Here is a 56,443-nt window from a genome sequence, read left to right as displayed (position 1 = left end):
CTATTGGCTCGGCCAGGGCAGCGTGCTCATCGAGGAATACCTCGCGGGCGAAGAGGTCTCCCTCTTCTTGCTCAGCGACGGCCACAATGTCGTTCCGCTTTCACCTGCTCAGGACTACAAGCTGGCGTACGACGGCGACAACGGCCCAAACACCGGCGGCATGGGCGCCTATTCACCTCTCCCGTGGCTCCCTGAGAACTTTGTTGACGAAGTGATCGACACCATCGCGATCCCCACGATCCGTCAGCTCGCTGAGGAGCAAACACCCTTCATCGGACTGCTCTACTGCGGGCTCATTGTCACGAAGGAAGGCATCCGCGTCATCGAGTTCAATGCCCGCTTCGGTGACCCCGAAACCCAGGTCGTTTTGCCGCGCCTCGTAACTCCGCTCAGCTCACTTCTCTATGCGGCAGCCACCGGCGGTCTCCCCGACCACGCCACTCCCGTCTTCTCTGACGAGGTCGCTGTCACTGTCGTGCTTGCCAGCGAAGGCTACCCCGAGAACCCCAAAATCGGTCGCCCGATTACTGGTTTGGATGCCGCCCTCGCCGTTCCCGGAATCACCATCGCCCATGCGGCCACCGCCAAAAAGGGTGACGAGTTTGTGGCCACCGGTGGACGCGTGCTGAGCGTTGTTGCGACGGGCAAGACTTTTGCGGTCGCCCGCGAGCGCGCCTACGAAGCACTCGGGCACATCACGCTTGAGGGCAGCCACTTCCGCACCGATATCGCGCTTCGCGTCGCCGAGTGAGCGACGCTGTGAACGGTTGGCAGAAAACCTATTCCGGCAAAGTCCGCGATCTGTATGTGCGCGACGACGAGCCAGAGCTTGTGCTCATGGTCGCCAGTGATCGGGTTAGTGCGTTTGACCACGTGCTGGAGCCGGGCATCCCGAGCAAGGGTGCGCTGCTGACGCAGTTGAGCAAGTGGTGGTTCGCGCAGTTGCCTGATGTTCCGAATCATTTGGCGGATGCTGGCTCAGGTTCGATTTCCAGCGTCGAGGCACCGGCAGAGCTCGCCGACCGGTCGATGGTGGTGAAGCGCCTCAGCATGTATCACGTGGAGTGCGTCGTACGCGGCTACCTCTCGGGCAGCGGCTGGCTGGAGTACCAGGAGTCACAGAGTGTTTGCGGCGTTGCGCTTCCTGCTGGCCTGACCGACGGCGATCGTCTGCCGGAACCGATTTACACTCCCGCGTGGAAAGCGCCAATGGGCGAGCATGACGAAAACATCAGCTTTGAGCGCACCGTCGAGCTCGTCGGCACCAAGGCCGCTGTTGCACTGCGGGATGCTTCGCTCGACATTTTTGCGCGGGCGTCAGCCATCGCGGAGACCCGTGGCGTGATTCTCGCAGACACCAAGTTCGAGTTCGGCGCTGACCCGGAGACCGGTGCTCTTGTTCTCGCTGACGAAGTTCTTACGAGCGATTCGAGCCGCTACTGGGATGCCGAACTCTATGCCGCTGGTGGCCCCGGCCGCCTGGCAAGCTTCGATAAGCAGATCGTGCGCAACTGGCTCGTTGCTAACTGGACCATGCAAGGAACGCCGCCCGCACTTCCCCCCGAGATCGTCGAGCAGACTGCTGCCCGCTATCGCGAACTCATTGAGCGCCTGACCGCGTAGTGCGGAAGACAAAGGTCATCCCTTTGGCACGCGATCAGAGAGCCCATCGGTCGAACCCCGTGTCTCGCAACTAACGATGAACACCGCCGTTCGGGCATTCGCTTGCGACACAGAGCGGTCGTAGAATGCCGCGCCCGAGTACCGAAGACCACAGAGCAGCCCGGTGTGCAAAGTGACCCGCTCTCGGACCGGTGCTCTGGAGCAAGCTTTGCTTGAACCATGGCGCGGGTGTGCGTGCACCAACTAGCCCAAGCCCAAAGCCGCTGCGAGACCTGCGTCGACTAGACGCATCGTTGCCGGAGAAAAGGCCCCCAACAACGACCGCACGTCGTCTTCCCATATGTCTTCGATGTCATCGCACAAGACGCGACCGCTGACAGGCTCGCCGAATGGCACTCGCACAATCGACGCAAGCTCCGGTTTGTCGCTGGTCGTAATACGAGCCACCAAAGCGGTTCCGAGGCTCCGATTGCGACCGTTGTTCGACACGACGACGTAGTACTTTTCTGCGGTCATTCCAGGAAGCGTCGCGGCATAGATCTGACCACGCAGAAAGTTCGTAGTCACTCGGCTCGACGCCGAGACGCTGCCGCTCTGCGCTGCGTCCGATAGTTCGTGTATTCCTCGTCGTTAGCAAGTTCACGGTAAGCAGCTAGTTCAATTGCCTCTCGGACCCGCGCCAGCCCCGCTTCAAAGACTGCGTGGACGAGTTCTGCTTCCGAAGCTTGTTCACTCACTCGTCCAGGGAGAGCACTCAGGTGCTGGGCAGACCCGCGAATCAGTTCAAGGGCTCTGATGTCTTGCGCAGACAGGGGCAGCGAAAGCCGCTTGGGGGCGGGCAACAGTACTTCAGCGGTCATGCATCAATTATGCATCACTTTTGATGCAGTTTCCACTGCTTTCGGAATGAATCAGGAAACAGCTTGCTGATGCCCGTTCTTACTGACGAGGATGGTGCGGGAGGCGCTAATTGAGGCATCCCCCGCCGACATTGCGGTGGGAGGTACCGCCGATCCCGCGTGGCTCCCCGAAGAGATCGTGGCAACAGCAGCGAACGTGATTTCCGTTCCACACGCGAACCATTCCTTGACGATTTCCGGAGATTGGCGAGCGTCGCATGATGCTCAGCGCTCAGTGTTCGAGCGCATCGCTACGCACCTTGATGTACCACAGGCATGATACGTTGAATGTACTCCACGACTAGTACATTTGAATCTCAGGGGGAAGCATCAATGCCTTATCTCGTCATACTCATCTGGTTCGGTTTTCGCACCGTACTTATTGGGTTAGCAATTGGGCTGATCTGGTGGCTTGTTCGGGGGCGCAAAGACAGACTGCCGGTAGGCGCGGTCGCCTTCATCACTCTGACGGCAGTGGGTCTGGCGTTGGCGTGCATAGTCTTTCTGAGCGCCGCTATCGGGTTTCCGGTGCTGCAGCCACCGCTGTCTGATCAGATTCCACAGTGGGTACTGGAGGCGCGCATCACCTGGTCGCTCGCCATAGGAATCGGTGCCGCAGCCATTCTCGATTTCCCTCTCCACGCTCACACCCCACGCGGGCAAGCAACCCTGACCCAACGAACACCCTTCAGTTTCGGCCACCGTTGGTGGTTCGCCGGCGCCACAACCATCATTGGCACCACCGTCACCGTTACCGTACTGGCAGGATTGGCTTCCGAGCCCGACGAAGAAGGACTATGGCGATCCTTCACCATCGATGCCGGCACCGAGATATCCTTCGGCACCGGCATCTACGGCTGGTACTACTCTCTGCCTTCTTTGGCTCTACTAGCCGTCCTCATCGCGGTCACGATGGTCGCGCTCTGGCTGATCGCCCGGCCCGCCATCAGCACTGACCAAGTCAACGATGTTCGGATGCGCCAGCTCAGAACCCGCAACATTCTTGCCGTCACATCCGGGGCGCTCCTGATACACCTCGGCGCAATATTTACCTCGCTGGCTGCGACAGCATCCCTGCATGGCGGGGCCGCCATTGGCGAAAGCGGATGGGGCACGTGGAACACCCCCTTTGCTGCGATACAATCAGCGCTCACCATCGGCGGCTTAGCCATCACTGCTCTGGGATATGCGCTCTGGTTCGGCGCGCTACTCTCCGCGCTGCCCTCCCGCCGCGCTGCCTCCGCCACGGTCCGGTCATGATGATCACCCTGGCGGGATCAGTACCCGCCGCAGACCAAATTCGTGATCAGATCCGTGGACTCATCGCCGCAGGAAATCTGGCGGCGGGCGAGCGAATACCATCGGTGCGGCAACTCGCGAAAGACCTTGGTGTTGCCCCCGGAACTGTGGCAAAAGCATACAAAACTTTGGAATCCGAGGGGCACCTGCGCACCCACACCGGAGGCGGAACCCGCGTGAGCGCAACAGCATCCGCCACACCGCAAGCCGTGGCAGAAGCATCTCGCATCCTTGCAGACACCAGCATCCGCGCCGAGATTGACCTCGAAGAAACGATCCGTGTGCTGCGCGCAATTTGGGCATCCCAACAAGAAGACACATGATCTCCGTTTATTGCGCAGCCTCGCCGAACACGCCACCACGGGTGGCGACCTCCGGCGCAGTGGCCTCCCACAGCCCGGTTGATGCGCCCTCGGCTGCGGTCTTGAACAAGCGGGTTCAGGTTGCCGTCTTCATCAATCCACTTGGGCGTGAGCAGGACTTCCTTGGGCATGTTGCGCTGCAAGTCTGTCATTATCCCACCGCGGTGCACCGAGAACGCGTGGATGCCGCGGGCAGCAACCCGAGCATCCAGAGCAACAGCGAACAGGGCATCCGCTGTCTTCGACTGCCCATAAGCAAGCCACAGGTCGTACGCCGTGGACTCGAAGTTGATGTCGTCGAATCGCACCAGGGAGAGCCGGTGGCCGGTCGACGAGTACGACACGATGCGCGCGCCCTCGCGCTGCAGCGATTCGAGGCTGGCGACGAGAGCAAAGTGCCCCAGGTGGTTGGTGCCGAAATGGATCTCCCCGCCCTGAGGCGTGTGCTGCTCGGGGGCGGCCATCACGCCAGCGGCGTTGATCATGATGTCGACGCGAGTGCCTGCCTCGCGCAGGCTGGCCGTGAACGCGGCAACGGAGGTTGCGGTTGCACTGCGGGATGCTTCTCTCGACGTTTTTGCGCGCGCCTCGGCGATCGCGGAGACTCGTGGCGTGATCTTGGCGGATACGAAGTTTGAGTTTGGCGGGGATCCCGAGACGGGCGAGCTCGTTCTCGCCGATGAGGTGCTCACGAGCGATTCGAGCCGCCACTGGGATGCTGAGTTGTACGCCGCGGGCGGCCCGCCACTTGGCAAGCTTCGATAAACAGATCGTTCGCAATTGGCTCTCCGCCCACTGGGACAAGCAGGGCATCCCGCCGGAGCTTCCTGCCGAAATCATCGAGCAGACCGCTGCGCGCTATCGCGAGCTGATTGAGCGCCTGACCACGTAGACATCAGCAGTCGGCGTGCACGCCAAGCGTTTTCGTAACCGAATCGGAGCAGAAAGCACCGCTACTGGTTTCGTCGCCGAAGCCAGTAGCGGCACAGAGTTCATCGTTGCTGCCGTTGCGGTCAGCGAAGCTGGGCTTGGGCGACCGCAACTCGCCTCTGAAGGGCGATGCGCAGTTCCGCAGCGAACTGCGCATCGATGGCGAGGACATCCGACGCGGTGCACAGGTTATCGATCTCGTCGGGCGCGCGGGCCGCGAGGGCGCGGACAGCCTCCACGAACTCCGCTCCGTCGAGGCCGACAGCAAAGGCCTGCGCATGCCACGCATTTACGTCGATATCCACAAGGCGGTAGCTCCCGTTGACCGCCTGCGCGCTGCGAGCGGTGTCCGGTGTGAAGCGGTCGTATGGGGTGATCGTCGCAATGTCATAGAGCGGCGCAAGCACGGCGGTCGACCCTCTCAAGAGCAGGGAATAGTTCTTTGCGTGCGCGTCGGGAGCCCCGATAATCCAATTGAAAGCAACGGCCAGCAGGAAGCGGCGGGCTGTGGCATCGGCGCGATCTTTAGGTTGCTCACGCCGGAACACACTGACGATCTCGCTGATTCCCGGCCCGCCGTCGTCCTGATATTTCTGTGACGGTGAAACGCTGAGGGCTTGGCACAGGTCTTCCTGATGCAGGCGCTCGATGCCCGCCGGGGTCACTCGTCGGTCGTAGCGCTCAACGACGATCGCGTGGCTGCCGTCGAAGGATCGAATGTGAGTACCCGCTGCTGGCAGCCCTAGCTGACGGGCGAGTTCCATACAGACGTGCTCGTTAAGAGCTTGCTCTCGGAACTTCGGGATTCCCGGCTTGAAGATGTGGGTCGTCGGAGTACTTCCGAGTGCACGACCCCACCCACAATCGGCCTCTACTAGGGCGAATTTTGCTTGTGCACCAGCCAGGCTGAACCGGCCGTCGGTGTCAGTGAAAGTCCAGGCGTTCGGGTCGGCGTTCAGCGCTCGCAGTTGCGCGCCGATAGCGGCATCATCGACACGCTGGGTTTCTTGGAATGTGTCCGGTTGTTCTCCCTCGGGAAGGAACTGCACAGCACCGGCGCAGTCTCGGCCATAGTGCTGCAGAAGCGAGAACGGATTGTGTTCATCCGCCTGCGGACTCGCCAGAACAGCCCACCTCTGTAAGGTTTCCGGGTTGTCGGGAAGGAGCCCCCAGAGGAACGGATCCACCACATTCGGGGCAAATACCCCTGACCTCAACGGTAAGGAGAGTGACAGTGGCGTTGCGCCCTGGGTCGACAGGTAGGCGCGGTCGTATTCGAAGCTGGAGGCGCGCACGTTGCACTCGAGGGTACCGGCGCGCTGTGCTCCCATGAACACCGCAAGCGTCCTAGCCATCAGCCGACGTCCTTTGTGTTGGATGCACCGTTGTCACCGGCGAAGGACTGCACATAGTTTTCGAGTTCGTCGGCGGGCGCTGCGTGATCAACGCGCAGCTCTAGGTCGAGCTGGAATAGGGTGCGAAGCAGGAGCTCAATTTCTGCTCGAACCTTCCCCTTCTCCACCTTGACGATCCACTGTCGGGCGACGCCAACTCGTTCGGCCAACTCCTGTTGGGTGTAGCCAAGTTCTCGGCGCCGGTCGCGAATCGTTCGTCCGAGGTCTTCTGAGGTTGTCAGGATCGTCATGGCTCACTGCCTTCCGCTCGATGCAATGTACGCGAAACACAACATTAGCACCGGTGTACGCGAAATACGCCATTTGTACGAATGTACGCGGGATGTTCGTCAGGCGGCCGCCTCGGAGGACACTGGCAGGTTCGCCAGTCGCCATTCCAGCATCCCCTCGTGCAGCCGGGTTGCCCCGGTAGCCGTTCCGACGCAGCACGCCGATGGTCTCGTAGGCGAGCACGCAGTACGCGCCGCGGCAGTAGGCGACAATCTCGCGGTCGAGCGGCAACTCGCTGAGTTTACCGCTGAGTTCCTCGAGCGGGATGGAGAGGGCTCCGGGGATGTGCGCGGCCTGGTACTCCTGCCGCGGCCGGACATCCAGCACAGCGACGGTCCCCGCCGTGGCGCGGGCGAGAAGTTCCTCCCGCATGATCTCCTCCCGCGCGTCCTCGCCTGAGCTCGATTCATCGAGTCCGAGGTAGGCGATGCGCTTCGATTCAACATCTAACAGGTGGGTCTGGGCGACGGCGCGAACCAGGCTGTAGAGCCGGGCGACGTCATCCCCGGCGAGTTGGTAATGAATTCGCGTGCCCTCCCGGCGGGTGGTAACCAGACCGGCGTGTTTGAGGGTTTGGAGGTGGGCGGATGCGGTGGTCAGGCCCAGGCCTGCCGCGTTCGCCAGCGATTCCACCGTGCGTTCGCCTTGTGCGAGCAGGTCGATCAGCTCAAGGCGTTTGCCGCTGCCCAGCGCCTTGCCAACGCGTGCGAACTGCTCAAACACTGCAGACAAACGAAAGAGCACGGACCGGGCATCATCCTGGGCCTGCGGCAGAACTTTCCCCAGTTCATGCTGCTCGTCGCGATCAACGCCCTAGTCGGCGGCACCCTCGGCCAGGAACGCACGGTGTTGCCGCTGCTGGCGGACGAGGTCTTCCACCTTGACCGGTACACGGGCGCGTTAACCTTCATCCTCGCCTTCGGCCTCGCCAAGGCCGGCACCAATTACTTGACCGGCACTCTTTCCGACCGCTACGGCCGGAAACCCGTTCTGATCGCGGGCTGGCTGATCGCCATACCCGTTCCGCTTCTGCTGATCCTGGGCCCAACCTGGGGCTCGATCGTCGCCGCCAACATGATCCTCGGGATCAGCCAAGGGCTGACCTGGTCGACCACCGTGGTCATGAAAATGGACCTCGTCGGCCCGAGCCGGCGCGGCCTGGCCATGGGCTTCAACGAGGCGGCCGGCTACCTCGGCGTCGCCGCTACGGCTCTGGCCACCGGGTACATCGCTGCGGGATACGGGCTGCGTCCGGGCCCGTTCCCGCTCGGCGCCGCCTTCATCGCTCTGGGCCTCGGTCTTTCGGTGATTTTCGTGCGCGAAACGCACCATCACGCCAAAGTTGAGGCCGCCAACCACGTGTCCGCGCACGCCCACTGGCCCGGCCTAAGGGGCACAAAGAGCGAACGATGTATCCGCACTCACAAAACTCCGTGACTGTCGCGGCGGCGCACAACGATCACTAACGGACCGGCGTGCGCGCGGGTAGGTTGGAGCGAAAGCTCTGAGTGCTTCGCAGGGCTGCCATATCGTTTTCGGGAGTGCAAGTGTCGTTGGGCCGGTCGTTCACTGTGCTGTGGAGTACAAACGCCCTTTCGAACCTCTCCGATGGCCTCGCTTTCGTCACGATGCCATTGTTGGCCGCCACACTCACCGATGATCCCAGGTGGGTTGCGGGTCTGGCCACCGTGTATGCACTCGTGCGTCTCCTAGTTGCCCTGCCCATCGGGGTGTATGTCGATCGCCTTGACCGCCGTTCGCTGATCATTGCAGCGTGCGATGGCTTGCGGTCGAGGCGGGTGGTAGGCGAGTCGTTCCATTTTCTCCAGGGTTACCCTGGGGCAAGCAGACTGAAGCACCACCAACGCGCAGACGCTCGACTGCGCTTCGCGCAGCTCTGTGCCCGCAGTAACAGACAAGTCAACCTCAGCCATCGTTCATATTCTTGCTACACACAAGCGAGCGCTGCGGAAGAAGTGCATGCTCATCGGCTGGTGATGGCCGATTGACTTCACGCGGCATCCCACGCAGGGTTAACGCATTCCGACGATTGGAGAACCCTATGGCCGAGCGCATCTCTCCCCAGCAATTTCAGTCATCCGGTGGTGTGGAGGATTGGAGGGCGCACATCGACGGCGCTAAGGCTTACTTCGCGACCGGCTCATTCGCCAAGGGAATCGAGCTAATCGACGTCATCGGGCGCCTTGCCGACGCAGCGAACCATCATCCGGACGTCGACCTGCGCTATCCCAGTGTGATGGTGAGCCTTTTCACGCATGACATCGACGACATCAGCGACCTCGATGTGGCTCTGGCTAGGCAGATCTCGATCGCGGCTCGGGATCTCGGCATCGAGGCCGACCCTTCTCAGATCCCCACCTCGTAGCTCCTGATAATCGAGCGCAGTGGGGCATGAACTCCACCCGGAAGCCGCTACTTAGCGTCAGCGGAATACTGCCCGCAGCGGAGAGGTTGTACCGGCCATGACCGATCCGCTCGCCGCCGACACCGCCATGGGCGCGGTAACGCTCAGCGTTGCCAACCTTGACGCGCTCACTGCGTACTATCGGGATGCTGTTGCGCTGACAGTGCTGTCGGAGTCGTCAGACACGGTCGTCCTCGGTCGCGGCACGACGCCGGTCGTCATCCTCAAGCACTCGCCCGCCCTCAAGCACGCGAGCCCACGCGATGCCGGGCTCTTCCACACGGCCATCCTCTTCGATACCGAAGAAGCGCTCGCAGCATCCGTCTACTCCGTTGCCACGCGCTACCCGAAAGCGTTCACGGGCAGCGCTGATCACCTCGTCAGCAAAGCCTTCTACTTCACCGACCCCGAAGGAAACGGCGTAGAGCTGTACTGGGATCGTGACCGCACCGAGTGGAGCTGGACCCACGGCACTGTCGAAATGAGCACCCTCTACCTCGACCCCAACAAGTTCCTGCACGAGAACCTCACCGAGCGTGCCATCGATCAGCCCCTCATCGGTGGCGCCCGCGTTGGACACGTTCACCTTCAGGTCGGCGATGTTGCGACCGCCCGCGACTTCTACGTGAACCAGCTCGGCTTCGAAGCGACCACAGAAATTCCCGGCAGCGCCGTCTTCGTGAGTGCCGGCGGATACCACCACCACATGGCGATGAACACCTGGAACTCTAGCGGCGCAGGCCCACGGCTGCCAGCACTCGGCCTCGCCCAAGTCGATATTTCGGTACCGACAGCCGACGACCTGGGTGAACTTGGCGAACGGATGACGCACCACGGCATCCAGCTACGAAACGATGGCGACTCCCTCAGTTTCGGTGACCCGTGGGCCAACCAAATCCGGGTAACGACAGCCGCGAGTTAGCAGCTCTCTAACGGCCAGCGACCTTGTTGGCAAAGCGGGCGATCTTGCTCGTGTGCTCTAGGTTGAGCGCATTTTCGCGTCGGTCTGCTTCGCGGTAGAGGGTATACATGGCCTGCACGCCGAGCCACCGGAACGGTTCTGGCTCCCAGGGGCGAACGCGGCGTCCCACCCAGGGCAGTCGGGTGAGATCGGTGTCACGGCGCAGCACTAGATCTGCGAGCGTGCGTCCGGCGAGGTTGGTGGTTGTCAATCCGCTGCCGACGTAACCGCCGGCGGTTCCCAGGCCAGTTTCTTGATCAAGGTCGACCGTGGCACACCAATCGCGAGGGACGCCGAGAACGCCGCACCACGCTTGCGCGATGGGAACTCCAGTTGCAGCGGGAAACATGTCGCGCAGCAGGGTGGTGAGTGCGTTGATCGTCCAGTCCTGTGTTTCGCCGTTCTCATCTGTACGCGACCCAAAACGATAAGGGATACCGCGACCACCGAGCGCGATGCGGTTGTCGGCTGTGCGCTGCGCATACATGTAGGCGTGCGCAGCATCGCCAAGCACTTCCGCGCCAGACCAACCAATCTGCCCCATCACAGAGTCCGGCAGCGGCTCAGTAATAATCATCGAAGAATTCATCGGCAGCCATCCACGACGCTGCCCCTTGATGCCGGCGGTGAAGCCTTCAAGGCACCGCAACACAATGGGGGCCTTGACCACCCCGCGGTCTGTTCGCGCCAGTCTGGGCTCGATCGCTTCAACCGTGGTCTGTTCATAGATGACGACCCCCAACCGCTCCACCGCCGCGGCGAGCCCCTGCACGAGTTTCGCGGGTTGCACCCGAGCGCAATCGGGGCTGAATAGCCCCGCCTGCGCTCCCTCGACAACGATCCGGTTATTGAGCTCGGATGACGTCAGGGAAACTAAGCCCTCTTCCGTTGCGCCCCAATATTTCTCATACTCGATGGTTTCCTGAAGGCGCTCCACTTGAGCTCGGTTGCGCGCCACGTGGAGCAGTCCGTCCTTAACGATGTCGGCTTCGATACCTTCAGCCTCGGCGACCGCGATGACCTCGTCGACCGCCCCTCGCATCGCAGCCAACAGATCAACCACACCCTCATGACCATGCGACTTCGCGTAAAGCGCGCGGGATCCGGCAAGCTCCGCAGAAAGCCAGCCACCATTTCGACCGGATGCACCGAAACCGGCGAACTCGCGCTCAAGGATCACAATTCGAAGGTCAGGTTGCGCCCGTTTGAGGTAGAAGGCAGCCCACAGGCCGGTGAAACCCGCCCCGACAATGCACACGTCAGCGTCCCGGTCGCCGGGCAGGGGTGCCCGATATTTCGGCAGTTCAGTGCTGGTGTACCAATATGAGACGCCACCATTGGGCACACCGCTATTACCGTGTGCGGTGGGGGCCTTCATCGTGTTCGCCATGAACTGACCTCATTTCTCTAGCGTGCTTTAGCCGCCGAGGCGTTCGTCAAGTTCGCGGATGACCGGCCACGCGCATTCTTCAGAGTTGGAGAGCACCACAATGTCGAGACCACTTTCGAGGTAGTGACGTACGATTCCGGATGCTCCGGGCCCAACACCATCGGCGAAGTAGCTGCGCACGCTGCCGTCTTCGTTCATGTCGAACTCGAGCCCGAAGCCGTACCAGGTCTCTTCGTCGTACTGCACCTGCGGGGTGAGGAACTCTTCCGTGTACTCGGCGTTGAGTAGCTCACCGTTGCGAAGTGCTTGGATAAAGCGAACGAGTTCAGCGGCGGTGACGTGGGCTCCGCTGTCGGGCAGACCAATGGGCGGGGCGCTATAGATATTGGAAACCCAGCGACCGTCAATAAAGTCCCAGCCTTCAGCAACCCGCGGTGCGGCATCCCGACGGTCATAAAAACCAGAATCGATCATGCCTGCGGGTTCAAATACTTCGTCGAAAATGTATTGGCGGTACTTCTCTTCGGTGACTTTCTCGAGCGCGAGGCCCGCAAGAACATAACCAGCGTTGCTGTAGACGCACTCAACACCGGGCGCGGCGACCGATTCCTTGTTGATGAACGTCTGCAATTGATCGGCCGGTTGCATGATCGTGTAACTGGGGAACTCTGCCCACAATTCGGCGTAGCTTTCGCCCTCTTCCTCATCCACATCGTCGGCAATGCCACTCGTGTGGGTAAGAACGTGCAGCAACGTCACGGCCGGGTCGATCTCCGACTCCGCCAGATCGACATAGTGATGAATGGAGGTCTCGAGGTCGAGTTCGCCCTTCGACACCTGCTGCAGCACGGCAACGCTCGTGAATAACTTAGTAATGGAGCTCGAATCAAAGCGGGTATCTGCCGTGTTTGGCACATCCCAACGCTGACTTGCCTTGCCCATAACTGCCTCAAAGATCGTTGCGTTTCCGCGCTTGATCAAAACGGTGCCAGAGAAGTCGTTTTGCTCAAGAAATTCGTCGAGCTCGGAGGTGTCCATAGTGCGAGCCTACCGACTGTCACTGACCAATAGCAGAGCAGATACCTCGGCCTGTTTAGGCGATCACCCAAACACGCTCAGAGCGAACACCCCCGCATTTTGGAATAACCACCGGCTCCGGGCAGTTTTTAGCAAGCATGACTACTTCTCTTGACACCCACACCAACTTCATTGCCGGCACCTGGGACATCGATGCCATGCACTCGACCGTCTCATTCACGGTGAAGCACCTCATGATCAGCAAGGTCCGTGGCACGTTCGACGGCTTCAGCGGCACCATCGTCACCTCGGAGAACCCCGCCGAGAACAAGGTCAACGCCACAATCGACATGGCCACCATCAACACCAACCAGGCTGACCGCGACGGTCACCTGCGCAACAACGACTTCTTCAACGTGGAGGAATTCCCCACTGCGACCTTCACATCCACTGCCGTCGCCATCGATGGCGACAACCTGACGATCGACGGTGAGCTCACGCTCCGCGGCGTAACCAAGCCCGTCACCCTGAAGGGTGAATTTGGCGGCATCGCCACCGACGGCTACGGCCAGACCAAAGCTGCCGCGAGCGCTAGCACCATCATCAACCGCACCGACTTCGGCATCAACTACAACGCCGCGCTCGAGACCGGTGGCGTTCTCCTCGGTGAAAACATCAGCCTCACGTTCGACCTGCAGGCTGCACTCCAGAAGTAGCATCTAGCGGCTCTGGTGGTCTGGCGGGTTTGATCCGCCACACCATCAGTGCCGCGGCAGCAACGACGAGCACCAGGACGCCGGCACCCCAGGCGAGTCCGGCGTAGCCGACGACCAGCAGAATGGGCCCAGCGAAGCCTCCTCCGACCGCACCGGCGAGGCTCATGATCGTGTCGCTTCGACCCTGAATGCGCAGTCGCATGGCGCCAGTGGAGAGGTCGGCGACGAGTGCTGAGCCGGCAACCGTTGAGGCGCTCCAGCCCAGCCCAAGCAACACGAGCCCCACCGTGACGGCAGAGTTGCTCAGCTGACCAAGCGCCACCACCAGCACCGCTGCCGCAAAGAACACTTGGCCTAGCAGAATGGTCGGGATGCGGCCATAACGGTCACTCGCCCAACCGAAAACGGGTGACAACGAATACATTCCGGCGATGTGCAGGCTGATAGTGAAGCCAACGATCGTGAGACTGGCTCCCTGCTGGACCAGATGCACGGGCGTCATTGCCATGATCGAGACCATCACGGCATGGCTGATCGCGATTGCGGCAATCGCGAAAATCAGTGGGCCTCGACCACGGACTATTCCGGCATCCGCAGCAGCTGCAGGCTCGACAGGCTTGTTGCCAGCGAGCACGAGCGGATCGGGTCGCAGAGCAACAAGGTAAAGCACCATTGCGGCCAGCTGGGCCGCAATCGCAAAGACAAACGAGCCCGTGTTGGTGGGCAGTGATAGCCACTGCGCGACCGCCTCGCCCGGGCCAATGAGGTTGGGGCCAGCAACGGCACCGATGGTTGTCGACCAGACCACGAGCGACAGGTCACGCCCTCGATGTTCGGGAGCTGCAACATCCGTCGCCGCAAATCGCGCCTGAAGGCCGACCGCAGTGCCAACGCCGAGCATCGCAAAGCCAAGAATCAGCAGGGGGAAGAACGCGACCCCAATAGCCAGCACGGTGATGAGCGAGCCACCAGCCGCAACACCAGCGCCGAGCGCGAGTGCCGGGCGTCGCCCCCACCGCTGCGCAAGCCGAGCAAGAGGAATCGACACCATCGCTGCACCGAGCGTGCTGGATGTCGCTGCCGCACCCGAGAGCGCTTCACCGCCCAGATCGGCGGCAAGAATCGCTCCAACCGCAACCGTTGCTCCCAGCCCGAGCCCCGCAAGCACTTGCCCCGCAACAAGTGTTTTGACGATGCGGGATTGCACTGCGCGGTCGATGTCCATGGCTACAGTCTGGTGCACCCTCCGCTAGACTGTTGCCATCCACCCGCGCGAAATCATGGAGTGATTCGGTGCCAATAATCGTCGTCGAGGTAATGCCTAAGGCTGAAATCCTCGATCCTCAGGGCAAAGCTGTAGCCGGTGCCCTCGTCCGTCTCGGCAAGAGCGAGTTCACTTCGGTGCGCATCGGTAAGCGTTTTGAGCTCACCGTTGAGGGCCCCATCACTGATGAGCTGCTAGCTGAGGCGCGTGAGATCGCGAACGATCTTCTCGCCAACACGGTGATCGAAGATGTCATTTACGTCGGCGAGGCTCGCTCCGCCGACGATACTCAGGGCGCATAGTGCGCGTCGGAGTCATCACGTTTCCGGGTTCGCTCGATGATCGCGACGCTCAACGTGCAGTCAAGTTGGGTGGCGGTGAGCCGGTAGCTCTCTGGCACGGCGACCACGACCTCAAGAACGTTGACGCAATCGTGTTGCCCGGTGGCTTCAGCTACGGCGACTACCTGCGCGCCGGCGCAATAGCCGCCCACTCGCCCATCATGAGCGAGGTTATTGCTGCCGCCAACGGCGGTATGCCAGTTCTGGGAATTTGCAACGGCTTCCAAATTTTGGTCGAGTCACACCTTCTCCCCGGCGGTCTCGTGCGCAACGATCACGGTGACTTTGTGTGCCGCGATCAGAAGCTGCGCGTCGAGAACACGTCCACGGCGTGGAGCAATGGCTTCAAAGAAGACGAAGAGATCATCATCCCGTTGAAGAACGGTGAGGGCGGCTACATCGCCGACCAGGCGACACTCGATCGTCTTGAGGGCGAAGGCCAGGTTGTGTTCCGCTACCTCGAGGTCAACCCCAACGGTTCAGCGAATGACATTGCCGGCATCTCGAATGCGCGCGGCAACGTTGTTGGTTTGATGCCTCATCCCGAGCACGCCACCGAGGCTGGCTTTGGTCCTGACACTCGTGCAGCAATGCGTTCGGGCACCGACGGTCTCACGTTCTTCACGAGCGCGATCAGCTCGTTGATGGCCAACGCTTAGTGTTGATGGTTGACGCATGATGTTTGCGACTCCCAAGTCACTTTTCCGGGTTCTCGCTTTCGCTGAAGCGGTCACCTGGACTCTGCTGATCACTGGCCTCATCTTGCGCGCCACTGTGGGGTTGGATGTCGCGGTGTCGATCGGCGGGGCAATCCACGGTTTCGTCTTCCTCGCGTACGGTGCCACCGCCGTGTTGTTGACGGTGAACCAGCGTTGGAGCGTCGGCACCGCCATCCTCACCATCGGCAGCGCAGTCATTCCCTATGCGACGATCCCGGTTGAGTTGTGGCTTGCCCGCACTGGCCGTCTTGATGGCCCGTGGCGCACTGAAGCCAGCGACCACCCCCGCGATGCTGGCTGGGTCGACCGCACCATGCGGTGGTTCCTGAAACACCCGTACATTCTTGTGCTGCTGATTGCCGCGGCCGTTGTGCTGCTCTACGTTGTGCTCATCACCGCGGGCCCTCCCGGCGGTCGCGAGTAGCCAGCGCCGCACACGCCAGGCACCAGCGAACCGCTACAGCAGGAAGAACGGGATTACTCCCGGGTTTCGCGCGTGCACGATCACCAAGAACACCACCGCATCAAACAGTAGGTGCACGCTCAACACGTAGACGAGCGACTTGGTGGTGGAGTAGATCCAGCCCTGCAGCAGGGCGAACGGAATCGTGAGCAGTGGACCCCACGACTGGTAGCCGAGTTCCCACAGGAACGACACAAAGATCACCATCTGCAGCAGGTTCGCCTGCCACACCGGGAAGTGCCGCCGGAAGAGTACGAACACGGTGAGGATGAAGAACAGTTCATCCCAGGTGCCCACCGCGTTGACTCCAACGAAGAGTCGACCAATCTCGTCGGGGGCCGTCACCGCAGGCCAGTTGAGATACACCCCACTGGTGATGAAGTAGAACGGCAGGATGAGCCAGCCGAGGAAGAGCACGAGAAACAGGTAACCCCACTGAACACGGTTCCACGGCCATCCGCCCCGCCACGGAAATCGGATGAGGCGATCCTTGAACACAAAGCGTGACAGTGCGTAGGGCACGGCAACGGCCGCGGCCAGCACGAAACCGAGCAAGAAGAAGTTGCCCCAGCTGATGTCGGCGGCCACCGAAATGGTGGAGACGATGACCATGCCGGTGGCAATGAGGAACAGGTCTTTCGCGAGGCCATCGGTGAGCTTGCGACTGTCGGTGAACCAGGCTGCGGCGAGCGCCAGTGCCACCACGACATAGCCGAGCAGCGGCATCCGCAGGGAGAACAGGAGAACCGCTGACCCGCTCAATAGCGCTGCGGGAACAAGGCCCCAACTTCGTGAGCTGAGGGGAATTGCGGGTGCAGCGCTATCGAGTGCGGGCATCGTTGTGGTTCCTAGTCGGTGGAAGTGCGCTTGGCGGTAGAGGCCTGCGCCTCGTCGGCATCGGTTTCTTCTGGGCCAACCAGGTTCTCGGGAACGTTGTCCTGAAGGGGAATCGCCCCCGTGAATTCTTGGCGCCGCGCTTCTGCTTCAGCGCTGCCGCTGAACAGCCCGCGCTCCTGAGGATCAATGGAGGCACGACCGCGCGGCCGGGTTTCGTTCTCCACCATGAGCACGCGAGTGCGGGGCAGGGCTGCGGGGTTCTTCTGCTGCAACCAGCCGACCATCTCTTCGCGAACGAGGGTGCGGAGATCCCACTGCGCGCCAGAGTCTGCGGCGCTGATCAGTACGCGCACGCGTACGAAGCCACCGGTGGCATCTACGACTTGGATGTTGGCGGTGCGGCCGTCCCACAGGTCGGAGTCGGCAACGATCTTTTTGAGCTGCGCGCGCATCTGATCGATATTGACGTGCCAGTCGAGATCGAAGTTGATCTCGCCAAGAAGCTCGGTGGCGTTGCGGGTCCAGTTCTGGAATGGCGTGGTCGTGAAGTAGGTGGAAGGCAGCACGAGGCGGCGCTGATCCCAGATGCTCACAACAATGTAGGTGAGGGTGATTTCTTCAATGCGGCCCCACTCACCATCGGCGATCACCACGTCGTCGACTCGAATGGCATCGCTGAAGGCGAGTTGCATTCCGGCGAACACGTTGGCGAGGGCTGACTGTGCGGCGATACCGGCGACAACGCTGATGAGGCCGGCCGACGCAAGAACGCTTGCTCCGAGGACTTCGGCTCCGGGGAGCGTTAAGAGGATTGCGCCAATAGTGACGATCACGACGACGGCGGTGAGCACGCGGCGCAGCACTTGAACCTGGGTGCGCACTCGGCGCGCAACCCGGTTGTCTGGAACATCGAGAGGATAGCGAACGAGCACGCGGCCGAGAAGCAGGTTCATGACAGACACCAACAGCCAACCGCCGGCTGCGATGACAGCGACCTTGAACACGTTGTTGAGGATGTCGAGAATGTTCTGGTCGACAATCGGGATCGTTGCGGTGATCGCAATCCACACAGCGACAACCGCCATGAGCACTCTGAGTCGCTGGCGAACCGGCGCCAAGGTTTCAAACACTCCGGGCCTACGGCGTGCGATCCCCCGCACAATAAGCGAGACCGCCCCCACAACGATCACGACGGCAATAAGTGCAATCACGACGGCGACGATGAGCCCCAGCCACGATTTCCATTCGAACACTCGAGAGATTTCCTTTCATTCGCGTCACACCAGCCTACGGGCACTCACCATGGTGCCGCCCGTCGTGATTAACTAGGGCTATCCGAGAGGGGTGCAATGAGCGAGGCATCAACACAGAGTGCGCGACGCAGTTCCTTGCGCCGGTGGATCGCAACCCTTCGCGAATCGATCGCCACAGAGTTATGGCCGCTGCCGACTTTGTTCATCATCGTCGCAGTGGCTCTGGGGATAATTCTGCCTCTCGTTGATCGCGCCATCGACTCTTCGCTTGCTCCTGGCTTTAAGGATCTGCTGTTCGCTGGAGGGCCAGAGAGCGCCCGAGCGGTACTCTCCGCCGTCGCAGGATCTCTCATCACTGCGACCTCGCTGACGTTCTCGCTGACGATTGTTGCGCTGCAGTTGGCCAGCAGTCAGGCCTCACCACGGGTGTTGCGCACCTTCCTTAAAAATCGAACCGTGCAGTGGACGCTCGCCGTCTTCGTCAGCACTTTCGCCTACTCGCTGACGGTGCTGCGCACTGTTCAGGATGGCTCAGACAGCATTGACCCGATCGTGCCGCGACTCGCGGTAACTCTTGCTTCGTTGTTGACTCTCGCGAGCGTTGCAATGCTCGTCCTGTTCTTGGCACACCTCGCGAGGCAGCTCCGCATTGAGACCACAATGCGGCAGGTATATGTCGAAACCAGCAAGACCATCGATCTCGTGGCATCCACGATGGCAACAGGGCGCACGGAGGTTCCGGATTGGCCGCCCGCCGAACGCATTGAACTCAGTTTGGCAACAAGGTCGGGCTTCATTCGCTTGACCGATCGTTCGCGACTCTTGACGATCGCCATCAAAAACAACCTCGTTATCCGCGAAGAACATGCGGTTGGTCATCACGTCGTCGACGGCACTCCCTTGGCCCGCTGGTGGCCCCGGGGCGCCCTTCAGCATCTGAACGATGACGAGCGCGATGAAATCAATCACGCAATAGCGGGCGCGGTCGATCTTGCGTACGAGCGTACCGCCAGCCAAGACATTGGGTTTGGAATCCTACAGCTCGTCGACATCACCGCACGGGCGCTCTCACCGGGAGTCAACGACCCCACAACTGCCGTGCACACCCTCGGTCACGTCTCGGCAATTCTCTGTGCGCTCGCCGACCTGCCGATTCAATCGACGGGACTCACCGACGATGATGACCTCGTGCGGGTCATCATCAAAACCCACGATTTCGTGAGTCTGCTCGAAATTGCGATGACGCAACCGCGCCGGTACGGCTCGAGCGACCCCGGGGTGGTTGAGCGCCTGTTCCAAATTTTGCAAGAGGTTGGCTATCGCGCGCGACGACCCGAACAGACCGCCGCTGTGCTCCAACAGATCGAGCGGTTAGAGGCATCCGTCGCTGGCGAAAGCTACGACTATGTTGAGCGACAACGCTTCACGGAGCTTGCCGATGCAGCACGCGCAGCAACCTCAGACCACCGCTGGCTCTAACTGCGACGAATTTGGGCTCAGGAATTGAGGCTGAAAGTGGTCTTGTTCCGCGTGCGCGCAACTTAGCCGTCGCGAAGCGGTGCAAGCTGGATCTGCAACAGTGTGTCGTCGCCTTCGCGCGGGCTGCCGCGCCCGTCAGTGTTGTTGGTGAGCACCCATAGTGACCCGTCGGGGCCGGGAACTGCGTCACGGAGTCGGCCAAACTGTCGCGGGAACCAATCTTCGGCATTCACGGGCGGGCCGGTATAGATAGCCCACAGTCGTTGGCCTCGCAGCGATGCCATAAAGAATGTGTCGCGAACGTAGGCTAGGCCGCTGGGGCTAGCCTCTGACGTCGCCCACTGGTACACCGGGTCCACATAACCGGGTGTGTTGCCGATGCCTTCCACCGCCGGCCAGCCGTAATTCTTACCCGGCTCGATCCGGTTGAATTCGTCCCAGGTGTTCTGGCCGAACTCGGACGCCCATAGCACTCCGCTGTCATCCCAGGCCAACCCTTGCGGGTTGCGGTGGCCGAGTGAGTAGACGAGGGATCCAGCGAACGGGTTGTCTGGTGGTACCGTACCGTCCGGTTTCATGCGGAGGATCTTGCCGTTCAGGGAATCCGGGTCTTGCGCCCGTGACGGCGTGCCTGCGTCGCCGACCGTCGCGTAGAGCATTCCGTCGGGGCCGAAGGCGATCCGTCCGCCGTTGTGGTTACCGGCTTTGGCGATGCCGGTCAGGATCGGTCCTGCCAGCCCAAGGGTGTAGTTTCCCGGCGCGCCGATCAGCAGCATCCGCACAATGCGGTTGTCGGTTTCTGTGGTCAGGTACGCGAACAGGGCAGTCCCGGAGTCACCAGCGACAGCAAGGCCGAGCAAGCCTCCTTCGCCGCCGTGCGCAACGCCAGCGACACTGCCAACCTCGCGCACCGCGCCGGAGGCGGTGTACTCGAGCACTGTTCCGGAGTCGCGCTCGCTGATCAGGCTCGAACCGCTCGTCAGGCGTACGACGGACCAGGGCGAAGTGAGTCCGGTGACGAGCACCGTCGGGTCGCCGACCGGTGCGACAGGTCCGGCGTCGGGTTCCGCAGTTGCGCTGGGCAGGGGTGGCTGGCCGCTGGGCTTCGGCTGCGGCGTAGCACTGCATCCGGCAAGCACGACAGATGCGACCACAACCGCTGTTAAGAAAAGTCCCCGTCGCATACTTCCATCATTCAGCAGTTTGTGAGACTGGTGGGGATTTTAGGGGACAGGAGCACGTCTGCGGGAAGAGCAACTAGGCTTCTGACGTGGAAGACACTTACGAACTTGAATTGCGCAGCGTTCCCTTCGAGCACGCTGACTCGGTGATGTTGCGCTCAGCGCAACAGGCTGAGCTGACCGCGCGCTACAAATCCGAAGACAGTGAGCCTGGTGTTAGGCCCAACGCTGACTCGGTCGTGGTGTTCCTCATCGCGTACGTCGATGGGGTTCCTGCCGGTTGCGGTGGGCTCCGCGAGCTCGACAATGGTGGCTTCGAAATCAAGCGGATGTACGTCGCTCCCGCCCAGCGCGGATCTGGCATCGCCATCGCTGTACTCAAGGGACTCGAAGAGTGGGCACGAGCGCAGTCTGCGACCGAGCTTGTGCTTGAAACAGGAACCGCTCAGCCAGACGCGATGCGTTTCTATGAGCGTGAAGGCTACAGCCGCATGGAGAACTTCGGCGCCTACGCGGGAGAAGAGCTGAGCGTCTGCTACTCCAAGGCGCTCTAGCCCACAGGCACTACGCCACTGCCACAAGAAGACTCGTGGCGTCCGCTCGCCCGGCAGAGCTCTAGGCTAGGTCGGTGCTCGCTCTTGTCGCTCTCGCCGTCGTTGTAGGAGCACTGTCACAACGAATCACGGGCATGGGCTTCGCACTCGTAGCCTCGCCCCTCATCGTTATCCTGCTTGGCCCCTTCGACGGCGTGCTTGTCGTCAACTTGTGCGGCGTAATTTCGTCGCTGCTGATCATCCCGCGCGTTTGGCGACACATTGAGTGGCGCACGCTCGCGTGGCTCGCGATTCCCGCGCTCATAACCATCGTGCCGGGATCGCTGCTCGTGACCCGACTTCCCGGCGCTGTCATGCAGCTCGGCATCGGGGTGCTGGTGATTGTTGCTCTTACGGCAACGCTGCTCATCAGACGCGCCGAACACGTCGTTCCGGCCCGGCCTGCGGCGATCGTTGCGGGTGCCGCATCTGGCTTCATGAATACCGCAGCCGGAGTTGGCGGACCTGCACTCAGCATCTATGCGGTCATCATGCGCTGGCCTCAGGTGAACTTTGCTGCGACGCTGCAACCCTATTTTGTGCTGGTTGGCACCGCTTCGCTCGTGACTAAAACTATCTTCTCCGGCGGTCAACTTCCTGAGCTGCATGCTGCGAGCTGGATCATCATCATTGCTTCCTTGCTTGTCGGGCTCGCGCTGGGCGAGGTGCTCAACCGCCACGTCAGTCACCGCGTTGCGCGAATCGCGGTCGTCATTGTTGCCTATGCGGGAGGCACGGTCGCCGTGATCGACGGGGCGCTCGGTCTGTAACCTGCTCGGGCTCTAGCCATTCACGCAGACTCTTTAACGAACGGAGGCCCGACCCTGTCGTTCAGGGCCGGGCATCCGGTACTGCCGTTCTGGGGAGACTCCGCTTAGCTAGTTAGCGGGGCCAACACCGACGGGGTCGGCTTCTTCGTTGGCGGTGTCGCCGTTGCCGGGAACGGTCTTGCGCAGGGTGGCGCCGAGTTCGGCATCCACGCTGCCCCAGTACCAGTAGAAACGCTCAAGCACTTCGGGGATCGTAATGCTGCGTCCCTGTCCGGTGAGAGTTTCAATGAAGCGCTTCTTCGACTCAGCGGAGAAGACGTCACGGTAGAGCGTTCCGGCCTGGCCGAAGTCGTCGTCTTCTGAGTGCAGGGTTGCTGCGGCACGGAGCAGTTCGCCGTCGCTTGCCCATCCACCTTCGCCAGCAAGCTCGGGCTGAGCTGCGGGTCCGCCGTACGAGTTCGGTGCGTACGTGCGGGCTGCAGCGTCACCGATCTTGTAGTTCATGGCGCCCTCGTGCTGGTAGTTGCGCGATTCGGAGGCGTGCGGCTGGTTCACCGGCAGCTGGTTGTAGTTGGTTCCGATTCGGTTGCGCTGGGCATCCGGATAGGAGAACACACGGGCCATCAGCATCTTGTCTGGGCTGATGTCGGTGCCGGGAACCATGTTCGATGGCGAGAATGCGGCCTGTTCGATCTGCGCGAAGAAGCTTTCCGGGTTGCGGTTGAGCGTGAAGTGGCCAACCGGAATCAGGGGGTAATCATCGTGCGACCAGGTCTTGGTCAGGTCGAACGGGTTGAAGCGGTAGCTCTTGGCGTCTTCGTACGGCATGATCTGCACCGAAACATCCCAGGTCGGGAAGTCTCCGGCAGCGATGGAATCGAACAGGTCGCGACGGTAGTAGTCGGCATCTTCACCGGCGATGCGTTCGGCATCCGCGGCTTCCATCAGTTCAACGCCCTGGCGGGACTTGAAGTGGTACTGCACCCAGAAGCGCTCACCTTCGGCGTTGATCCACTGGTAGGTGTGTGAGCTGTAGCCGTTGACGTGGCGCCAGGACTTGGACAACCCGCGGTCACCCATGAGGTAGGTGACTTGGTGGGCGCTTTCGGGCGAGAGAGTCCAGAAGTCCCACTGCATGTCAGCGTTGCGCAGGCCTGAGTCGCCCAAGCGCTTCTGCGAGTGAATGAAGTCGGGGAACTTCATGCCGTCACGAATGAAGAAGACGGGGGTGTTGTTTCCGACGATATCGAGGTTTCCCTCAGTGGTGTAGAAACGCAGGGCGAAGCCGCGGACGTCGCGCCACGTGTCGGGCGAACCCTGCTCGCCGGCTACCGACGAGAAACGCAGAATCGTTTCGCTCGTTGCGCCCTTCTGGAAGACCGCAGCCTTGGTGTACTTCGAGACGTCTTCAGTGACGACGAACTCTCCCAATGCTCCACCACCCTTGGCGTGGGGGTTGCGCTCCGGCACACGCTCACGGTTGAAGGATGCAAGCTTCTCGACCAAGAAACGGTCGTGCAGCGCGATTACGCCATCGGGACCCGTGGTGAGCGAATGTTCGTCGCTCGCGATAGGTGCTCCGGCTTGGGTTGTCGTGGGTTCAGTCACGATGTCTCCTTTGTGTGGGTGTGGGAATTGTTGAGAGCGTTCTGGCAATCGGGGCAGACGCCCCAGAAGTTCACTTCGGCGGTGTGCACGGTGAAGCCGCCCGCTTCGGATGGTGTGAGGCACGGTGCCGCCCCGACAACGCAATCAACGTCGCGCACGGCACTGCATTCGGTGCACACGAGGTGGTGGTGGTTGTCGCCGGTACGCCGTTCATACAGGGCGGATGACCCTGCCGGTTCGATCTTGCGCAGCAAGCCGGCCGTCGTCAGCGCAGCAAGTACGCCGTACACAGCTTGGAGGGACGTGCCGGGCAACATCGGCAGCACTCGCGTGAAGACAGTATCGGCATCGGAATGCGGATTCTGGTCGAGCGCCGTAAGCACCGCGACGCGAGGCTCGGTGACTTTGAGACCGGCACCGCGCAGGGTGTCGACGAGCACCTCGTCCGTCGCCATTTGCATGCCTACGAGGCTAGCAGTTGTTTTGATTCGCTCAAGACAAATCTCGGTGAACATCCAACATCAAGGCGGCTCTAGTCAATTAGCGGGAGCAAAGCGCCATACGCCTCAGCGAGAACCTTAGCCACTGCACCAACGCTCTCATCATCAGGCAAGAAGTCATCGCTGTGGAGCGTGAGATCACTGCGATGAGCGCGCGTGCCCAGGAACATCATGAGCCCGGGATAGACATCACTGTAGAAGGAGAAGTCATCCGACCCGCACGAACGCATCGGCTCGACCACGTCGAACCCCTGCGCCTGAAGCGCCGGATCAACAAGCTCGACCAACTCGGGGTCGTTACTCAGCACCGGCTCACCATGCGTGATTTCGACTGTGCCGGTGCAGTAATTGGCCTCAGCCACCAGCCGCACCGTACGTTCGAGTTCGCGCGCAATCGTGAGACGGTCCTCTGGCGTCGAGCTCCGGATCGATCCAGACGCACTCGCAGTCGTGGGAATCACGTTGGCAGCCTGCCCAGCATGAACGCTCCCAAAACTCACCACAACCGGATGCATGGGATCGATCTTGCGGCTGACTATCGTTTGCGCCGTAGAAACAATCTGGGCCAGCGTAACAATGGGATCAGTGTTCTTGTGCGGATAAGCAGAGTGTCCGCCAGAGCCCTCGACAACAATTCTGAACTCATCTGATGCGGCGTTGACAACACCAGCCCCCGTGGTCACCGACCCGACGGCGACATCCGGATGCACGTGCACTCCGAGCACACAGCGCACGTCGTGCGCGTCAAGCACACCACTCTCCATAATGTCTCGTGCGCCAGAAGGATAAGACTCTTCGCGAGGCTGGAAAATGAATACCAACGCCACTGGGAGATCAACCGTCATCGCTGCCTTCGCGAGCGCTACTGCTCCCGCCATGTGAACGTCGTGACCGCAAGCGTGCATTCCTCCATTGATGGAGGCGAATGGCGATCCTGTTTTTTCGCGAACGGGAAGAGCGTCCAACTCCGCCCGAATCGCAATTGAGGGGCCAGTTTTGGGCCCGATGCGCACGATGCGCCCGGTGTCAGCAACCGTCTCGAACTCCGAAACATCGAGCGCCGCGATTATGCGGTCGGCGGTCGGCCCTTCCTCCCCCGAGAGAGAAGGGTTGCGGTGAAGCTCGTGGCGCAGTTCGATAGCGGCGGAGAGCTGCTCATCGACCTTGGCGAGCAGAAAAGACCGATCTTCTACTGACTTAACACTGTGCATGGTAAACCTTTGTTCAATTCACGGACGACACGATGGACGCCTAGTACGCGTAGGAGTAGGCCGCGTATTTTTCATCGTTGGACAGTCCGTTGACGTGCTCAATTTCTGCGCGCTTCACGAGAACAAACGTCTCGAGGAGTCGCTCGGGGAACCACCCGGTGACGACATCATCAGCTTCAAGAAGGTCAAGGGCGTTGCCCAGCGAGTGCGGAAGGCTGCCGACGCCATACTCATCGAGTTGCTCTTGAGTCAGCTCGGAAGTTTCGCCGGAGATGACCTTGGGCGCCGGAAAGTTGTTGCGGATTCCTTCAAGCCCTGCCCGGATCAGAGTGCCCAAAGCGATCCATGGGTTGCTCGTCACGTCAGCGCCTCGAAATTCCAAGTTGTACTGCCGGGCGGGATTCGCGTTGGGGCGTTCGAACAGCGGGCAAACGCGCAGTAGGGCTTCTCGGTTATTCTCCCCCAAGAACACGCCACCTACGCTCCAGTGACCAGGAGCGAGTCGCTCATAAGAGACGACACCGGAGGCGGCGAGGGCAGAGATCGCGGATGCGTGCTTCAGGATTCCCGCAGCAAACGATCCAGCCACGGCGGAGAGCCCGCCTTCTCGACTCGGGTCGTAGGCGACAGGTTCATTGTTGTCATCGAGCAGGCTGAGGTGAATGTGAACACCAGAGCCACTACCGCTGGCTTCGACAATCGGGCTGAAGCTGGCAGTGTGACCCAACTGAGTTGCGGTGTTGCGCACGATCTCGCGAAGAAGGATCGCCCGGTCCGCCGCTGCGAGTGCATCCGCGGGAGCGACAGTGACCTCCCACTGGCGAGGAGCGTACTCGGGCAGCCACATCTCGGGCTCGAGCCCCGCGTCCTCGAGTGCGGCCATGATGCTAGAACCCAGCGGCTCAAGCTCAAGAAGGTTTCTCAACGAGAACGCGATATTCGGAGCGTCTGGATCTTGATCGAGAAGCATGAACTCGTGCTCGAACGAGGAAAGCACAGACAGTCCGGTCTCCGCTTTGAGGTCCGCAATCGCGTCGCGCAAGAAGGTACGCGGGCAGCAGTCCCATGCGCTGCCGTCCTGATTCACGATGTCAGAAAGCACAACTTTCGTTGGCTCAGCATCGGGCAAGGGAAGTTGCGACATGCTCGCCACATCGGGCTGCAATCGGAGGTCGCCCACTGAACCGAAGGGGTTGGGCACAACGATTTCGCCGAACGGGTTGATCGCCAAGTTGGCGGGCACCCAGCCTGATCCGTTAACGAGGTACTTGTCGAGCTCGCTCTGGCGCACCGAACGCCCCCGGCACTGACCGGAGAGATCGGAGGTCAAAATTACTGCCAATGGTTCCCTGCGCAACGTGTGCTCCCTGCCTAGTGACATCATGTGGTCTCTGCGTCATCGCCGGGCCCGAAGCCCGGGATCTGTAATGTCTTTTCTTGCAGCGCATCGAATGCTTGGATGCGCTGAGTTGGGCTATCTCCCAGCTCTTCAACGACGCCCGCGATCACGGTTTCCACGAGCGCGAAGCCTGAGGTCAACGAGTCGAATGGTGACGGAGAGGTTACCGAGCTCGAGAGTAAGTAGTCCGCGTGTTTGGCGGCTGGAGACAACCAAGGATCGGTGAAGAGCACCGTCGTCGCTTTCTTGTGCTTGGCGTTCTTGAGGAAGCTGACGGTTCCTCCCTGATAGCGCCGATAGTCGAAGGCGATGAGTACATCTCGAGAGGTGAAGTCGAGAAGCGTGAAAGCTTTCTCTTGCTCGGTGGGGTCGACATGATTGACGTCTTTGCGCAGAAGTCGCAAGTGCAAGGTGAGGTACTGAGCCAGGAGATCACTGAATCGGCCTCCGACGGTCCAGATGCGGTTGCGCGGGTTTGCGATGAGTTTCGCAATCTCAATAATTTCGGTCTCAGGAATCGCGTTGAAAGTGGCATCCAACCCCTCCGCGAGTACACGTTTGGAGTCAGCCACAAACTTGATTCCACTTTGGGGCCCTAGCGTCGTGCTCGCCGATCGCTCTCCGTACATCTCTAGTGGCGACGACGTTCGAACAGAGATCTCTTGTCGAAGAAGCTTCTGCATTTGCGGGTACGAACCGATTCCCAATTTGGAAATGAGCCGAAGCACGGTTGGCGCACTGACGTTCGCTCGCTCGGCAAGCCGGTGCACTGGCTCGAGCCCCGCTACTGGGTAATCCGCGATGAGGACGCGAGAAACTCGGCGTTCAGCCGGGCTTAGGCTCTCGTGCTCTTTCTTGAGCTGCTCGGCAAGGGTGAGGGGACTAGTCATAACGCGCTACCTATCGATCGTTTACGAAAGAGGCGAAGCTCCCTTGTCCCCATTAGGCCGAGAGGCGCTTTCACCAGAACAAACAACAACACCGCTGCCAAGATCAGATCCGCAATACCGGCGGGCAGCGAATTGCCACCGGTGAATGCTCCGTCTTGAAATCTTCTCAGAATTTCTTGGAGAACCGACACCCCCAGGGCACCGATAACGGCACCACTAAGCGAAAGGTAGCCGCCCAAGACGATCATCACGATGAAGGAGAAGGTGAGGCTCAAGAAGAAAGTTCGAGAGTTGAAGGTGGTCAGATATCCGGCGTAAAGAGCTCCTGCGAATCCGGCGGGGATCGAACTCAGTACCCACGCGAAGACGCGGTGCCGGCCAACGGCGATTCCGGATGCTGTTGCCGCCAAATAGTCCTCTCGCGAGGCTTGCAACTGAAGCCCACTTCGCGACTTCTTATAGGCCCAAGCGATCACGATCACGAGTGCCGCGATGCCGGCAGCCCACCAGATCGTCGTGGCCTTCGGCAGGCCGATCATGCTGGATGATCCGCGGGTAACGTCTGTCCAGCTGTTCAGCACTGTAAAGACGATCACGAGTAGTGCGAGCGTTGCGATTCCCGCTTGCAGCCCTCCCAGTCGCGCCATTATCGGTGCCGTGACGAGCGCAAGCGCTGCTGCCGAGAGCCCGCCGACGAGAACCGCGATGGGGAACGGGGCATGGATCGTCGCGAGGAAGCCGAGCGACTCTGGCAAATCCGAAAACATCGACGACTTGAGGTTGACCGGGATCGTGAGGTAGGCCGTGGTATACGCCCCGATTGCCATGAAGCCAACGTGACCAAATGACATGACGCCGGAGTTGCCCGAGAAGAGCGAAAGACCAGTGACGAACACCACAGCGATGAGCGCCTGCACGGTGACCCTTGTAATTGTGGGATCACCAAACAAGGCAACGAGAGCTACTAGCCCCACGATGGCGACAAGAAGAACCGGAGTCTCGAACAGTCCACGAATGCGAGTTGAGTTAGTCATGATGTGCGCACCTTCGTTCCCGAGAGAAGCCCTTGTGGGCGGATAACCAAGACGACCATTACGGCCGAATAGAGGAAGGCGTCTCGGAACGCGATGAGGTCGGTCGGCAGCGTGGCCTCCAACAACACAGTGCCCATTCCCAAGAGAAGCCCTCCCAGAGCAGCGCCCTTGAGATTGCTCATTCCGCCAACGACTGCTCCCACAATGCCGATGAGCAGCGGGGTCAGCCCCATCTCGGCCGATACGGCACCCTGCCGAGCTACCAGGATGATTCCTGAGGCTGCGGCCATGACTCCGGCGATCGCAAAGGCGCTCATGATGACGAAGCTGCCTTTCACTCCAAGCGACTTGGCCACTTGAAAGTTTTCAGCGGATGCCCTGAGTTGCACGCCGAGGGGGGTTTTCTTCATCAGCAGCGCAAGACCGCCAAGAAGCACGCCGCACAACACCAACGTGACGATCTGGAGAACCGTGACTCGGATGCCGAAAACAATCATAGACTCGGTCAAGAACGGCTGAGGGGGAACTCCCTGCGTGCGCGGAAGGACGGTCATCCGCATCACGCTTTGCAGAGCCAGACTCACAGCGAACGACGCGATCATCAGCGTGACCGGGTCTGCATTTCTTAGAGGCCTGAACGCCAAGCGCTCGGTGAGCACCGAGATGACGACCGCAAAGACAACGGCGGCGACCGCCCCGACAAACCAGGGGTAGTCCTTGAAAAGGTACATAGCGAAGGCACCGATCATAATGATCTCGCCGTAGGCGAAGTTCATCAGGCCCAAGATGCCAAAGAGTAGAGCGATGCCGATTGTGAGCAACGCGTAGGTGGCACCGAGGCCGACCATGTCGACGATGATTTGCAAGATCATTCTGAGTCACCCTTCACTCCGGTAGGAGAAAACCCGAGGTAATCAACGACGGCGTCATTGGCTGCGAGCTCATTCGCATTTCCGCTGCCTAGAATCTTGCCCGGGGCTTGCATCACGTACGAGCGGTTAGATACTTCGATCGATCGCACGGCGTTTTGTTCGACGAGCAGAATCGTCACGCCTTCGTCGCGAAGTTGCTCGATCACATCGAAAATCAAGTCCACGATGATCGGGGCGAGCCCCAGTGTTGGCTCATCGAGTAGGAGAAGTTTCGGGCGCAATAGAAGCGCTCGGGCGATCGCAAGCTGTTGTTGTTCTCCTCCGGAGAGCAGGCTGGCTCCACGACCCCAGTACTCCTCAAGGATCGGAAACCGCGCGAGTTCCCGCTCGATGTCTCCATCAATGTTTCCTTTGTCTCGTCGGGAAACTGCACCTAGACGCAGGTTCTCGCCCACTGTCAGGCTCGAGAACACTCCTCGATCTTCGGGAACGTAGGCGATACGGTTTTTGATGACCGAGAATTTTTTGTCGGTGACCGCGGCGCCGTCATAGGTGATCGAACCCGAATACACCGGTGCGATCCCCACGATGGACTTGAGGAGCGTCGATTTACCGGCTCCGTTTTGCCCGATCAGGGAAACAAGTTCACCCTCGCCGACTTCGAGCGATGCCCCTTGAAGCGCCATGACGGACTTGCCGTACCGAACGAACAGGTCGTTGATCTCTAAAAGCATTTCAGTGCCGCTTTCCGAAGTAGATTTCGACCACTTGTGGATCGTGACGAATGTCCTGAGGTAGTCCAGCAGTGACGGTGCGGCCGCTATCGAGAACGTGGAGCCGATCGCACGTGCTCATCACGACCGACATGTCGTGCTCTACGAGCAAGACCCCGCACGCCCGTCGCCGCGAGATGTTGCGGATGGCCTCGATGAGCTCCACCGCTTCGGACTCGTTTTGGCCGGCGGCTGGTTCGTCGAGCAGGAGAAATTTGGGGCGAGTTGCTAGGGCGCGCGCAATACCGATCGTTCGGATGAGCCCAGCAGGCGAAGATTCTGCGGCCGTGTTCGCGACAGACTCGAGATTCAAATCCGCGAGCAGTTCCTCAGTAAGCTCACGAGCTTCGTGGCGGCGCAAGCCGCAGCCAAGCGCGGCAACCTCGATGTTCTCAGCGACGGTGAGTCGTCCGAAAACGCGAACGCTCTGAAAAGTACGAACGATTCCGATGCGCGCCCTCTTGCGCATAGACATCCGAGTCAATTCTTTATCTCCGAGCATCACCCGGCCGGTGGTCGGCTGCAGCATCCCGCTGACGAGGTTGAGCGTGGTGGTCTTGCCTGAGCCATTGGGTCCGATCAGGCCAACGACCTCTCCACTGTTCACCGAAATCGAGACGTCTTCGAGCGCCTGTACGCCATCGAAGTTCATCCCGCCGTCGACGAGTCGTAGCGTCTCCGCCTGCGGGGCTTCTGTTGTTGTCGTCATCGTCTTCGACCACATTTCGTTGTTGGGTCAATCCCTAATGCCTATAACGAGCGATGTTACCATCATTAGGATTGGCTGCTCAAATATCCGTATGTAACGTAAATTACGGCACGGCGGGCGGATCGCGCAACCCCCGGATACGCTGGTGCTTCACACAGGGACGAGTGATGGACATGACTGAGAATTCAAAGATTGCCGAGCACATCAGCGAGTTGCCGCTGATCGACCACCACGTTCATGGAACGTTGATTCCCGATCTCAGTCGGAGCGAGTTCGAGTCATTCCTCACGGAATCGTCCGAGCCCATACCGCCGTGGATGACTCAGTTCGACTCTCAAGTGGGCTTCGCCGTGCGCAAGTACTGTGCACCGCACTTCGACCTGCCCGAGCACGCTGACGCTGATACGTATTGGGCAGCGCGAGCGCGATGGGGATCCGACGAGATCGCTCGCCGCCTACTGCGCACTTCCGGCATTTCTGAGTCAATCGTCGATACTGGCGTCATCGAGACGGAACACTCAAAGCCGAGTCTCACCACCCTCGAAGAGTTCGGCACACTTTCCGCCCAGCGCGTGCACGAGGTAGTTCGACTAGAAACGCTGCTCGAGAGCCTGGCCGACGCCGGGGTGGAAGCGGACGCCCTGGAACACGCCTTCGATGCTGCGTTGGCAGCTGCTGCCACCACAGCTGTGGGATTCAAGAGCATCATTGCTTACCGCTACGGTTTCGATTTCGACCCGGCCCGTCCACACAGCGATGAGTTCACCGCAGCCGCTCAGGAGTGGCTCGCCAGCGCCAGCGCTGGGTCGTTCCGCGTTTCCCATCCCGTGCTTCTTCGAGCGTTGCTCTGGAAGGCCGTGAGCACCGGGCTGCCCGTTCAGCTCCACGCCGGCTTCGGTGACGCCGATATCGACCTGGAGCGCTGCAATCCTCTCCTACTCACCCCATGGCTGAGGTTGCTTCCCGCAGACTACTCAGACGTCATGCTCTTGCACTGCTACCCATACCACCGCGAAGCGGGCTATCTGGCCCAAGTATTCTCCCGCGTGTACTTCGACGTCGGGTTAGCCATCAACTACAGCGGAGCGGCCTCTGACCGTGTAATCGCAGAGAGCCTCGAGCTCGCACCTTTCAGTAAGGTGCTGTTCTCTACGGATGCGTGGGGATTGCCCGAACTGCACTCCATCGGCGCTGCTCTCTGGCGTCGAGGCATGACACGCGTGTTGTCTCACCTCGTCAACGACGGCGACTGGTCGCTCACTGATGCGAAACGGGTCGCGTCGATGACCGGTCGCGACAACGCACACCGCGTCTACCGACTACCAAACAGCTGACGATAAGTTCGTCGTCCCCTTGCGCGCTAGCGAACGGAGACGACGAACTAGTTCGCGACGTTTAGTCGCGCTCGGTCAACTCCAGCAAGATGGCACGCAGCTGCTCAATGCCGTAGAGCAGCTGCGTCTCGGAGATGACAAGTGGTGGGGAGAATCGCACGGTCGAGCCATGTGTGTCTTTGGCCAGCACTCCCTTGAGCATCAGGTGTTCGCACACCTCGCGCCCACTTGCGAGTGCTGGGTCGATATCGATACCAGCCCAGAGTCCACGCACGCGCACAGCGAGCACGCCTGAACCAATAAGTTTTCGCAGCTCACGCTCAAGAACGACGCCCAATGCGGCCGCACGCTCTTGATATTCGCCAGTATTCAGCAGATCAACGACGGTGCTGCCAACGGCGGCGCCGAGAGGATTACCACCGAACGTGCTGCCGTGTTCTCCTGGCTTCAGCACGCCCAACACATCCCGATTGCCGACAACAGCCGACACGGGCATTACTCCTCCGCCGAGGGCTTTGCCCAGAAGGTAGAGATCGGGCTCGACCCCGACATGCTGCATCGCGAGGGTCTTCCCGGTGCGGCCGAGACCCGATTGAATCTCATCCGCGATAAAAAGGACATTGTGTTCGCTCGTAATCTCACGAACGCGAACAAGATACTTCTCAGGCGGAATCACTACACCTGCTTCACCCTGGATGGGCTCAATGAGCACGGCGACCGTGTTCTCATCGATCGCTGCCTCCAGCGCGGCCGCGTCGCCAAAGGGCACAGATTTGAAGCCGGGAGTGAATGGCCCGAACCCCTCACGCGCCGCCTCGTCATCAGAAAATGAGACGACCGTCGTTGTGCGGCCGTGGAAATTTCCATCGGCAACAATAATGTTGGCCATTCCGGCTGGCACGCCTTTAACGACGTAACCCCACTTGCGCGCTACCTTGATCGCCGACTCCACGGCCTCAACACCGGTGTTCATCGGCAAGACCATGTCTTTGCCCACCAGCGTTGCCAACTTCTCCGCAAACGGAGCAAGTTGATCGTGGTGGTAAGCCCGAGATGTCAGCGCAACCTTGCGCAACTGCGTTTCCATTGCACTGACAATCTCAGGATGACCATGCCCGAAGTTTGACGCGGAGTAGCTGGCCAAAAAATCCAGATACTCCTTGCCATTGACGTCGGTGAGAACGGCACCCTCACCCGAAGCGATCACGACTTTCAAGGGATTGTAGTTGTGGGTAACCCACCGGTCTGAGAGCTCGAATAGTTCTGATTCACTGAGCTCTGGCTGTGGTGAGGTACTCATCTAAATTCCTTCTACTGTTGTGTCGAGCTGAGGTGCACTGCGATTACTAGACGGCGCAGGAGTTACCGTCGCCAAGGTCAGGGATGCCGTCGATGCTGTGCTGTTCGACGAACGTGACTGCCCCCCCGCTGACCTTCACCACGGACAAGGGCATGTCAGTAATCTTGTGGCAAGTCGCGGAGAAGTACGTAGCGGGTCCAATCGGCGTCTCAACGGCGCTGCTGTTCTCCATCGCGTCACGCAGAACCGGACCATCAAGCGAGTCAGCGCTCTCGAGTGCGGCGGCGAGCGCAATCACCATGTTGTAGCCGAGCAGTGCGTAGCTCGTCGACGGCGGTGCATCGAACTTTGCCGTGTAATTCGCGACGAACGCATCCAACTCATCGGAATCCTGGCCAGAGCAGTACTCGTAGCACGCGAATGGCGTGTAGTAGACGTCATCAACGTCTCCAACTATATCGAGCAGCAGCTGGCCGTCGAGAGCTGCTGGCCCGACAATCGGAGTGTCAATTCCCGCGTCGCGGATCTGGCGGATGGCGGTAGCCGCTCCGGGGTTCCAGCTCGCTACGTAAATGAAGTCAATGTTTCCGATGTCACTCTTCAACCGTGAAATCTGGCTGCTCACGTCAACATTGTCGCCACCGGGGAAGCTGTCGTTGCCGACAACTGTTCCGCCGAGTTCTTCGAGCTTCGCTTGGAAATATCGACCAGCCGACTTGGTGTATTCGATGCTCTCGTCTTGGAGCAGGTAGGCGGATGACCAGCCCTGCTCGAAGGCCCAAGAAGCGCCAGTAGAGCCCTCGACGTCACTACCGGCGTTGGCCGAAAAGACGAAGTCGCCGAGAGTAGTGGTATCAGCCATCTTGGGGTCACCAGCGCAGATCGAAACAGCAGGCACCTCAGCTGCTTGTGCGTTCAATGCACCCTGTGCACTGAGGTCGAAGTCGCAGGGAGTGACCAGCAGGTCAATGCCCTCAGAGATTAGCTCTGTCGCTACGGTACCGACGGTTGCTTGATCGGATCGCACATCCTTGACGATTGCGCGGACCTGCATGCCGTTAATCCCACCGGCCGCATTAATCTCGTCAATCTTCAGAAGTGCAGCATTGCCTGGTTCGACATCGAACGGTGCCATGTTTCCACTTTGCGAAAGCGCCATACCGATGACAATTTCATCGACCTCATTGTCGGAGTCGCCACCAGCGGCGCAGCTACTCAACGCGATGATTGCGATTGTGCCGATAGCAAGCAGAGAACGTGCTTTACTCGCACGCCGTTTTTTCAGGGTATTCATGTCATACCTATCTCTTAGTGTTGTGAAAGGAACGTGCTGTGTCCTGTTAGAGCATTGCTGCCCGCAGGGCGACGCGGTTGGCGTCAATTGTGCGATCGATGTCGTCGTGCGTCGTCGATGCATTGAGCCGCCGGTCACCAGTTGCGAAGGCGGGCTCCAAAATTCCCTGCGACAGCAGAGAACTATGGTATTTGGCGTACTGCTCGGTGTTGGATTCCATTGCCTGCCGGAAGTTCGTCGGCAGTTCTTTACGGAAGTAGACAGTCCACTCGGAACCGATTCCCGAAACGCACGCGTCGACCCCGGCATCAGCGATCGCATCCGTGATGCCAGCGCGAAGTCGAGCACCGAGGTCGTAGAGATGCGTGATCACATCATCCGACTCCATGATTTCGAGAGTCTTGTTTGCCGCCGCGACCGAATACGGATTCCCGTTATAGGTGCCGTCGATAGTCGCTTCATTCTTTGAGTACGCGCCCAAGTGGCCCATCAGGTCGTCGGAACCCGCAAGCGCCGCGATCGAATACCCGTTTGCCATTGCCTTAGCGAAAGCGGTCAGGTCTGGCAAGACACCGGCGATGGACTGGTAACCCCCCAGTGCCGCACGGAAGCCAGTTTTGACTTCATCGAAGACCAGCGCGGCCCCGTGTTTGGTGCACAACTCACGAAGCAATTCGAGAAAGCCGGGCGCGGCCGGAACACAACCGAAGCTGTGCACGTAACCCTCCGAGAAAGCTGCGGCGAGTTCACTACCGTGCTGATCAAAAGCAGCGCGGAGGCCCTCGAAGTCATTCCACTCAACAACAACCACATCAGCGACAGCACCGGGGTGCAGTCCAGCGCTATTCGCTGTCGCAAGCGGGGAGGTTTCGGTGAGGTCTGCCCGCGAACTTCCCACGGCAAGAACATCACTCCAGCCGTGATACGAGCCGTGGAACTTGAGGATCTTGACGCGGCCAGTCGCAGCGCGGGCGATGTGAACAGCGTGCATTGTGGCGTCAGTACCCGAGGTGCAAAACGCAACCTTGTCGGCCGAGGGCACGAGGGAAGTGATTCTCTCTGCCAGTTCATACTCGCCAGACTGCGGGCCCACACCGGTCAGGTCACACGTGCTGGCTGCGGCGAAGACTGCTTCGTTGACCCGCGCATCGCAGTGACCGAGAATGATCGGCCCCCAGGAGTTGATGTAGTCGATGTACTTGTTGCCCTGCTCATCCCACACGTAGGCACCAGCAGCCTTCACGAAGACTTGGTCCCAGCCCACGCGGTGCCCTGAGGACACTCCGCGCGGAACCACTTGGCGAGCACGCTCCCACGTGGCAAGGCTGTTTTCGGACTGTGTTGAAGCTGTCATCAGCCGGGGTCCTTTCTGAACTTTCACTGGGCACTTATTGGTCACACGTGTTGTGGTGCTGGAGTAGCCCGCATCGCTGCGCTGAGACGCTCAGCGATAAGGGCAGTGGGGAGATGGGTATTCGCGCTCGGAACGTCAGGCATGATCGACGCGTCGATTACTCGAATGTTGGCGAGCCCAAATATGCGACCCTGCTGGTCAACAACCGAATTCGGATCACCCGCCTCACCCATGCGCACAGTGCCGCACGCGTGGAAGTAGTCGCCAACGTAACTACGAACCCAGCTCTCGAAAAACTCGTCATCATGCAATGCGCTGAGTGGCGTTCCGTGCTCGTCAATGAAAACCCGCTCGACAATCCGCTGAAAACTCGGCGCCGCGATAACCTGCTCAAGATAGACGATCGCTTCTTTCATCGCTGCTCGGTCCTGCTCCGTTGACAGCATTCGCTCGCGAACTATCGGCGGAGCGAGGGGGTTTTCCGGGTTGAGTTCGAGCTCGCCGCTCGACGTCACCTTCATCAACGCCGCCATAATGAGGCCATGGTCAGCCTCTTTACCGTTAAGCAGAGTGCCGTGTAGAGGAAGAAGATGGATGTCGCCGGCCCCGAAACTTGACGACAAACGCATGACAGCACCAATGCACGGTCCGGTCGCATTGGCCTCCCGGAACTCTGGCTTGAGCGTGAAATAGACGCTAGCCGCCGGGTGATCCTGCAGGTTCTTTCCAATAGCCGGGTGTGTCAATTGAGAGCGCAACAGAATTGCGGGTGTTTCGAAGACCCCCGCGCACAGAACGACCTCGTCGGCGCGCACCTCTGTTCCATCTGCCAACACGACGCCAACCACAACGTCATTTTCGATCATTAGGCGATCAGTTTGGCTATCCCCTTGAACGACGAGGTTGTCGCGACTGCGAGCCTCATCCAGATAGCGTTCGAGGCTCGAAAAACGACCACTCGCGTTGGCGTTGCGCCAGAGCAGTCCGCTGCCGTCATCCGGACCGTAAGTATCTACTCCGGTCGGTAGGCCTAGTCGCTCGGCTGCATCGAGCAAAGCCCGATCCACCGGAGTGAACTCTTCCTCGGTCGACACAATGAGGTCTGTCTTGAGGTTTTCCAACCATGGCTGCACCTGCTCCCACGACCACTGGTCACAACCGAAGTCGCGAGCCCAGCGGTCGTAGTCTTCGGGCAAACCGGGAAGCGCCAGCATGGCGTTGACTGCCCCCGAGCCTCCAACACCAGTGCCGCGGTTGTAGAGCTTGGGCTCAGAGCCTTCGAGCTTGCTAGCGAAAAGGTCGGGGTAAAACGCAGAAGTCTCCCCCAAGGCATCGATCCAGTTCAACGAGCGCAAACCCGGGAGCTGAGCGCCGGGTTCGTGGTCGGGACCCGAGTCGAAGAGGAGCACAGAAGTACTCGCGTCTTCAGATAGGCGTGCGGCAACGATGCATCCGGCGGTTCCGGCTCCAACGACAATTACTCGACGCATTCGACATCCTTCCAACAATTCTGTGCGCAGTCCGCCACGGGGCCAGATTTGCGTTGATCCTTTGTTTAGTGGGTGATTAGGGCTGCCCTGACGGCCTTATCGGGCCGGCGTGACCAAGAAGTCTCGGTTGAGGATGATCAGATCGTCCATCGAGAGATCGTGAATTGAGTCGCGTCCGATTCCGAACATCGTTTCCTCAATACCGTCACGCATGATCTCGAGCACCTTGTGCACTCCGTCTTCGCCCGACACCGCAAGCCCGTAAAGATAGGCGCGTCCGATAAAGACTGCCTTCGCCCCCAAGGCCATTGCTTTTACAACATCAGATCCTCGGCGAATTCCGCCATCGACCATGACGTCGATGTCGCTGCCGACCGCGTCAACGATGGAAGGGAGGAACCGGATCGGCGATGGAGTGCCGTCAATGTTGTTGCCGCCGTGGTTCGATACCGAAATCGCGTCTGCTCCCATGTCGACCGCGAGCTTGGCGTCTTTGATAGTGGAGATCCCCTTGATCATGAACGGACCGCCCCACAGCTCGCGCAACCACTTCACGTCTTCCCAAGTCGGGGTTGGGGTGTTCACGAACTCTTCCCAGGCGGTGCCGAAGGACGGCACATCGCCGGGAGTGATGAACAGGTTCGGAACCTTTAGCTCGGGGATTCGACCTCTCTTCAGGTAGCGGGAGAACCACTGCGGACGCGAGAGGGCATGCGGAGCGAGCTCCATCATCGTCTTCAGATCCATCTTCATGGGGGGCGCCGGTGGTACACCCCAGTCACGACGAGGAGTAAATGACCAGTCGAGAGTGACGATGAGGGCCTTAGCCCCAGAGCGGCGGGCTTCTTCGACACGAGCCTCGATGCGATCGCGGGTACCCACCCAGTAGAGCTGGAAGAACGAGTTGTCGTTTGCTGCCGTTACGTCCTTGATGGAACTCGACGCGTACGAACTGAGACCAATTGCGGTTCCCATGCGCTTCGCTGCGCGAGCCGCGGCGACTTCAGCGTCAGGGTGAATTGCCTGAGCCCCTACCGGTGAAACGATAACGGGGAAGTCGATGTCGACGCCCAAAATCTTCGTCTTGGTGTCAATCTTGCCGCGAGAGGGGCGGTCGAATACTGTCGGGCTGAAACCTAGATCGCTATACGCCCGGATATTTTCATCCAGCGTCCAGCCTTGTTCATTGCCCGCTTTGAAGGCGAGCCACACTGCTTTTGGAAGGCGCTTTTTCGCAAGCTTTTCCGCTTCGGCCAAATTGCTGAACGGTACTTTCTTCCCCATGCGGTGCTGCCTAACTCTTCGGGAGACGTTGGTCACTTACTAGGTAGGTCGTTCGGCTTTCGCGCCGCCAACACCACTTTGTGCCTGAATCGAGTCTATTAACATTTGTTAGATTTAGGCTCGATCTTAACACTATGTTGCAGGTATTTCAACGATAAATATGGGATCGGCAGTTGCTCAAGCGAATCAATTGGCGGGCTTTGACTCCCAATGTTGTTTTCGGTACATCTGAATATGGCGGGCGTGACAGGAGAATGCCACTCCAGGTTCGCGAGCACAGACCCCTCGTGCATCAACATCCAAGCCGCCGCGAACACGGAGAGTACGCCGGTAGTATTGAGGGGACCGGCACTCCCTCGATCCAGGAGCATCTACCTCGTGACCTCGCCTGAGCAGACCATAGTTCCCGATACCGTTGCGAACGCCGCAGTAACCCCCGAGAAAGAGCAGCCCTATGGCGCCCTCGGGTTGAAAGATGACGAGTACGCGAAGATTCGCGAAATTCTGGGCCGCCGTCCCACGAGCGGCGAGCTCGCAATGTATTCCGTCATGTGGAGCGAGCACTGCTCCTATAAGTCCTCGAAGAACTACCTTCGCCAGTTTGGCAAGAAGGTCAGCGAGAACATGACCAAGAATCTCATGGTTGGCATGGGCGAAAATGCTGGCGTCATCGACGTTGGTGAAGGTTGGGCTGTGACCTTCAAGATCGAAAGCCACAACCACCCCAGCTACATCGAACCCTTCCAAGGTGCAGCAACCGGTGTCGGCGGAATCGTCCGCGACATCATCTCCATGGGCGCCCGCCCCGTTGCCGTCATGGATGCCCTCCGCTTCGGCGCCATCGACAACCCCGACACCGCTCGCGTCGCGAAGGGTGTCGTCTCCGGCATCAGCTTCTACGGTAACTGCCTCGGCCTGCCCAACATCGGTGGCGAAACCTACTTCGACTCCGTCTACCAGGCCAACCCCCTCGTCAACGCCCTAGCCGTTGGAGTGCTGCGCCACGAAGACCTCCACCTGGCTAACGCTCGCGGTGTGGGCAACAAAGTTGTGCTGTTCGGTGCCCGCACCGGTGGCGATGGCATCGGCGGAGCATCCATTCTCGCCTCCGATTCATTCTCAGAGGGCGGCCCCACCAAGCGCCCCGCCGTTCAAGTCGGCGACCCCTTTGCCGAGAAGGTGCTCATCGAGTGCTGCCTCGAACTCTTCCAAGGTGACCTCGTTGAGGGCATCCAAGACCTCGGCGCTGCCGGCATCAGCTGTGCCACAAGCGAGCTTGCCTCCAACGGTGACGGTGGAATGTTCATCGAACTCGAAAAGGTACTGCTGCGCGACCCCACCCTCACCGCAGAAGAAATTCTGATGTCCGAAAGCCAAGAACGCATGATGGCGATCGTGAAGCCCGAGAAGCTCGAAGGCTTCCTCAAGGTTGTTGAGAAGTGGGATGTCGAAACCAGCGTGCTCGGTGAAGTCACCGACACCGGCCGCCTCATCATCAACTGGCACGGCGAAGAAATCGTCAACGTCGAACCGCGCACCGTTGCCATCGACGGCCCCGTCTACGACCGCCCCGTCGAGTACCCGAAGTGGATCGACAAGCTTCAGGCGGACAGCGCCTCCGGCCTTGCCCGTCCCAAGGGTGGCCTAGAGCTTCGAGACCAAATGCTGACCCTGCTCGCGAGCCCCAACCTTGCCGACAAGAGTTGGATCACCAACCAGTACGACCGCTACGTGCTCGGCAACACCGCGTTGAGCTTCCCGGATGACGCCGGCATGGTGCGCATCGACGAAGAGAGTGGCCTCGGTTTCTCCGTCGCCACCGACGCCAATGGTCGCTTCTGCCAGCTCGACCCCTACGCCGGAGCCCAGATCGCTCTCGCCGAAGCGTTCCGCAACGTTGCCGCCACCGGCGCCAACCCGGTCGCTGTCAGCGACTGCCTCAACTTCGGTAGCCCCGAAAACCCCGAAGTGATGTGGCAGTTCAGCCGCGCCGTCGAAGGCCTCGCCGATGGCTGCCTCGAGATGGAAATCCCCGTCACCGGCGGAAACGTCTCCTTCTACAACCAGACCGGCGATGTACCTATCCACCCGACCCCCGTGGTCGCGGTGCTCGGCCTGATCCGTGACGTTGCTGAGCGCATCCCGAGCGGCTGGCAAGACGAAGGCAACAACATCTACCTGCTCGGCACCACCGCGCTTGAGCTTGATGGTTCGGCATGGGCTGGAACCATTCACGACCACCTCGGTGGACTGCCGCCCAAGGTTGACCTCGCCGCCGAGCGCCGCCTCGCTGACCTCATCAAGGCCGGCAACGAGCAAAACATCATCGCTAGCGCCCACGATCTCGCCGATGGCGGACTCGCACAAACACTCGCCGAATCCGTCATGCGCTTCGGCGTTGGCGCACGCGTGTGGCTCGGCGAACTGCTCGAACGCGACGGAATCGACGCCACAACCGCACTCTTCAGCGAATCAACCGGTCGCATGGTCGTCTCGATCCCGCGCGAAGACGACGTGAAATTCCGCGGACTCTGCGAAGGTCGCGACTACCCCGCGATCCGCATCGGGGTCACGGATGCTGCGGCACCTGCCCTCGAAATCCAAGACCAGTTCACCCTCACCCTCGAGGAGCTGCTCACAGCACACCGCGGAACGCTCGCGGAGGCATTCGGCGCCTAACATGCGATTCCTCAAGGCGGTCTATGGCGAAGCTACGGCGACGCTTGCCCTCTTGATGATCGCGTTGGTGATCGTTCGTACGATCGCCGAGTCGCAGCCGTGGTGGCTCGCCGCCGCCTTGCCGTGGGTTGCGTACGCGCTCTATTTGGCGCTCCTGATGACACGCCTCGTAGTCGTGCGACGCCGGCATCCATGGGTGCAACTCTCGGTTGCGCTCGTCGGTGTCGCCGCAGCAATCGTTGCTGGGCCATTCGCCGTTCTCGTTGCCGTGCTGGGGCTCGCCGTGATCCTGGGCTACAACTATTGGTACTCGGTGCAGCACGTCACAGCACGACCGGTGCGCGTTGACGAGCCGCTGCCCCTGTTCCCCCTCACCACTATGGATGGCGACGTTGTCGACAGCAGCGTGCTCACCCACCAACCGCACGTGATCATGTTCATTCGCGGCAACTGGTGCCCGTTCTGCATGGCCCAGGTCAGCCAGATCGCCGCGCAGTATCGCGAGCTCGATAAGCGTGGAGTCGCTGTGGCCATCATCAGCCCGCAAAAGCCCGAAGACACTGTGGAGCTTGCCAAGCGCTTCGACATTCCCATGACCTATTACATCGATGAGGATGGCGGGGCTGCTGCCGTGCTCGACATCGTGCAGTCCGGCGGTACCCCTGTCATGTTCAGCGCAGGCACCGACCTAGACACCGTTGTGCCGACCGTGATCATCACCGACCACACCGGAATGGTTCTTTGGGCGGAGCACACCGACAACCATCGCGTGCGCCCCGAACCGACCACGTTTCTCGACGTGCTCGATCAGCACGGCATCCGCTCGCGCTAACGCACTGAGCCCAAGCGTGCCGGAGGTCCGGTGTCAGATGCAATCGCGCGGGATCGTGATATTCCACGTCTTGGACATCAGCCGCTGACCGCCCTCGTAGGCGTCAAGTTCGGCGTAGAGGTTAAAGTCGGTGGGTGTCGAACTGAGCACGGTTCGCGTTGTCGTATACACGCTCCAATTTCCACGCTCGAACCCCATTGTCCAGTTGGTCTCGCCGCGAACTGACGAGAAATCTGCACCAACGAAGCTATACCGTTCGTCCACCCGGCGCGTGACGAGAAGGTCGATGTCGTTGAAGTGCACCACGCCGAGATCTTTGACCACGGTCAGGGCCGCCGAAAGGTCGACCAGGTTGCGGGAGACGTTCCAGACGTGCTCTCCAGGTTGCTCTTGGGTCACGACAATTGGAGCGGCCCCTTCCGCCGCCTCGAAGCGCAGCGCCGGTTCCCTGGCGTCGACGCCGACCGGACGCACGGGCAAGACTAGGGAGCTCTGGCCAGGGTCAACCGTCAGCAGCACCGGTTCCGGCGATGGCCAGACCATCGGCCAGTACGACGTCGAGAGAGCGATCCGCAGCCGATGCCCCGCAGGGAACGCCTGCGCCATTCCGTTGAGTTGCACTGTGACCCTGTGGCGTTCACCCGGTTTCAACCGTTGTGGGGCATCCGAACCCCCGTAGTGGTTCAGGTTGCATATGCCATAGCTGACCCTGGTCGCCTCGCCGTCTGGTGCGACGTCGGACAGCCGCACGGCCACCATGGCGACCGGGCGATCGGCGGAGAGCACGAGTTCCACGAGGGGCGCTCCGAGCACTTCCAAGCGTTCGGGCAGCGGGTCGCTGTCGAAGACCATCGAGCCGCCGTCCTCCTCACGCTGGTCGTACGGCATGTCCGGAGGGGCGTTGTAGGAACACCATTTTCCTGCGAACTGCCCCACTGACAGCGGTGACTGCACCGTCAGTTCCGGGCTGGGTTCGGGGGAGTCCCCCGGCCCGCCGATCCGGTTGAGTCCCAGCGGGTAGGACGTCTCAACGATGCGCGGGCTGGGCCAGCTCGGCTCGCCCACCCAGCGCCCCGGGCGGTGTTTGTAGCTGGTCGCGGGGCGTACGGTGTCCTGCATCCAGATGGTCAGCGCCGGGCCGTCCATCGCGCCGTTGTCCCGCTTGTCCTTCAGCCAGTGGTCCCACCAGGTGACGGCCTCTTGCAGGAACCCGATCGGTGGGCCGGGTTGACCCAAGTGCGGGTATTTGTGGCTCCACGGTCCGATCAGACCCCGCACCGGACCTCTGAGCCCCGACAGTAGTCGGAACACCGCATTGGAGTACCCATCCGCCCAGCCGCTCACCGCGAGCACCGGGCATTCGATCGCAGAGTAGTCCTCTTTGACAGAACCACGCTGCCAGTACGCGTCGCGGCGCTGGTGTCGCAACCACGGCTCGAGCCACAGCCCGCTGTGCTGGAGCCGATCCAACCAGATTTCGCGCCAGCCATCGCCGACGATTGCTGGATCGGGCGGGCAGGAGGTGTAGGCGAACATCGTCGAGGCCCAGGACAGGTTGTCGCTGAGCAGACAGCCGCCCATGTAATGCACATCATCGGCGTAACGGTCATCGGAGGAACAGACCGTGATGATGGCGCCCAGCCCCGGCGGTCGACGCGCGGCCAGCTGCAGTGCGTTGAACCCTCCCCAGGAGATCCCCATCATCCCGGTACGCCCCGTGCACCAGGGTTGCGCCGCCATCCATGCCAACACTTCCTCGGCGTCGCAGAGCTCCTGCTCAAGGTATTCGTCGGTGAGCACCCCTTCGGAGTCTCCGCTGCCGCGCAGGTCGACTCGGAGGCAGGCGTAGCCATAGCCGGCCATGTACGGATGGTTGATGGAATCCCGCTGCGCCGTGAGGTCCCGTTTGCGGTAGGGAATCATCTCCAGCACCCCGGGCACGGGGTCGCGCCGCGCGAGAACTGGTCGCCACAGCTTAGCGGCAAGCCGAATGCCGTCGGACATGAGAATCCACAGGTGTTCGATTTCCTCGACCTCGCAGGGAAACGCGGTGACGGTACGCATTCGGCTCCTCCTAGTTAATCGTCAATCGTGAAGTTGAGCGCTTCGACGCACCGGGTGTACTTTTCGAACAGTTCCTGCTCGTCGCTCCCCCCGGTGTAGATTTCCGCCAGGACGTAGCTGTAGCTGTCTTCGCCATCGACCTCCGAGAGCCTTGTCCCCTCCCTAGCGGTGACGCAAACCGTAGTTCCCACAATCCTGCGCTCGATCTCGGCTACCTCCTCGCGCGTCGGTACGCGGCGCACCAGACCGTCGGCGAAGCGCCGGAGAAACCATTTCGCCGCCGTGGGGAACGCCCCCTTCCCGGGCTCAACGTGGCGGGGGTCACGATCAAGGGCCAGGTCGAGCATGTAGGCATGATTGGGCGCACCGTCGACAAGTTCGAACAGCAGGGCGTGCGACTGGGAGTGCCGGGCGTTGATCTCAAGCAGCCTCAGCCGTGAGGTTGTCTCGTCCCAGAAGTACTCGATGTTGAAGGTGCTATTGCTCAGCCCGAGGGCGACGATCACGCGCCGGGAGACCTCGCCCATGTAATCCTTGACGCGCTCCGGGACCAGTCGGGAGGGGTACTGATAGCGCAGGAAGCTGGACTTGCCGCTGTAGTTGACTGAGTCAATCACCCCATAGATTTCGACTCGGCCGCCGCGACTGAAGCCCTCGACGGTAACCTGTTGGCCGCTGGCAACCTCCTCGACCAAGCAGGTCTGGACGCCGACCGCGGCGATCTCCGCGGGCAGGTCGACCATGGCAAGGACATCGGCGAAGGGGCCTCCAATCCGATCAACCACCCGGCGCTCCTCAACCAGGGATTGCCGGAGCTGCTCATCGTTCTCGACATAGAGGGCACCCTGGGATGCGGTCGACTTGATCGGCTTGATCCAAACGGGGTAGGAGAGAGGCGCCGGAAGGGTGGGGTTCTCGTTAGTCAGGTCGAGGAGGCCGAACCGCACATATTCGTCGATCACCTTCTGTTGTTCCAGCCGACTCCAGTATTTGTGCTCACATTTGAGGACGGCTTCGAGGCCTGCCGAACACAATCCGTACCGATCACACAACACAGGGACCAGCATGCTCACCGGGAAGTCCCAGTAGCCCACGATGGCGTCAATGGAACCATCGAAGGAATCCAGTTGGCGCTGGGCCTTGTCCAGCAGATCCGGAATAGAGACGGTTCCGACCTGGAGCTCTGGGCGCGTGAGCAGCTGATGAAACTCGTACTGGTCGGCATCCGCCAGCCCGCGCAGCGATGAGAGGTTGAGCTCGTCGAGCCCAAGGACGAAAATGTTCCTTCTCATTGGTGGCCTTCCAGATGGCGAGGTCTACCTCGCCAGCGAGCACTGGAGCACGAACCGGCTGGCCCGCGGGGTGATTATATCAGGGCCGGCTGCGGCGTACCCGTTGAGTTGGGCCCAATAACGGTGCTGCTCGCCATTTTCAAGGAGAATCTCAGGGGAGAAGTCGCCCTCGTCGAAAGCTACCGGTTCGCCATCATGACCGAGGTTGTTGAGCCGCTGGGCCTGGGCCCGGAGCTCATACATATACCGGGTGGGGCGAGCCGGGATCATCCTTCGCCTCGCTCACTCGCATCAGGACTCTCACCTAGTGAACCCGTCGGAGCAACGCCCCAACTGACAGATCAACTAGCCGCGACATGCAGCGAAATTGGTGGCGCTAAGACCGACGGGCCTAGCTCGCGTCGGTGCTCGACTCAGGCTCTGAGCCTGACGCGAGCTGCTCGTGGTGGTGAATCACTTCGGCGACCACAAAGTTGAACCACTTCTCGGCGAAGGCCGGGTCGAGGTGTGACTCTTCGGCCAATGATCGCAAGCGCGCAATCTGGGTGCGTTCGCGGTTGGGGTCTGACGCGGGCAGACCTTTGGTGGCTTTGAGCCGACCGACCTGCTGCGTGTACTTGAAGCGTTCGGCAAGCAGGTGGATGAGCGCGGCATCAATGTTGTCGATGCTGCGTCGTGCGCCAACGAGCTGTTCCCGCACCTCCGGGTCGATCTCGGTGTCGTCGTTGCTGTCGGCGCCGGTGTCGCTCGCGCCCTGATCTCCTGCTGCCATACAACGACTTTAGAGCGTGCGAGCCTTCCCTGGTGGCCACCTCAACCGAGGATGCCAGAATGGAGCGCATGAATGATCGCGCAGGCTCCCCCGCCCAGCCATCCGACCTCATCGACCTGACCGAATTGGTGCAGGCGTATTACGCGCTGGTTCCGGATGTCTCGATCTCTGAGCAGCGCGTGGTCTTCGGCACGAGCGGCTACCGCGGTTCGTCGTTCGACACCGCGTTCAATGAGGTTCACATCGCCGCCATCACCCAGGCGATCGTCGAGTATCGCGCATCACAGGGAATCGCCGAGCCGCTGTTTATCGGCCGCGATACTCACGGGTTGTCGCAACCGGCAGAGACGACCGCACTAGAGGTGCTCGCGGCCAACGATGTGCACGCACTGAAGGGCGAGTTCGACGACTTCGTGCCCACCCCGACCCTCAGCCACACGATCATCACATACAACGCGGCTGGTCATGGAGAATCTTGCCGACGGCATCATCATCACTCCGAGCCACAACCCACCGCGTGACGGCGGTTTCAAGTACAACCCACCGCACGGTGGGCCTGCCGGCAGCGCCGCGACCGGCTGGATCGCCGATCGGGCGAATGCGATCATCGCCGATGGTAGCCACGACGTGAAGTGGGCTGGGTCATCGTCAGCCGAGACCACGCCGGCTGGCACCTACGACTTCCGCGGCAACTATGTTGACGACCTCGAAAACATCATCGACATCGACGCGATCCGGGCGGCCGGAATCCACATCGGTGCCGATCCGCTTGGCGGCGCCAGCGTCAACTACTGGAAGCTGATCGCTGAGAAGTACAACCTCGACCTGACCGTCGTGAACCCCCTAGTCGACCCGACATGGTCGTTCATGACACTCGACTGGGACGGCAAGATCCGCATGGATCCGTCGTCAAATTCGGCGATGGCTTCAGTGGTTGCTCGCCGCGACGAGTACGACATCCTCACGGGCAACGACGCTGACGCAGACCGCCACGGAATAGTCACCCCCGACGGCGGCCTCATGAGCCCCAACCACTACCTGGCCGTCGCCATCCGCTACTTGTACACCCGTCGCGAGGGCTGGAACCCGGATGCCGCGATCGGCAAGACCCTCGTTTCCAGTTCCATGATCGACCGGGTGGCCGCCTCGCTAGGCCGCGACCTCTGGGAGGTGCCGGTCGGTTTCAAGTGGTTCGTTCCCGGCCTCGTCGACGGCTCCGTGGGGTTCGGTGGCGAGGAAAGCGCCGGGGCAAGCTTCCTGCGCAAAGACGGCACGACCTGGACGACGGACAAAGACGGCATCCTGCTCGCCCTCCTCGCGAGCGAGATTCTCGCGGTCACCGGCAAAACGCCATCCGTCCTCTACGCCGAACTTGTCGAAGAGTTCGGTGACCCCGCCTATGAGCGGGTGGATGCCGTGGCCTCCAAGGAGCAGAAAGCCAGACTCGGCAAGCTGAGCGGGGCCGCAATCACGGCCACCGAGCTCGCGGGTGACCCCATCACCGCCAAGCTCTCGGAGGCACCGGGAAACGGGGCATCCATAGGCGGCGTGAAAGTGACCACCGAGTTTGCGTGGTTCGCCGCCCGTCCGAGCGGCACCGAAGATGTCTACAAGATTTACGGCGAATCGTTCAAGGGCGCCGAACACCTGCGTCAGGTGCAGGCCGAAGCGAAGTCAATCGTGGATACGGCCCTCAACGGCTGAGTCGCGCCGCCGCGGTGGCGGAGCTTGCCGTTCCCAGACCGGCCAACAGGCAACGCGCGCAGCTCCTTAGGGAATGCTCCAGAAGTGTCCGGTGGCGCCGGGGTGATCGACCGTGATGGTCGTGTCGAGATCCCGATAATTGGTATCGAGGTTGTGACCAACCATCTCGACCGTAGTAACCCCATCCTCTGTCGTCACTGAAGAGACAACCTGAATGTGGTCGAGGTAGTCATTGTCGTTCCAGTCGAAGACGACGAGGTCGCCGACCTTAGCTTCCGAGCGCTCATCGAAGCTCAACTGGGTGGCGCCGAGTTCAGGATTCGCCGTCAGCCAGTTCTCGAAGCTCGGCACATAACCCCACGCACCGCTCCAGTCAGCTCCAGCGTCGTAGTTGAACCAGGCATCGGTCATCTCCCAACCGCGCTGCAAGAGGGACTGGCTCGCGAAGTTGGCGCAGTCGCCGCCGACCGGATTCAGGTCGCCGTACTCCGCGATGTTGTAGTCGTTCCAGTGCGCCATCAGGTACTGCATCTGTTGATCGACGGGGGTGGAGGCTTTGTAGGTGTACTCGAATGCGGTCGATGATGGCACCGCTGCCTCATCCGCCACAACTTCAACGGCTACCGTGGCCGGCTGGTAGTCAGTGCTAGCGGGCACGGTCACGGTGAGGCTTCCGTCGTCTGACTGCACGACATCCGTTGCTGGTACGCCTCCAAAAGTGACTTCGGAATCCGCACTCAGCGCGGTGCCCGCAATGACGATCGACTCTCCACCCACAAGGGATCCGGTGAGGGAACTGACCGAGTTGACCTCAGGCTCCGCCGGGATGACGACTGCGGCCTTCTTCTGCTCACTCGTCGATGGGGTTTGCGCATCAGGCGCCGCGATGATCACGAATGCGGTCACTGCCGCCACGAGACCGAGCACGGCAGCAGAAACACCCAACCGGCGAACAAGGTATCGAGAAGTCATTGCTCCAGCTTCCCAGATGGGCTTGGGTTATTTCACCGAAACAGACAATCGCGACCGATTCATCGGAACTCTTTACCTCAATGCCGCCCTAATGCCGCTCTAGTGCCGCCCTCGCTCGACCTTTGACCTTTGCCCTTTGCCCTTCGGCCACTTCAGTCGGCCCTGCGTGAGCAGCACGCCCAAGATCACCAGCACGGCCCCGACAGGTTCGTGCCAGGAGAGGGTCTCTTTGAGAACAACGATGCCGAGGATGACGCCGATCACGGGCGTGATGTAGGTGACTGTTGAGGTGCGGGTAGGGCCCCACTCGGCAAGAACTCGGTAGTTCCACACGTAGGCCATTCCGGTGCCGAGCACGCCGACGGCGAGAAGACTGGCGACGACCGGCAGGGTGAGGGTGACCGGACCTAACGCGACCACAGGGGTCAGCAGCAGGTAGATGACGGCCGCGATTCCAATGGTCATGGTTGCCGAGGTGACGCCGGCGATTCGGTAGGGGGCAACGAAGCGGCGCTGATAGCTCATTGCAGCGCCGTAACAGACCGCCGCGCCGAGGCAGGCGAGTTGTCCAAGCAGGCTGCCGCTAATGTCGCCGGCCTGCCACGGAGAGATGATCACGAGCACTCCGAAGATGCCGAGCGTCACGCCCGCAATCTGTGAACGCGTGAGCTTCTCAACTCGGAACACGAGAGTCGCGAAGATCGCCGTCATGATCGGGGTCGTCGCATTGTAGATGCTCGCGAGCCCTGAGCTCACGTACTGCTCAGCCCACGCAAAGAGCAAGTACGGGAACACGGCAAAGAGAAATGCCAACACCGTGAAGTGAGCCCACACGATCGGATTGCGTGGCAGCTTGCGGCGACTGACCGCGAAGACCACGACGAGCGCGAGAGCGCCAAGCACGGCCCGTGTCCAGGCGACCTGCCCAAAGCTCACACCATCCAGAGCGATTTTCATGAACAGGAAGCTTGAGCCCCACACGAGCCCCGCTGCAGCAAAGCGCAGCGTCGTTCCAAGAGTGGATGCGTGGTCGTGCTTTTCGGTTTCTGTCGGCGAGGCGACTGGGGCGCTCACGAGAGTGGCTCCGCCTCGAGTCGCGCACGCAAACCGGCCTGCACCGCGGGCCATTCGGTATCGACGATTGAATAGACGGCGGTGTCTCGCCAAGACCCGTCAGCGCGGATGCGGTGCTTGCGCTGGATTCCCTCAAATGTGGCACCCAGCCTGAGGATTGCCGCGCGCGAGCGGTCGTTGATCGCATCCGCCTGCACGGTAACGCGGTTGTAGCCGCTGTCGAACGCGAAGCCGAGCAGCAGGAGCTTGGTCTCGGGGTTCACAGCGGTGCCCCAGACGGTCGGGTCGTAAGCAGTCCACCCGAGTTGCACGTTGGCGTTGGCCTCATCGAGGTCACCGAGGGTGCTCGCGCCCACGAGTAGGCCGGCATCCGGGCCTGCAGTGAGGCGCACAGCGAAGGGAAAGCGGTCGGGGTAGCCAAGGTAGGAGCCGCGCATCCATTCGATGAAGGATGCCTCGTCGGCGGGCAAGCCGGCAGGTCCCCCGCCATAGCCTCCCGCAAACACTTCGGGCACAGCGAGGGCAGGCCACAGTGCGGCCAGATGCTGTACTGTCATCGGCTCAACGGAGACGTGGGTTCCCCGAAGGGTGCGGGGCTGTGGGCGCGTTACGGTCACTCACAAATCTTCGCACCCCGCGAGCAACATGCACGTGCGGAATTCGGACCTTCAGTCCAGCACTTGCCGATTGGCCTCTAGAGCTTCTTAATCGATGAGGTCGTGACGAACGATGATTTCGTCGCGACCCGGACCAACACCAATTGCCGACATGCGTGCGCCACTCATCTTTTCAATGGCGAGTACGTAGTCTTGCGCGTTTTTCGGCAGGTCGTCGAAGTTGCGGGCGCCGGTGATGTCTTCTTCCCAGCCGGGGAATTCTTCGTAGATCGGCACAGCGTGGTGAAAGTCTGACTGCGAGACGGGCATCTCATCGTGGCGGGTGCCGTCAACATCGTAGGCGACACAGACGGGAATCGTCTTGAGGCCGGTTAGTACGTCAAGCTTGGTGAGAACGAAGTCGGTGACTCCGTTGACGCGAGCCGAGTAGCGAGCGATAGGGGCGTCGTACCAACCACAGCGACGCGGTCGCCCCGTGGTGGTTCCGAACTCAAAGCCGTTCTCGCGCAAGAATTCGCCAGACTCATCCTCGAGCTCAGTCGGGAACGGTCCAGCACCAACACGAGTGGTGTATGCCTTCACGATTCCGATGACACGCTCGATGCGGTTGGGGGCAACGCCCGAACCGGTAGCCGCGCCACCAGAGGTGGAGTTGGATGACGTGACGAACGGGTAGGTACCGTGGTCGACATCCAGCATTGTGGCCTGGCCACCCTCAAAGAGCACAACGTCGCCCTTGTCGAGAGCCTGGTTGAGCAGCAACCCGGTGTCGGCGACCATGGGACGCAGACGGTCGGCATAGCTCAGCAGCTCGGCGACGATGTCGTCAACCTCGATCGCGCGACGGTTGTAGATCTTCACGAGCAGGTGGTTCTTCTGGTCGAGAGCGCCCTCAACCTTTTGACGCAAGATGTTCTCGTCAAAAATGTCTTGGATGCGGATGCCAACGCGGTTGATCTTGTCGGCATAGGCCGGACCAATTCCGCGACCGGTTGTGCCGATCTGACGCTTTCCGAGGAAGCGTTCAGTCACCTTGTCGAGGGTGCGGTGGTAGTTGGTGATGACGTGCGCGTTGGCGCTTACCAGCAACTTCGAGACGTCAACGCCACGGGCGATGAGTGCGTCAAGCTCTTCAAAGAGAACCTCGACATCAACGACGACGCCGTTGGAAATGATCGGGGTAACACCTTCGGTGAGGATGCCCGACGGCAGAAGGTGCAGCGCATACTTCTCGCTGCCGATGACAACGGTGTGTCCGGCGTTGTTGCCGCCATTGAACTTCACGACGTAGTCGATGCGGCTACCGAGGAGGTCGGTTGCTTTTCCCTTGCCCTCGTCGCCCCATTGGGCGCCGATGATCACGATTGCTGGCATAGTGGATCCCTTCGAAGAAGTGGGGGGATTGCACCTCAGCCTACCCGACGGAGGAATCCTCTCGGGCTAGGAGGCTAGAGTCCCTGCATGAGCAAGCGAGACGTATACCCTCACGGAGTGCCGCACTGGACTACATGCCTCGTACGGGACATAGATCAGGCGACTAAGTTTTACGGTCAGGTCTTCGGATGGAGTTTCAAGGTCAACCCAGATGGCGACTACGCCGAGGCAACACTTCGCGGGCGCACGGTTGCCGGAATCGGAACGCTAGCCAGCGCCGGAGCGAACGCCCAGCCCGGTGGACATGGCACCGGCATCCATTCTGACTGTCGTCGCTGATCCTTCGGGGGCCGTCCTGGGTGCGACACAGCCGCTAGGGGGGAAGGGTGCCCAACTGGTCAACGAGCCAAGCACTCTGACGATGAACACGCTCAGCACACCGGACCCCGCCGCTGTTGCCGACTTCTATCGCGAGGTTTTTGGGTGGCACCTCCAGCAGTCCGGGTCGAGAACTTTGTGGCAACTGCCGCAGTACGTCGGCGGCGAAGCCGTGTTCGCCGACCTCGACGGCAGCGAGTTCACTGTGAGCCAGCTTCGCGCCTAAGGGAAATCGCGCGTCACCCTCGCCAGCGTCGGTGGCGCGTGTCAGCATGAAGCATGTCTCGGATACCTCAGCGACACGTCTCGCCCGCTACACACCCTCGGTCGGTCTGCTCGATTGTGCCCCCGTTCTTGTTGGCCCGGATTGCGACGCTGGAAGATCCACGCTTCGAGCGGGCTGCGCACGCCGCGCGAAAGTCTCTGATCGGCTTGGCACACGATCACCTCGACCACGGTCGAAGCGAACGCGTGCTGCCGCCGAGATCGTTGCGCCACGACCAACCGGCCGTTCGCGGAACGGTCAGCCGCTCAATCTACGACGCCCAAAACACTGAGACCCTGCCCGGCATTCTCGTGCGAGCAGAGGGAGCCGCAGACACCGGCGATGTTTCGGTGTCAGAGGCCTACGACGGTTTGGGCAGTACCTTCGCGCTGTTCTGGGAGGTGTTCGGGCGTGATTCGATCAACGACCACTCCGCCTCGCTCAACGCCACCGTGCACTACGGCACGCTTTACGACAACGCCTTCTGGGATGGGCAGCGGATGGTATTTGGTGATGGAGACGGCGAAATCTTCGACGGATTCACCCGCTCACTCAGTGTGATCGGCCACGAACTCGCCCACGGCGTCACCGAGTACACCGCTGGACTGATCTACCAGGGTCAGAGCGGCGCCCTCAATGAACATGTCTCCGACGTATTCGGGGCACTCGTGGAGCAATACACTCTGGGGCAGCACGCTGCCGAGGCATCGTGGCTCATCGGCGAAGGTATCTTTACCGATGAAGTCGAAGGCAACGCGTTGCGTTCACTAAAGGAACCGGGAACCGCGTATGACGACGACGTCCTCGGAAAAGACCCCCAGCCCGATCACCTTGACGGCTACGTCGAGACGCTAGACGATAACGGCGGCGTGCACCTGAACTCGGGCATCCCCAACCGCGCGTTCTGGAGCGTCGCCGATACCCTCGGGGGGTTCGCTTGGGAACAAGCCGGGATGATCTGGTACGACACCCTCACCGGTGGTTTGTTGCCGCCCCGCAGCGACTTCTCCCGATTCGCCGCCGCAACTGTCGAGTCATCCATTACTCGATTCGGGGCTGACTCTCCCGAGCACCACGCAGTCCTTGCAGGCTGGGCCCTAGTGGGCATCAACGTCGCGAGATAGCATGCACCTGTGAAGGTACAGGTGTGGCGCAGTGGCGGGCTACTCGGTCGACGCGTCGAATGGGATGTCATCGTCGACGAACAACCCGACCCCGAACAGTGGTACATCCTCATCGCCGAACTACCGTGGGACGAACACCCAGCGACAATGACGATGCCCGATCGCTATATCTATGAGATCCACTGCGAACCACACGAAGCGGTCATCCCCGAGCAAGAACTTGTCGGACCGTGGCGTGAACTCGTCAACCGCGTGCGCGACGCCCAAAAGCAGCCCAACGCGACCGAGCGACCAGACGCCGCTGAGCCAAACGACACCACAGAAAAATCTGACCCCGCAGAGCCACCTCACACAGAGCCAGCCCCCAAAGAAACAACAAACGAGTCGGACTGCGCGCACTAGCCCTGCACAGTGAAGTTGCTACCGCAGCGGGTCGAAGGCGTCGAGCAGGGGGTGCTCGTCTCCACCGGTGATGGAGTCTGCGAGCATCCGCCCCGTCAATGGGCCGAGGGCGATTCCCCACATGCCATGACCGCCGGCAACGTGCACTCGCGGTGAGCGAGTGCGGCCAACCAGCGGAAGTCCATCGGCGGTGCAAGGGCGTGACCCGACCCACTCTTCTTCGCGTGCCTCCCAGTCGACGCCATCAAACATGGGGCTCGCGGCGTCGACGATGGTCTGGATGCGTCGGGAGTCGGAAGGTGCGTCGGCCCGACGGAACTCCATCATGCCTCCCACACGCAACCGATCGCCGAGGGGCGTGCAGGCGACGCGTTGGGCGGCCAAATAGATCGGGTGCGTGGGAATCACTGGCGGCTTCACACTGAAGCTGTAGCCGCGACCGGCCTGCACAACCTGTTTCACACCAAACTGGCGAGCGAGCCCAGAAAGCCACGTTCCGGTGGCAATCACGACCTGGTCACTGCGCACAGCATCCTGACCGTCAACATCAACAGCGATGCCATCGGCGCCGAGATCGCGCACACCGGTGACGTTTGCGCTGTCAATAATGCGGGCACCCCGTGCGCGAACGGATGCCGCAAGCACTTCCATGAACGCGGGAGGGTTGATGAAGCGTTGGCCTTCTACTCGCAGCCCGTGGGTCACCATGCCCGAGACGCTCGGCTCTAGCTCGCGCATTTCGTCGCCCGTGATTTTCTTGAAGCTCACGTGACCGCCACGCGCCGCAACCTCATCAAACTCGTGCACGATTGTTTGCTGGTCACGTTCGTTGACGAATGCCGCAAGGAACGGGTCGGCCTTAGTGAGAGCCGCTGCGACTCCGCCATCCTCCATGCGATCGAAGGAGTCGAGACCCCACTTGTTGATCTCGGCGAAGGTCGACATGTTCTTGCGCCACGCACCCGGAAGCGAATGGCGAGCGAAGCCGGCAAGGAAGCGCAACAGAGTCGCGTTGGCGGCAAGAGGAACATAGACCGGCGAGGAAGGGCTAACGACGGCTTTCAGCCCGAAGCGGAAGATCGACGGCTCCGGAAGCGGGAGCGTCAGTGCCGGAGCAATCCAGCCAGCATTACCCCACGACGATCCGGCAGCAACCCCCGTGCGGTCAAGAACGGTGACCTCAACGCCACGTTCCTGCAAAAACCAGGCCGTGCACAGCCCGACCATTCCGGCACCAATAATGGTCACGTGGGCAGGCGTAGTCACAGTAAAACTCCTCGATGAACGTAGCCTTCAGACTAACGCTCGGCGCGGTTTCGGCCGCACCGTGCGCGAATGCTGACGCGCTGCGGCTGCATGCCGCTACTAGCTACCAGCTACGAGTTGCGAGCTACTAGCTACTAGCTACTAGCTACTTCGAGAAACTGACGTGCTGGGTGATCCAGTTATGCATCGCAACGGCGGCCGCGGCTGACGCGTTGATTGACCGAGTCGAACCGAACTGGCTGATCTCCAAAACATCCGTCGCTGCTTCGATCGCTTCGGGCGACAGCCCTGGACCTTCTTGGCCAAACAGCAGCACGCAACGGTTCGGCAGGTCAAAGGTTTCGATGATGACACTGCCGGGTACGTTGT

Annotated in this window: 56 protein-coding genes and 5 pseudogenes (2 of these 61 only partly in view); 24 read left to right on the top strand and 37 right to left on the bottom strand. The window is 60.7% G+C overall.

Annotated features, from left to right (window positions below; all coding sequences use genetic code 11):
• Together purD and ABD112_RS05210 are read left to right on the top strand one after the other, a co-directional pair.
• Positions 1–751, top strand: partial view of a phosphoribosylamine--glycine ligase gene (gene purD / locus ABD112_RS05215; RefSeq protein ID WP_343923801.1) — the 3' portion only. 500 nt of this gene lie to the left of the window's left edge; the window shows 751 of its 1,251 coding nt (coding positions 501–1,251); its start codon lies beyond the left edge, outside the window; the stop codon is at positions 749–751.
• Positions 748–1,623 carry a phosphoribosylaminoimidazolesuccinocarboxamide synthase gene (locus ABD112_RS05210; RefSeq protein WP_343923799.1) on the top strand — a complete coding sequence of 292 codons (876 nt, stop codon included), beginning with the start codon at positions 748–750 and terminating at the stop codon, positions 1,621–1,623. The genes purD and ABD112_RS05210 overlap by 4 nt, the downstream gene beginning before the upstream one ends.
• Positions 1,624–1,866: 243 nt before the next feature.
• Here the strand turns inward: ABD112_RS05210 and ABD112_RS05205 are convergent, their stop codons facing one another.
• Both ABD112_RS05205 and ABD112_RS05200 read right to left on the bottom strand, forming a co-directional pair.
• On the bottom strand, positions 1,867–2,190 hold the full coding sequence (locus ABD112_RS05205; RefSeq protein ID WP_343923797.1) for a type II toxin-antitoxin system PemK/MazF family toxin: 324 nt from the start codon (positions 2,188–2,190) through the stop codon (positions 1,867–1,869).
• Complete coding sequence (locus ABD112_RS05200) at positions 2,187–2,483, bottom strand: hypothetical protein (RefSeq protein WP_343923795.1); 297 nt, start codon at positions 2,481–2,483, stop codon at positions 2,187–2,189. The genes ABD112_RS05205 and ABD112_RS05200 overlap by 4 nt, the downstream gene beginning before the upstream one ends.
• Positions 2,484–2,577: 94 nt before the next feature.
• Here ABD112_RS05200 and ABD112_RS05195 point away from each other — a divergent pair, with 94 nt between their 5' ends.
• From ABD112_RS05195 to ABD112_RS05185, 3 genes are read left to right on the top strand one after another with little or no spacing between them, the layout of a single operon-like run.
• The gene (locus ABD112_RS05195) at positions 2,578–2,802 is read left to right on the top strand and encodes a hypothetical protein (RefSeq protein WP_343923793.1); all 225 of its coding nucleotides are present in this window, start codon (positions 2,578–2,580) and stop codon (positions 2,800–2,802) included.
• 53 nt (positions 2,803–2,855) lie between these two features.
• Entirely contained in the window at positions 2,856–3,782 is a 927-nt protein-coding gene (locus tag ABD112_RS05190) for a hypothetical protein (protein WP_343923791.1), read from the top strand.
• Complete coding sequence (locus ABD112_RS05185; RefSeq protein WP_343923790.1) at positions 3,779–4,144, top strand: GntR family transcriptional regulator; 366 nt, start codon at positions 3,779–3,781, stop codon at positions 4,142–4,144. The genes ABD112_RS05190 and ABD112_RS05185 overlap by 4 nt, the downstream gene beginning before the upstream one ends.
• A 224-nt stretch (positions 4,145–4,368) precedes the next feature.
• On the opposite strand, the pseudogene ABD112_RS14595 reads toward ABD112_RS05185, so the two are convergent.
• Positions 4,369–4,671, bottom strand: a pseudogene (locus ABD112_RS14595) (oxidoreductase); the annotation flags it as partial.
• Between the two features lie 49 nt (positions 4,672–4,720).
• Between ABD112_RS14595 and ABD112_RS05175 the strand changes: the two are divergent.
• Positions 4,721–5,075: pseudogene (locus ABD112_RS05175) on the top strand (phosphoribosylaminoimidazolesuccinocarboxamide synthase); the annotation flags it as partial.
• A 121-nt stretch (positions 5,076–5,196) separates the two neighbouring features.
• Here the strand turns inward: ABD112_RS05175 and ABD112_RS05170 are convergent.
• From ABD112_RS05170 to ABD112_RS05160, 3 genes and pseudogenes are all read right to left on the bottom strand, one after another.
• Positions 5,197–6,468 carry a type II toxin-antitoxin system HipA family toxin gene (locus ABD112_RS05170; protein WP_343923788.1) on the bottom strand — a complete coding sequence of 424 codons (1,272 nt, stop codon included), beginning with the start codon at positions 6,466–6,468 and terminating at the stop codon, positions 5,197–5,199.
• Positions 6,468–6,758: a helix-turn-helix domain-containing protein gene (locus ABD112_RS05165; protein ID WP_343923786.1), complete on the bottom strand. Its 291-nt coding sequence runs from the start codon at positions 6,756–6,758 to the stop codon at positions 6,468–6,470. The genes ABD112_RS05170 and ABD112_RS05165 overlap by 1 nt, the downstream gene beginning before the upstream one ends.
• A gap of 277 nt (positions 6,759–7,035) precedes the next feature.
• Positions 7,036–7,521 (bottom strand): annotated as a pseudogene (locus ABD112_RS05160) (ArsR/SmtB family transcription factor); the annotation flags it as partial.
• Between the two features lie 66 nt (positions 7,522–7,587).
• Here ABD112_RS05160 and ABD112_RS05155 point away from each other — a divergent pair.
• Positions 7,588–8,175 (top strand): annotated as a pseudogene (locus ABD112_RS05155) (MFS transporter); the annotation flags it as partial.
• Between the two features lie 332 nt (positions 8,176–8,507).
• Here ABD112_RS05155 and ABD112_RS05150 read toward each other — a convergent pair.
• Complete coding sequence (locus ABD112_RS05150; RefSeq protein WP_343923784.1) at positions 8,508–8,732, bottom strand: hypothetical protein; 225 nt, start codon at positions 8,730–8,732, stop codon at positions 8,508–8,510.
• Between the two features lie 128 nt (positions 8,733–8,860).
• Here ABD112_RS05150 and ABD112_RS05145 point away from each other — a divergent pair, with 128 nt between their 5' ends.
• Positions 8,861–9,184, top strand: coding sequence for a 4a-hydroxytetrahydrobiopterin dehydratase (locus ABD112_RS05145; protein WP_343923782.1), 324 nt, complete (start codon positions 8,861–8,863; stop codon positions 9,182–9,184).
• Positions 9,185–9,281: 97 nt separating this feature from the next.
• Entirely contained in the window at positions 9,282–10,145 is an 864-nt protein-coding gene (locus ABD112_RS05140) for a VOC family protein (RefSeq protein ID WP_343923780.1), read from the top strand.
• A gap of 7 nt (positions 10,146–10,152) precedes the next feature.
• Here ABD112_RS05140 and ABD112_RS05135 read toward each other — a convergent pair whose 3' ends face one another.
• Together ABD112_RS05135 and ABD112_RS05130 are read right to left on the bottom strand one after the other, a co-directional pair.
• A complete protein-coding gene (locus ABD112_RS05135) occupies positions 10,153–11,562 on the bottom strand; it encodes an NAD(P)/FAD-dependent oxidoreductase (RefSeq protein ID WP_343923779.1) in 1,410 nt (469 codons plus the stop codon).
• Positions 11,563–11,601: 39 nt separating this feature from the next.
• Positions 11,602–12,612, bottom strand: coding sequence for a serine hydrolase domain-containing protein (locus ABD112_RS05130; RefSeq protein ID WP_343923778.1), 1,011 nt, complete (start codon positions 12,610–12,612; stop codon positions 11,602–11,604).
• A gap of 137 nt (positions 12,613–12,749) precedes the next feature.
• On the opposite strand from ABD112_RS05130, the gene ABD112_RS05125 reads away from it, so the two are divergent.
• Positions 12,750–13,307: a YceI family protein gene (locus tag ABD112_RS05125; protein ID WP_343923777.1), complete on the top strand. Its 558-nt coding sequence runs from the start codon at positions 12,750–12,752 to the stop codon at positions 13,305–13,307.
• On the opposite strand, the gene ABD112_RS05120 is transcribed toward ABD112_RS05125, so the two are convergent.
• Entirely contained in the window at positions 13,273–14,532 is a 1,260-nt protein-coding gene (locus ABD112_RS05120; RefSeq protein ID WP_343923775.1) for an MFS transporter, read from the bottom strand. The genes ABD112_RS05125 and ABD112_RS05120 overlap by 35 nt on opposite strands.
• Before the next feature lie 68 nt (positions 14,533–14,600).
• On the opposite strand from ABD112_RS05120, the gene purS reads away from it, so the two are divergent.
• From purS to ABD112_RS05105, 3 genes are read left to right on the top strand one after another with little or no spacing between them, the layout of a single operon-like run.
• On the top strand, positions 14,601–14,873 hold the full coding sequence (gene purS / locus ABD112_RS05115) for a phosphoribosylformylglycinamidine synthase subunit PurS (protein WP_343923773.1): 273 nt from the start codon (positions 14,601–14,603) through the stop codon (positions 14,871–14,873).
• Positions 14,873–15,571: a phosphoribosylformylglycinamidine synthase subunit PurQ gene (gene purQ / locus ABD112_RS05110; protein WP_343923771.1), complete on the top strand. Its 699-nt coding sequence runs from the start codon at positions 14,873–14,875 to the stop codon at positions 15,569–15,571. Before purS ends, purQ begins: the two co-directional genes overlap by 1 nt.
• 19 nt (positions 15,572–15,590) lie before the next feature.
• Complete coding sequence (locus ABD112_RS05105) at positions 15,591–16,055, top strand: DUF3817 domain-containing protein (RefSeq protein WP_343923827.1); 465 nt, start codon at positions 15,591–15,593, stop codon at positions 16,053–16,055.
• Positions 16,056–16,088: 33 nt separating this feature from the next.
• On the opposite strand, the gene ABD112_RS05100 is transcribed toward ABD112_RS05105, so the two are convergent.
• Both ABD112_RS05100 and ABD112_RS05095 read right to left on the bottom strand, forming a co-directional pair.
• Complete coding sequence (locus tag ABD112_RS05100) at positions 16,089–16,931, bottom strand: CPBP family glutamic-type intramembrane protease (protein WP_343923769.1); 843 nt, start codon at positions 16,929–16,931, stop codon at positions 16,089–16,091.
• 11 nt (positions 16,932–16,942) lie between these two features.
• Entirely contained in the window at positions 16,943–18,184 is a 1,242-nt protein-coding gene (locus ABD112_RS05095; RefSeq protein ID WP_343923767.1) for a mechanosensitive ion channel family protein, read from the bottom strand.
• 96 nt (positions 18,185–18,280) lie between these two features.
• Between ABD112_RS05095 and ABD112_RS05090 the strand changes: the two genes are divergently transcribed.
• Positions 18,281–19,663: a DUF2254 domain-containing protein gene (locus ABD112_RS05090; RefSeq protein WP_343923766.1), complete on the top strand. Its 1,383-nt coding sequence runs from the start codon at positions 18,281–18,283 to the stop codon at positions 19,661–19,663.
• A gap of 62 nt (positions 19,664–19,725) precedes the next feature.
• Here ABD112_RS05090 and ABD112_RS05085 read toward each other — a convergent pair whose 3' ends face one another.
• On the bottom strand, positions 19,726–20,847 hold the full coding sequence (locus ABD112_RS05085) for a PQQ-dependent sugar dehydrogenase (RefSeq protein WP_343923765.1): 1,122 nt from the start codon (positions 20,845–20,847) through the stop codon (positions 19,726–19,728).
• 86 nt (positions 20,848–20,933) lie between these two features.
• On the opposite strand from ABD112_RS05085, the gene ABD112_RS05080 reads away from it, so the two are divergent.
• Positions 20,934–21,398: a GNAT family N-acetyltransferase gene (locus ABD112_RS05080; RefSeq protein ID WP_343923764.1), complete on the top strand. Its 465-nt coding sequence runs from the start codon at positions 20,934–20,936 to the stop codon at positions 21,396–21,398.
• 74 nt (positions 21,399–21,472) lie between these two features.
• Positions 21,473–22,207, top strand: coding sequence for a TSUP family transporter (locus tag ABD112_RS05075; RefSeq protein WP_343923762.1), 735 nt, complete (start codon positions 21,473–21,475; stop codon positions 22,205–22,207).
• A 108-nt stretch (positions 22,208–22,315) separates the two neighbouring features.
• Here ABD112_RS05075 and ABD112_RS05070 read toward each other — a convergent pair whose 3' ends face one another.
• The 9 genes from ABD112_RS05070 to ABD112_RS05030 all read right to left on the bottom strand — a co-directional run bounded on the left by ABD112_RS05070 (position 22,316) and on the right by ABD112_RS05030 (position 31,203).
• Positions 22,316–23,815 carry a catalase gene (locus tag ABD112_RS05070; protein WP_343923760.1) on the bottom strand — a complete coding sequence of 500 codons (1,500 nt, stop codon included), beginning with the start codon at positions 23,813–23,815 and terminating at the stop codon, positions 22,316–22,318.
• On the bottom strand, positions 23,812–24,276 hold the full coding sequence (locus tag ABD112_RS05065; protein WP_425563795.1) for a Fur family transcriptional regulator: 465 nt from the start codon (positions 24,274–24,276) through the stop codon (positions 23,812–23,814). Before ABD112_RS05065 ends, ABD112_RS05070 begins: the two co-directional genes overlap by 4 nt.
• A 71-nt stretch (positions 24,277–24,347) precedes the next feature.
• The gene (locus ABD112_RS05060) at positions 24,348–25,526 is read right to left on the bottom strand and encodes a M20 metallopeptidase family protein (RefSeq protein ID WP_343923758.1); all 1,179 of its coding nucleotides are present in this window, start codon (positions 25,524–25,526) and stop codon (positions 24,348–24,350) included.
• Between the two features lie 40 nt (positions 25,527–25,566).
• On the bottom strand, positions 25,567–26,883 hold the full coding sequence (locus ABD112_RS05055) for a type I glutamate--ammonia ligase (RefSeq protein ID WP_343923756.1): 1,317 nt from the start codon (positions 26,881–26,883) through the stop codon (positions 25,567–25,569).
• A gap of 23 nt (positions 26,884–26,906) precedes the next feature.
• Complete coding sequence (locus ABD112_RS05050; protein ID WP_343923754.1) at positions 26,907–27,815, bottom strand: MurR/RpiR family transcriptional regulator; 909 nt, start codon at positions 27,813–27,815, stop codon at positions 26,907–26,909.
• On the bottom strand, positions 27,812–28,849 hold the full coding sequence (locus ABD112_RS05045) for a branched-chain amino acid ABC transporter permease (RefSeq protein ID WP_343923752.1): 1,038 nt from the start codon (positions 28,847–28,849) through the stop codon (positions 27,812–27,814). Before ABD112_RS05045 ends, ABD112_RS05050 begins: the two co-directional genes overlap by 4 nt.
• On the bottom strand, positions 28,846–29,721 hold the full coding sequence (locus tag ABD112_RS05040; RefSeq protein WP_343923750.1) for a branched-chain amino acid ABC transporter permease: 876 nt from the start codon (positions 29,719–29,721) through the stop codon (positions 28,846–28,848). The genes ABD112_RS05045 and ABD112_RS05040 overlap by 4 nt, the downstream gene beginning before the upstream one ends.
• A complete protein-coding gene (locus tag ABD112_RS05035; RefSeq protein ID WP_343923748.1) occupies positions 29,718–30,455 on the bottom strand; it encodes an ABC transporter ATP-binding protein in 738 nt (245 codons plus the stop codon). The genes ABD112_RS05040 and ABD112_RS05035 overlap by 4 nt, the downstream gene beginning before the upstream one ends.
• Before the next feature lies 1 nt (position 30,456).
• Positions 30,457–31,203 carry an ABC transporter ATP-binding protein gene (locus ABD112_RS05030; protein WP_343923746.1) on the bottom strand — a complete coding sequence of 249 codons (747 nt, stop codon included), beginning with the start codon at positions 31,201–31,203 and terminating at the stop codon, positions 30,457–30,459.
• Between the two features lie 173 nt (positions 31,204–31,376).
• Here ABD112_RS05030 and ABD112_RS05025 point away from each other — a divergent pair, with 173 nt between their 5' ends.
• Positions 31,377–32,537, top strand: a complete 1,161-nt coding sequence (locus ABD112_RS05025; protein WP_343923745.1) for an amidohydrolase family protein — start codon at positions 31,377–31,379, stop codon at positions 32,535–32,537.
• Between the two features lie 61 nt (positions 32,538–32,598).
• Here ABD112_RS05025 and rocD read toward each other — a convergent pair whose 3' ends face one another.
• The 5 genes from rocD to mftD form a co-directional block, all read right to left on the bottom strand.
• Entirely contained in the window at positions 32,599–33,837 is a 1,239-nt protein-coding gene (gene rocD / locus ABD112_RS05020) for an ornithine--oxo-acid transaminase (RefSeq protein ID WP_343923744.1), read from the bottom strand.
• A gap of 46 nt (positions 33,838–33,883) precedes the next feature.
• Positions 33,884–35,131 carry an ABC transporter substrate-binding protein gene (locus tag ABD112_RS05015; protein ID WP_343923742.1) on the bottom strand — a complete coding sequence of 416 codons (1,248 nt, stop codon included), beginning with the start codon at positions 35,129–35,131 and terminating at the stop codon, positions 33,884–33,886.
• Between the two features lie 46 nt (positions 35,132–35,177).
• Complete coding sequence (locus tag ABD112_RS05010) at positions 35,178–36,485, bottom strand: aspartate aminotransferase family protein (protein ID WP_343923740.1); 1,308 nt, start codon at positions 36,483–36,485, stop codon at positions 35,178–35,180.
• A gap of 41 nt (positions 36,486–36,526) precedes the next feature.
• Complete coding sequence (locus ABD112_RS05005) at positions 36,527–37,975, bottom strand: GMC family oxidoreductase (protein ID WP_343923738.1); 1,449 nt, start codon at positions 37,973–37,975, stop codon at positions 36,527–36,529.
• 96 nt (positions 37,976–38,071) lie between these two features.
• Positions 38,072–39,259, bottom strand: a complete 1,188-nt coding sequence (gene mftD / locus ABD112_RS05000; RefSeq protein ID WP_343923736.1) for a pre-mycofactocin synthase MftD — start codon at positions 39,257–39,259, stop codon at positions 38,072–38,074.
• Positions 39,260–39,637: 378 nt separating this feature from the next.
• Here mftD and purL point away from each other — a divergent pair, with 378 nt between their 5' ends.
• Positions 39,638–41,938: a phosphoribosylformylglycinamidine synthase subunit PurL gene (gene purL, locus ABD112_RS04995; protein ID WP_343923734.1), complete on the top strand. Its 2,301-nt coding sequence runs from the start codon at positions 39,638–39,640 to the stop codon at positions 41,936–41,938.
• A gap of 1 nt (position 41,939) precedes the next feature.
• On the top strand, positions 41,940–42,770 hold the full coding sequence (locus ABD112_RS04990) for a peroxiredoxin family protein (RefSeq protein WP_343923732.1): 831 nt from the start codon (positions 41,940–41,942) through the stop codon (positions 42,768–42,770).
• A gap of 33 nt (positions 42,771–42,803) precedes the next feature.
• On the opposite strand, the gene ABD112_RS04985 is transcribed toward ABD112_RS04990, so the two are convergent.
• The 4 genes from ABD112_RS04985 to ABD112_RS04970 form a co-directional block, all read right to left on the bottom strand.
• Positions 42,804–44,834, bottom strand: a complete 2,031-nt coding sequence (locus ABD112_RS04985; RefSeq protein ID WP_343923730.1) for a CocE/NonD family hydrolase — start codon at positions 44,832–44,834, stop codon at positions 42,804–42,806.
• 14 nt (positions 44,835–44,848) lie between these two features.
• Complete coding sequence (locus tag ABD112_RS04980) at positions 44,849–46,126, bottom strand: ATP-grasp domain-containing protein (RefSeq protein WP_343923728.1); 1,278 nt, start codon at positions 46,124–46,126, stop codon at positions 44,849–44,851.
• Positions 46,127–46,150: 24 nt separating this feature from the next.
• The gene (locus ABD112_RS04975; protein WP_343923726.1) at positions 46,151–46,396 is read right to left on the bottom strand and encodes a hypothetical protein; all 246 of its coding nucleotides are present in this window, start codon (positions 46,394–46,396) and stop codon (positions 46,151–46,153) included.
• A gap of 121 nt (positions 46,397–46,517) precedes the next feature.
• On the bottom strand, positions 46,518–46,898 hold the full coding sequence (locus ABD112_RS04970; protein ID WP_343923725.1) for a chorismate mutase: 381 nt from the start codon (positions 46,896–46,898) through the stop codon (positions 46,518–46,520).
• A gap of 68 nt (positions 46,899–46,966) precedes the next feature.
• Here ABD112_RS04970 and pgm point away from each other — a divergent pair.
• Positions 46,967–48,602, top strand: a pseudogene (gene pgm, locus ABD112_RS04965) (phosphoglucomutase (alpha-D-glucose-1,6-bisphosphate-dependent)).
• A gap of 66 nt (positions 48,603–48,668) precedes the next feature.
• Here pgm and ABD112_RS04960 read toward each other — a convergent pair.
• The 4 genes from ABD112_RS04960 to ABD112_RS04945 all read right to left on the bottom strand — a co-directional run bounded on the left by ABD112_RS04960 (position 48,669) and on the right by ABD112_RS04945 (position 52,639).
• A complete protein-coding gene (locus tag ABD112_RS04960; RefSeq protein ID WP_343923724.1) occupies positions 48,669–49,574 on the bottom strand; it encodes an amidase domain-containing protein in 906 nt (301 codons plus the stop codon).
• A 99-nt stretch (positions 49,575–49,673) separates the two neighbouring features.
• Complete coding sequence (locus ABD112_RS04955) at positions 49,674–50,648, bottom strand: DMT family transporter (RefSeq protein WP_343923722.1); 975 nt, start codon at positions 50,646–50,648, stop codon at positions 49,674–49,676.
• Positions 50,645–51,265, bottom strand: a complete 621-nt coding sequence (locus ABD112_RS04950; protein ID WP_343923720.1) for a GNAT family N-acetyltransferase — start codon at positions 51,263–51,265, stop codon at positions 50,645–50,647. The genes ABD112_RS04955 and ABD112_RS04950 overlap by 4 nt, the downstream gene beginning before the upstream one ends.
• An 87-nt stretch (positions 51,266–51,352) precedes the next feature.
• Positions 51,353–52,639, bottom strand: coding sequence for an adenylosuccinate synthase (locus ABD112_RS04945; protein ID WP_343923718.1), 1,287 nt, complete (start codon positions 52,637–52,639; stop codon positions 51,353–51,355).
• A gap of 87 nt (positions 52,640–52,726) precedes the next feature.
• Between ABD112_RS04945 and ABD112_RS04940 the strand changes: the two genes are divergently transcribed.
• From ABD112_RS04940 to ABD112_RS04925, 4 genes are read left to right on the top strand one after another with little or no spacing between them, the layout of a single operon-like run.
• Positions 52,727–52,978: a VOC family protein gene (locus ABD112_RS04940; protein WP_343923716.1), complete on the top strand. Its 252-nt coding sequence runs from the start codon at positions 52,727–52,729 to the stop codon at positions 52,976–52,978.
• The gene (locus ABD112_RS04935; protein ID WP_343923714.1) at positions 52,944–53,243 is read left to right on the top strand and encodes a VOC family protein; all 300 of its coding nucleotides are present in this window, start codon (positions 52,944–52,946) and stop codon (positions 53,241–53,243) included. The genes ABD112_RS04940 and ABD112_RS04935 overlap by 35 nt, the downstream gene beginning before the upstream one ends.
• Positions 53,244–53,296: 53 nt before the next feature.
• Positions 53,297–54,406, top strand: a complete 1,110-nt coding sequence (locus ABD112_RS04930) for a M4 family metallopeptidase (RefSeq protein WP_343923712.1) — start codon at positions 53,297–53,299, stop codon at positions 54,404–54,406.
• A 9-nt stretch (positions 54,407–54,415) separates the two neighbouring features.
• Entirely contained in the window at positions 54,416–54,808 is a 393-nt protein-coding gene (locus ABD112_RS04925; RefSeq protein ID WP_343923710.1) for a hypothetical protein, read from the top strand.
• A gap of 18 nt (positions 54,809–54,826) precedes the next feature.
• Here the strand turns inward: ABD112_RS04925 and ABD112_RS04920 are convergent, their stop codons facing one another.
• Together ABD112_RS04920 and ABD112_RS04915 are read right to left on the bottom strand one after the other, a co-directional pair.
• Complete coding sequence (locus ABD112_RS04920) at positions 54,827–56,074, bottom strand: NAD(P)/FAD-dependent oxidoreductase (protein ID WP_343923709.1); 1,248 nt, start codon at positions 56,072–56,074, stop codon at positions 54,827–54,829.
• A 145-nt stretch (positions 56,075–56,219) separates the two neighbouring features.
• Positions 56,220–56,443, bottom strand: partial view of a TrmH family RNA methyltransferase gene (locus ABD112_RS04915; protein ID WP_343923708.1) — the 3' portion only. Its footprint extends 412 nt past the window's final position; only the last 224 of its 636 coding nucleotides appear in the window; its start codon lies off the right edge, out of view — the gene reads right to left on this strand; the stop codon is at positions 56,220–56,222.

Origin of the sequence: Rhodoglobus aureus (assembly GCF_039527955.1) — a bacterium.
In the GTDB taxonomy this organism is placed as follows: domain Bacteria; phylum Actinomycetota; class Actinomycetes; order Actinomycetales; family Microbacteriaceae; genus Rhodoglobus; species Rhodoglobus aureus.
The sequence above is the reverse complement of the archived record's forward strand: the minus strand, read 5'-3'. Positions and strand labels throughout refer to the sequence as shown.

Coding starts and splice junctions, on each gene's coding strand:
- ABD112_RS05140 (WP_343923780.1), top strand. CDS start 9,282: ATGACCGATCCGCTCGCCGCCGACACCGCCATGGGCGCGGTAACGCTC.
- ABD112_RS05025 (WP_343923745.1), top strand. CDS start 31,377: ATGACTGAGAATTCAAAGATTGCCGAGCACATCAGCGAGTTGCCGCTG.
- ABD112_RS05065 (WP_425563795.1), bottom strand. CDS start 24,276: ATGCAAATGGCGACGGACGAGGTGCTCGTCGACACCCTGCGCGGTGCC.
- ABD112_RS05005 (WP_343923738.1), bottom strand. CDS start 37,975: ATGCGTCGAGTAATTGTCGTTGGAGCCGGAACCGCCGGATGCATCGTT.
- ABD112_RS04990 (WP_343923732.1), top strand. CDS start 41,940: ATGCGATTCCTCAAGGCGGTCTATGGCGAAGCTACGGCGACGCTTGCC.
- ABD112_RS04960 (WP_343923724.1), bottom strand. CDS start 49,574: ATGACTTCTCGATACCTTGTTCGCCGGTTGGGTGTTTCTGCTGCCGTG.
- ABD112_RS05035 (WP_343923748.1), bottom strand. CDS start 30,455: ATGCTTTTAGAGATCAACGACCTGTTCGTTCGGTACGGCAAGTCCGTC.
- ABD112_RS05190 (WP_343923791.1), top strand. CDS start 2,856: ATGCCTTATCTCGTCATACTCATCTGGTTCGGTTTTCGCACCGTACTT.
- ABD112_RS05125 (WP_343923777.1), top strand. CDS start 12,750: ATGACTACTTCTCTTGACACCCACACCAACTTCATTGCCGGCACCTGG.
- ABD112_RS05015 (WP_343923742.1), bottom strand. CDS start 35,131: ATGAATACCCTGAAAAAACGGCGTGCGAGTAAAGCACGTTCTCTGCTT.
- ABD112_RS04940 (WP_343923716.1), top strand. CDS start 52,727: ATGAGCAAGCGAGACGTATACCCTCACGGAGTGCCGCACTGGACTACA.
- ABD112_RS05185 (WP_343923790.1), top strand. CDS start 3,779: ATGATGATCACCCTGGCGGGATCAGTACCCGCCGCAGACCAAATTCGT.
- ABD112_RS05170 (WP_343923788.1), bottom strand. CDS start 6,468: ATGGCTAGGACGCTTGCGGTGTTCATGGGAGCACAGCGCGCCGGTACC.
- ABD112_RS04985 (WP_343923730.1), bottom strand. CDS start 44,834: ATGCGTACCGTCACCGCGTTTCCCTGCGAGGTCGAGGAAATCGAACAC.
- ABD112_RS04970 (WP_343923725.1), bottom strand. CDS start 46,898: ATGGCAGCAGGAGATCAGGGCGCGAGCGACACCGGCGCCGACAGCAAC.
- ABD112_RS05040 (WP_343923750.1), bottom strand. CDS start 29,721: ATGATCTTGCAAATCATCGTCGACATGGTCGGCCTCGGTGCCACCTAC.
- ABD112_RS05060 (WP_343923758.1), bottom strand. CDS start 25,526: ATGCACAGTGTTAAGTCAGTAGAAGATCGGTCTTTTCTGCTCGCCAAG.
- ABD112_RS05090 (WP_343923766.1), top strand. CDS start 18,281: ATGAGCGAGGCATCAACACAGAGTGCGCGACGCAGTTCCTTGCGCCGG.
- ABD112_RS05165 (WP_343923786.1), bottom strand. CDS start 6,758: ATGACGATCCTGACAACCTCAGAAGACCTCGGACGAACGATTCGCGAC.
- ABD112_RS05030 (WP_343923746.1), bottom strand. CDS start 31,203: ATGACGACAACAACAGAAGCCCCGCAGGCGGAGACGCTACGACTCGTC.
- ABD112_RS05050 (WP_343923754.1), bottom strand. CDS start 27,815: ATGACTAGTCCCCTCACCCTTGCCGAGCAGCTCAAGAAAGAGCACGAG.
- ABD112_RS05135 (WP_343923779.1), bottom strand. CDS start 11,562: ATGAAGGCCCCCACCGCACACGGTAATAGCGGTGTGCCCAATGGTGGC.
- ABD112_RS05200 (WP_343923795.1), bottom strand. CDS start 2,483: ATGACCGCTGAAGTACTGTTGCCCGCCCCCAAGCGGCTTTCGCTGCCC.
- ABD112_RS05010 (WP_343923740.1), bottom strand. CDS start 36,485: ATGACAGCTTCAACACAGTCCGAAAACAGCCTTGCCACGTGGGAGCGT.
- ABD112_RS05085 (WP_343923765.1), bottom strand. CDS start 20,847: ATGCGACGGGGACTTTTCTTAACAGCGGTTGTGGTCGCATCTGTCGTG.
- ABD112_RS05100 (WP_343923769.1), bottom strand. CDS start 16,931: ATGCCCGCACTCGATAGCGCTGCACCCGCAATTCCCCTCAGCTCACGA.
- ABD112_RS05105 (WP_343923827.1), top strand. CDS start 15,591: ATGTTTGCGACTCCCAAGTCACTTTTCCGGGTTCTCGCTTTCGCTGAA.
- ABD112_RS05120 (WP_343923775.1), bottom strand. CDS start 14,532: ATGGACATCGACCGCGCAGTGCAATCCCGCATCGTCAAAACACTTGTT.
- ABD112_RS05150 (WP_343923784.1), bottom strand. CDS start 8,732: ATGGCTGAGGTTGACTTGTCTGTTACTGCGGGCACAGAGCTGCGCGAA.
- ABD112_RS05045 (WP_343923752.1), bottom strand. CDS start 28,849: ATGACTAACTCAACTCGCATTCGTGGACTGTTCGAGACTCCGGTTCTT.
- ABD112_RS05145 (WP_343923782.1), top strand. CDS start 8,861: ATGGCCGAGCGCATCTCTCCCCAGCAATTTCAGTCATCCGGTGGTGTG.
- ABD112_RS05130 (WP_343923778.1), bottom strand. CDS start 12,612: ATGGACACCTCCGAGCTCGACGAATTTCTTGAGCAAAACGACTTCTCT.
- rocD (WP_343923744.1), bottom strand. CDS start 33,837: ATGAGTACCTCACCACAGCCAGAGCTCAGTGAATCAGAACTATTCGAG.
- ABD112_RS04980 (WP_343923728.1), bottom strand. CDS start 46,126: ATGAGAAGGAACATTTTCGTCCTTGGGCTCGACGAGCTCAACCTCTCA.
- mftD (WP_343923736.1), bottom strand. CDS start 39,259: ATGGGGAAGAAAGTACCGTTCAGCAATTTGGCCGAAGCGGAAAAGCTT.
- ABD112_RS04935 (WP_343923714.1), top strand. CDS start 52,944: ATGGCACCGGCATCCATTCTGACTGTCGTCGCTGATCCTTCGGGGGCC.
- ABD112_RS04945 (WP_343923718.1), bottom strand. CDS start 52,639: ATGCCAGCAATCGTGATCATCGGCGCCCAATGGGGCGACGAGGGCAAG.
- ABD112_RS04930 (WP_343923712.1), top strand. CDS start 53,297: ATGTCTCGGATACCTCAGCGACACGTCTCGCCCGCTACACACCCTCGG.
- ABD112_RS04975 (WP_343923726.1), bottom strand. CDS start 46,396: ATGATCCCGGCTCGCCCCACCCGGTATATGTATGAGCTCCGGGCCCAG.